This window comes from Paenibacillus sp. FSL R7-0189 (genome assembly GCF_037969925.1).
Taxonomy (GTDB): domain Bacteria; phylum Bacillota; class Bacilli; order Paenibacillales; family Paenibacillaceae; genus Paenibacillus_AQ; species Paenibacillus_AQ odorifer.
Genome location: NZ_CP150223.1, coordinates 57,672 through 115,342, shown reverse-complemented (window position 1 = coordinate 115,342; position 57,671 = coordinate 57,672). Strand labels below are relative to the sequence as shown.

Genomic DNA, 57,671 nt, shown 5'->3' with positions numbered 1-57,671 from the left:
CAATCTTTATTTTCGCAGCTTAATTCGATCTACGTGATGATTGTTGTCCTTATGCATTATAAGATCCGCACGATTTCGGGTGGGCAGAATATTTTGCTGCAAATTAACGTAGTTTATTTCTTTCCAGATCCGCTTTGAGATTTCAATAGATTCCTCTAGAGATAGCTGTGCATATTTTTTGAAATAAGATTGTTCATCTTGGAAGGCAGTATCTCTGAGCTTAATAAACCGATCAATGTACCATGTCTCGATATCGTTTACATCAGCATCCACATAAATAGAAAAATCAAAGAAATCAGATACAAAATAGTTAGGCATATTATGATTATTTGTAATCGCAGTCTGAAGAACATTTAAGCCCTCAACAATTAGAATATCCGGATTCTCAATCGTAATATATTCATCTGGCACAATATCATAAGTTAAGTGAGAGTATACAGGGCTTTGGACCCGCGGCACCCCAGACTTCACATCCGTTAAAAAAGAAATTAAACTACGCGTGTCGTAGCTTTCAGGAAAGCCCTTTTTCGTCATTATACCGCGCTTTTCCAGCTCTGCGTTGGGATGTAGAAACCCATCAGTCGTAACTAAATCCACCTTTGGATGGGAAGGTAATTGTGAGAGAAGTTTTTGTAGGAGTCTGGCCGTAGTGCTTTTGCCAACAGCGACACTTCCCGCGATGCCTATGATAAATGGACCTTTTTTTACATCATTGTTCAGAAAGTGATTTATAGATTCATTAAATTTATGAGCAGATAGAAGTTGCAGATTTAGCAGATTGGACAGAGGAAGATAGACCTCGTTAACATCCTCGCTGGAGATTTTTTCATTAATACTTTGGACTTCCATAAGTTCTTCTTCTGATAATTGGATAGCGGTGAAATCGCTTAGTTTTTTCCAATCCTCACGTAAATAAAGTGTATATGCTGAATTATTCACCATTAAATTTTCCACATCCCTGAAGTTTTTAGAGATTTCTTATGCACTTAGGTATTATAACCGTTCATACAGCTTCATTCCATTCATTGTAATCGACATTATTATGGACATTAAGGAGATTGCATTTCAGTAAATGGGAAAATCAATTAAAATATAGAATATTAGGAAGAATGGGGTGGAGCAATGGGAGTTTTTCGAAAAGTTGAATTATTGAAGGATTACACACGCACGGAAACGTTCCAAGAAGAGTCAGAGGGAAGGAAAATAGTTATAAGTATTTATTATCCGGATACAGAGGGTGTATTAAATAAAAACGCATCTGCAATGAAGTATATGGAGCTTTTCGGGCCCTGTGAACAACAGGCGAGAGAGCTTCTACAAGATATTGGCATGAATATGGAAATCATAAATACATTATCTACCTCAATCAGCGATCGAACCTTTCAAAGCAAATCCAAACGCTCCTATCCAGTCATCATCTATTCACCTGCATTAGGTTTAGATAGAGATATGTATATTTATAATATAGAAGCGTTGGCCAAGCAAGGTTTCATAGTGGTAACGGTCAGTGCTGCGTACGAAGCTATGTTTACTGTTTGCCCTAGTGGTGGATTTATTAATCAATCCGAAGCCATGAGGCAAATAAAAGCTACGGATTATACCGATTTACATAACTTAATCTCCATTCGAAAAAAAGATATTCAATACGTTCTGGATCACCTGTCCACGCTTAATTCTATGGATAAAGATGTGAAGGGCTTATTTGATATGAATAAGATTGGTATTATCGGCCATTCCATCGGTGGTGCTACTGCATTAGATTTAACTATGGAAGACGATAGAATTAAAGCTGCTATTTTATTAGATGCAAGCATGCACTTATATATTGAGAATGAAGAGAAGAACAATACTGTGCCGCTTCTTGTATTAAGGCAAAAGGCCTCGACCTTAGAATCCTTAAGTAATATATTACAGGAGAAACTGGCAAATGATTTCATCAAAGGACAAGAGGCGCTTTTTCAGAATTGGAACGGATATAAATCTTTTCTAAAAATACGAAATGCTACACATATGTCATTTAGCGATCTGCCTCTTTATGAGGAAGGAGAGACTTTAAAACAAAGAACCTGTGAAATTCATACTTGCTTAAACGAGCTTATAAGTAAGTTCCTTTTGGAACATCTTTTAGATCAGGGGCAAGGTTATTCGGCATTAATTAGTAGTGTTCATAAAGATTTTTGTGAGATCCATGGTAGTGGAGAAGAAATTCTGTAAATTAGCAATAAACTCTCCTTTGTTTATACCGATAAACATATATAAGGGAGGGAATTATGAATGCATTCTGCTCAGTCTAATGAGAAAATATGTAATCATATTGAAAAATACATAGGTGTTATTGATAATGTTTTTAAAGAAATTATTTCAGGTGTTCTGTCGATAGATATTCTAATTCTTGATCCGACGCCTGAGCGGAACTTCTATACTTTAATTACTTCTGGAATGAGCGAATTACCGATGACGGTGCCAGAAGGTGCAGAAGAATATCAATATGCTGAAATAATGATTTGTCTCCCTCCTACCTGGAAGCTGTCGGATGAGGCGTTTAAGGATGAACGGAATTATTGGCCGATTCGGGCCCTGAAAACAATGGCTAGGTTTCCGCATGAATATAATACATGGCTTTATATGGGGCATACGCTTGTGAACGGTAATCCCGCCCAGCCTTATAGTGAGGATACAGGATTTCAAGGGATGTTCGTTTGGGTTCCAGATGTAAAAGATAAAGCCGGTTTCTTTAATTTAGAAATGACCCGTGAGAAAGTGGTGCACTTTTATACGTTAATTCCGCTCTATGGGGAGGAGTTAAATTATAAAATCAAGCATAGCGAGGAAGAGTTACTACACAAGTTAAATAAGATTGGGGTTACGGATGTTTTGGATCCTTCCCGTAAAAATAGTTGTAAGAAGTTATGGGGACTCTTTTAAAGACAAGAAAAAACGGCTGAGAGCCGTTTTTTTATTTTTTGATTCCAAAAGCAATCCAGCGACCATCTACATCTTCGATCACAAATTCTTTGTTATTATAATCGGTGTTTGATAAAGAACGAACAATATGAACACCGGCGGCTTCGAACTCCTTCTCCAACTCTTCTTGCTGCTTCGTAATAAAATAGGCATCGTATCCATAACCGTACAACTCTCGATTGGGAATGACCTTTTGTCTATGGGATTGCGTAAGGATAATCTCTGTATCGTCGCGATACAAACAAAGATGTGGTTCTTGTGTATCTAAATAGGGCACAGCTTTAAAACCTAAGTACTGGCTGTAGAAGGCAGCAGTTTGCTCAATATTCAAGGTAGGGAAAATACTATGCGATTGTAAGAGCTTTTTGTCCACGAGTGAGGTCATCCTTTCAAAGAAAAATAGATATCCATATATTACCTCAAGGTAGAAGTTTCAACAATACATGGAGTTTCCATTAAGCAGAAGATTATTCACGGTTGACACCATCGCTGTTCTATAATAAAATACATGCATGAGCATGCATTTATAAAAATATATAAGATGAACTTAGAAACTCATGTTCACTGGTAGCATTGATCATACTATACTTAGTTTTTTATAAAGAGGAGAGATATCATGAAGGACTTGTTCACCCCGTATGAATTGAAGGATTTGAAGCTGAAGAACCGCGTGGTTATGCCTCCGATGTGTCAATATTCAGTGTCTAACAAAGACGGAATTGCTACGGATTGGCATTATAATCATTACGTAAGTCGCGCCGTTGGCGGAACCGGATTAATTATTATTGAAATGACGGACGTGGAGCCTGATGGACGGATTACTGATTTTGATCTTGGCATTTGGTCTGATGAGCAAATTCCTGCACTGGCCAGAATCGTTGAAGCTTGTCATTCTTATGGCGCTAAAGTAGGTATTCAAATTGCACACGCCGGACGTAAAGCAGAAGATGCAGCAGTTCCTGTATCCTCATCTAACGTTCCTTTTGACGCTGACTCCAAAACACCACGTGCATTAACAACTGAAGAAGTGAAAGCTATGGTTGAGAAATTCCGGTTGGGCGTGAAGCGGGCGATACAAGCGGGATTTGATGTTATCGAGCTTCATGGAGCGCATGGTTACCTTATTCATCAGTTCCATTCCCCTCTAACCAATCAAAGAACAGATGAATACGGCAAGGATTTAACACTATTTGGTACAGAAGTCATTCGCGCAGCAAAAAGTGAAATGCCGGAAGGAATGCCATTGATTATGCGTATCTCCGCCCAAGAATATGTTGAGGGCGGGTACGGTATCAAAGAAAGCTTGGAATTTAGTAAAGCTTACAAAGAAGCAGGCGCAGATATTTTCCATATCAGTGCAGGTGGTGAAGGTCCTATCGCAGCTGCCGGGAAACCAGGGACGCATGCAGCTTATCAGGTTCCTTTGGCCAGAGAAATCAAGTATGGCTTGAATGTTCCGGTTATTGCGGTTGGCAGATTGGATGAGCCTGTACTTGCTAATGCCGTGATTGGGAATGAGGAAGCTGATCTTGTTGCCGTGGGCCGGGGCATGCTGAGAAATCCATACTGGACGCTGGAAGCTGGGGTTGAACTTCAGAAAGATGCCGGCATTCCTAGACAGTATACTTTCGGGTTTCCAAGAATTAATGGGTAAAGACTAATATAAATGGTATGAAGTCTGAAGTCCAAACAAAATAATTGTAAAGTGTGGAGGGGCCGGCTTCTTGGAGAAACGGTCTCTCCTCTTTTTTAAAATAAAATAAAGTATAAGTATCGAACCTATACTTTATGTATGGTTGTGGATTGTAGTACTATTATATAGAAGGAAAAAATCATGAAAAGCCATACACCCGGGAGATGAATAATAAAATGGACGACATTCTTAACAATGACCTTATAACGAGTTGGTTGACGTTAACGCATATACAAATGAATGTGACGAATGAATTGGAAGCTAATCTACAAGCCAAACATGGCTTATCCTTAAAAGAATTTTATTTGCTGTTATTTTTATCGGAAGCGCCGGAGAAGAAACTGAAATTGCAGAAGCTAGAAGCTATGGTGGGTTTAAGCCAGAGTGCAGTTTCCCGACTGGTTAGTCGGTTTGAGGCCAAAGGCTGTGGCGCTTTAGAAAGAAAAGCGTGTGATGCTGATCGCAGAAGTATCTATACTGCCTTGACTGCCATTGGCGAAGACAAGCTCCTTCGTGCACAAGATACCTTTCAAGAGACCCTGCTTGCAGCTTTTCCAGAAAAAGATGTGAAAGAGCTTTTGGATCAAATGCTTCGCATGAAGCAACAGTCATGAATTCACAATAAAACCTCTGTTTTGGTAAATGGACCGAATCTCCATTTCCCATACAGAGGTTTTTTAGTGTAAGGCGCTATTTACATCATACCTGTTCATCCCACTGTTGCTGGGAAAGCCGGTAATAATTATAGTCTTCATGTTCAATTGTAATCTCGTCAAGAAGCTCGAAACCACATTTTTGAATGACTCTATTAGACGGGATATTGTGTTTCAGAGCAATGGCGTTTAATACATCGGTAGAGCTATTATCAAACAAATACTTAATTAATCCCTTGGCAGCTTGAGTAGTGTAGCCTTTACCGCGATGATCCTTGGATATGGCATACATAATCTCTCTGTTAGGAACGGGCAATTCCTCCTTAATTCCTGTACAACACCAACCAATAAACTCACCGGACACTTTTAAAATAATGCCTAAACGAAGACGAAGCTCTCCGATATCTCCGCCCACTGAGATCACTTGAAGAAATTGCTGGTTCTCTTTTATTTCATAGTTTATTAACCAGTCCAACCGTTGTTCTTTAGGAACATTCCACTCTGGCAAGAATTCAATAATTTCAGGCTGTAGAGTAAGCGCATGAAACTCCTCTAAATCCTCCACACTATATTCCCGCAGAAAAATATCTTTACAATCAATCGTAAATAAATCACTAGAATTGGCCTTTTCATTCACAGCTTCGCTCAACTTTCACCACTCCTTTATTAACTAACAGATATTTTACCATGGAATAAATGATTGATTTGGTAATATTTGATTATAAAATTTGTTTTCTTTTATTTCACATAAATATTAATTGGTTAATATATTAATTGACTATAAAATATGTTATTATGTTTCGTATAAACGGCAATGAACTAGTATTGTTTGGTTTTTAAGATTTCTACTATAAAGATAACAGGTGATATTTTATGAAAAATGACAACGGTAACAAATTTATTAATGGTAGTCTAATTGCGCATTATAAGTTTGATAATCCAGAGGATGTAGGTCAAGATTTCTCGGGGAACGGCAATGATGGAACCGCTTCAGGTACTACGCTGCCGGCTATTAAATCCGTAGCAGGTAGACAAGCTGTTTCGCTTGCTGGGGGAGAACATGGCACATCCTATATTTCATTACCTAACGATCTGCTTAAAGAGGTCAGTGACCATACAGGAATTACAATTTCGACATGGATGTATGTAAGCAAAGCTTCAAGCTTATGGGAAAGAATCTTTGATTTTGGTAAAGGTGAAACAGGACCTTATATTTTCGTAACTCGCAATTTGCGGGGGACTTGTTTTGCAGGGGAAGACTTAATCGCAGATCCAGGGAAATCCTTTGCGACTGATGAATGGGTACATGTTTCCTTTGCAGTTACAGGTACAGAAGGTGGAACACTAAGCAGTGCAGGTCCTGTGATGTATGTAAATGGTGAAGTAGTTGCGGATGGAATGATCAGCCAAACCTCGAGTGGCACATATGCTAAGCTGCGTACATGGTTTGCTACTTTTGAAGATCAACAGAATTATAGCAATAATACAATCGGGAAATCCCAATACGCGGCAGATGTTGATTTTAGCGGCTATATTTCGGACTTCCGTGTATATAAAGCAGGTTTAACTCAAGATGAAGTGATTGAAATCATGTGCGAATCTTTGACGGATGAAGATATCGTAAAGCTTGCAAAAGATAAATACTTAACCTTCCCAAGCTCGATCATTACCAAAGATATTGAGTTGCCAGTTTCGCTGATGGGCGGAAAAGTTGACGTATCTTGGGTATCCAGCGATTCCAAAGTCATTTCTAATGAAGGTGTTGTGAATAAAGGAGTTCAATCTGCTCAAGGCGTAACGCTTACAGCACATTTGAAAAAGGGAGCTAGTACAGTAGAAAAGAGCTTCACGGTGTCTGTGCTTCCGGAAGATTTGCCACCATACACCTTAACTATTGATGGTAATCAGGAGATTTTGGATGTTAGCCAAATTCTATATGGTTTATTCTATGAGGACATTAACAACGCAGCAGACGGTGGGATCTATGCAGAGCTAGTGCAGAATCGCTCCTTCGAATCTTTTGCTTTTGACAGCTATTCGCATGTATGTGGTGTACATGGTGCTTCCACCGGAAGAAATTATACACCTCTTCACGCATGGTCTGGGGATACAGAGAAAATGACTGTCCATAATACAGGCGGATTAAACGATTTCTTCGGCATCGAAGATAAAGATATGAATGCTCATTATGTGACGGTAGCGGATGGCGCGACTATTAATAATAGAGGTTTTGCGGATTCCAATCAGCACTGCTCGATGTTTATTAAGGAAGATGCCAAGTACAACTTCACAATCTGGGCGAAGGCTGAAGCAGCAGGCACAATTACCTTGCAATTGCTCGACAAAGACGGTAAAGCCATCAGCGATACTGCAGTTGTTGAAGTAAACGGTGACGGCAACTGGAAGAAGTATGGTGTCGATTCTAAGCTTGTATTAACAGGGTCTGAAACTGTGCTTGGTCAGCTGGCGTTAACCTTTAACGGTGAGATCTCCATTGATATGGTATCCTTAATTCCTGATGACGTTTGGGGCGCTGGTGAAGAGGAACGTTCTGCTACAGCTCATGCTAACTATAAAGGAAATCCAAACTATAGATTAAGAAAAGACTTAGTGAATGCACTCGTTGATCTTCATCCTACATTCCTGCGTTTCCCTGGGGGTTGTATTTCTGAAGGTTCTCACATTTGGGAGAACGTGTACGATTGGAAAGAGTCCGTCAACGATATCGAATTGCGCAAAGAGAACTATAACGTATGGGGCTACATGATGACCATGGGTCTTGGATATATGGAGTATTTCCAATTAGCCGAGGATTTGAACGCAACACCACTTCCGGTTATGGCCTGCGGCGTACTCTGTCAAGCTCGTTCGGATTATGCGAATCCAGCTGGCGGTGCGTTAAGAGATTATTATGTGAAGAACTTTACGGATCTGATTGATTTTGCGATTAGCATGGATTTTGACAATAATGAGTGGGCTGCATTGCGTAAAAAGATGGGCCATGAAGCAGCGTTTGACCTGCGTTATTTGGGTGTGGGGAATGAAAACTGGGGTACAGAGTTTTTTGCCAACTTCGAATATTTTAAAACAGTGATTGATGAGTATATGGTGAAGAACTATCCTGATCATGAATTGACTATTCTCTCTACCGTGGGTGCACAGGCAGATGATGATGCTTACCAGCAAGGTTGGAAATTCCTAAGCGGAAATTTACAGGGCTCGGAAAAAATCAGCTTTACGGATGGTACATCGAGCATCGAAGAGACTGTTACCTGGTACGAAAAACAAAAGAACTACATGGATACCATTGCGGATGAGCATTACTACCGTTCCAATGAGTATTTGTTAGAGAATGCTGATCGTTACAACTACTATTACAGAGCCTATAAGGAAGACGGCAGCTTGGATGAGGCTGAAACTTCAAAGGTTTTTGTGGGTGAATATGCTTCCACAGATAAAAACACATTGGCAGGAGCTGTTGCTGAGGCAGCGATTATGTCCAGCTTCGAGAATAACTCTGATGTGATTAGATTGGCGGCAACGGCACCATTGTTCAACAAGGTTCTGACAGATGGCACCTATAGATGGACACCGGATTGCATCTGGTTCGATGATGAGACCGTATGGTACACACCGAACTATTATGTTCAGCAGCTGTATGCTAAATACCTGGGAACCAAAGTGGTTGGCACCTCATTTTCGACTTATCGCAACGGGGAGAAGGTAGACCTCATTCCTCATGGAGGAATTGAAGTGGCTGCCGGGAAATCAGCTGTGATCGTGAAACGGGTGAAAGTGACCTCGAATGTAGATGGCAGTGTTTGGTTGGATCAAGATTTCACGCAGCCGCTGAATGAAGCTTGGAAAGTGATTCCTGGCTCTGCCGGATATACGATTGATCCTTCCAAAGGTCTGGTATTGAAAGCGCAGAATGGCGGACTGAATGGATTGTATATCCTTAATGACGCGTGGACTAATTATAAAGTAGAGGTTGTAGCTGAAAAAGCTTCTGGCGAAGATGGCTTCTATGTAGGCGCAGGTCTGACAGAAATCTCACCGGAAAATAAAGATGTCATCGAATATGCGATTGGCTATAATGGTGATGCCACAGGAGTCAAGGTGTACAAGCAAGGGATTGAGGCTTATACTCTGGGCGATTATTCCTCTAGTACCGCTGCTGGTAACCTGAGAGCCAGTTGCTATGAAGAGCTTGCGGATCATACGGAATATACTATCACCGTTAATTATGGCGGAGCAGATGGCAAACATTTGATTTGCTCTTATACAGATGGCAAGGTAACAAGCAAAGTACTGGATTATAAGCTTGAGGCTTATAACAGAGAGGTATATAATTCCGTAACTAAAGATGATAAGCATCTTTATGTGAAGCTTGTAAATGCGGATGGTGTAGAAAAAGCAACGAAGCTTGATCTAAAAGGTTTAAAAGTAGCTGCTACTGGTAAACGGATTACCTTAACTGGAGACGCCTCACTGGTTCATACACCTAATGTGAACAGAAAAAATGATGAGAAGGTTACACCAGTCGAAACAGAAATCGTAATTGATAAAGACACGGCAGTTGTGAAGCTAGCTGCCAATTCCGTAAATGTGATTGTTCTGGATCTGATTTAATAGAAAATATGCTTTCCAACACGCGCCGATCTTTTTGTTCGGCGCGTGTTGTTGTTTAACAAGCCTCTAAATCGGTTGATGATTATATAGAGAGAACTGTCCACTTGCTTGATGAATCTCAAAATCTATCTTACACTGGTGAAAGTACAATCACCGACTGACCCTCCAGCCCGCGATCCTCCCAGATGTTTTATCCACAGCTGCCCTTCATTACTCCAGAATACAGTGCATACCCTAGCCCCTAAAAAGGAGAACGATAAAATGATGAAATCATTCAAAACGGACTGGAAAGCAAATCTGAAAAATCCTCAAACGATTATGGCCTTGTTTACTTATCGTTATGGAAATTGGGTGTATTATCGAGTGAAGAATGGCATCGTGCGAAAACCTTTGTGGCTTTTATATCGAATAATGGATGTGCTTTTTGTCCGTATTCTTGCAAATGGAGAGCTTCACGCTCAAGCTCAAATTGGTGATGCGCTTCATTTACCGCATGGTTTAAATGGGATTATCATTAGTCCTAAAGCGGTGCTTGGAAGCCATGCTACTATTTTTCATCAAGTGACGATTGGCGGGAGAAATAACTTAGGAGAGCCTGTGATTGGAGACAGAGCTTTTATTGGAGTAGGCTCCAAGATTCTTGGACCGGTTGTCATTGGTAACGATGTTAATATCGGGGCCATGTCTGTAGTGGTAAAGGATGTGCCGGATAATGCTTCGGCAGTAGGTATTCCTGCTAAAAATATATTGCGGAGTGAACCGAAACCAGAGAATACAAGATAAAGACGTTAGGTTCTAGTACATAGGGTACGCGTGCGCTTTATTTTAATATCTTACAGGGTATAATTAAAGCATCCAAGTAATCTTGTAATAACCTTCTAGAGATCGGAGTAATGAAATGAAATATAGCAATTTAGAAGAGTGTGTTAATGATTTAGAGAAACACGGACATTTAGTTCGGATTCGTGAAGAGGTGGACCCTTATCTAGAGATGGCGGCGATTCACCTAAAGGTTTATGAGGCTGGTGGACCCGCATTATTATTTGAGAATGTAAAAGGCTCGAAGTTTCGGGCCGTATCTAACCTTTTTGGAACGCTAGAGCGCAGTAAGTTTATCTTTCGGCGGACTTGGGACTCCACACATAACGTAATTGCCCTTCGCAACGATCCCGTAAAAGCACTCAAAAATCCATTTAAATATGTTGGAACCGGATTATCCGCGAGAAAAGCATTGCCTATTAAAAAGCCAGGAGGTCTGCCAAGCGGTTTCCAGGAAATTAGTATCTCTGATCTTCCGCTAATCACACATTGGCCGGGAGATGGTGGTGCTTTTGTAACCTTGCCGCAGGTGTATTCAGAAGATCCGGACAAGCCGGGCATTATGAATTCCAATCTGGGAATGTACCGTGTGCAACTGACTGGAAATGAGTATGAATTAAATAAAGAAGTGGGCATTCATTATCAAATTCATCGCGGCATTGGCGTACATCAGGAAAAAGCGAACCGCCAAGGACAACCGCTTAAAGTGAGTTGTTTTATCGGTGGGCCACCCGCTCACTCCTTATCGGCGGTTATGCCTTTGCCTGAGGGAATGAGTGAGATGATCGTTGCAGGTTTATTATCAGGACGCCATTTCAGCTATAGCTATGTGGATGGTTACTGTATCAGCAATGATGCGGACTTTGTGATAACAGGTGAAATTCACCCTGGTGAGACGAAGCCGGAGGGGCCATTTGGCGACCATTTAGGCTATTATAGCTTGGTTCACCCTTTCCCAGTAATGAGAGTACATAAAGTGTACGCCAGAAAAAATGCAATCTTTCCATTTACGGTTGTCGGTCGGCCGCCACAGGAAGATACCGCGTTTGGTGAGTTAATTCACGAGCTGACAGGTGGGGCTATCCGCCAAGAAATTCCGGGCGTCAAAGAAGTTCATGCAGTCGATGCTGCGGGTGTTCATCCCCTGCTGTTCGCCATTGGCAGTGAACGTTATACGCCTTATCAGCAAGTAAAGCAGCCAGCGGAAATTCTGACCATTGCTAACCGGATTTTAGGTACGGGTCAGCTTAGTTTAGCTAAGTTTTTGTTTATTACTGCAGAAGAGAATCAGCCTATCAGTACACATAATATCGAGGATTTCTTGACGTATATCTTGGAGCGGATTAATCTTCGTAGAGATATTCATTTCTATACCAACACCACGATTGATACGCTTGATTATTCCGGCACAGGATTAAACAGCGGAAGTAAAGTGATCTTCGCAGCAGTAGGGGATAAGAAAAGAGAGCTATGTACAGAGGTACCGGGCATGCTTAAAGAATTACAGGGATTTGGACATGCACGAATGGTGATGCCTGGTCTTGTTGCCCTTCAAGGTGCTAAATTCACAAGCTACGCTGAAGCAGCATTGGAAATGAACAAGCTTAGTGAAGCTATTCAGGAGCAAGGGGCACTTCCTTCTTGTCCAATGATTATTTTGTGTGATGATAGCGAGTTTTTGAGTGAAAAGATCGACAATTTCCTATGGGCGACGTTTACCCGCAGTAATCCATCTCATGATATCTATGGAGTGAACAGTTCTACTGAGTATAAACATTGGTCCTGTGATAACGTGATTATTGATGCTCGGGTAAAACCCCATCAAGCCCCACCACTGATTCCCGACCCAACCGTTCAGAAGCATATCGAACGATTATTTGCGTCAGGTGGCAGTTTAAGCGGAGTTAAGATATAGAGAAACATTCATCAGCCTTCTTGGGAATCCAAGGAGGCCTATTTGCTGTTTGTGAAATGATTTTGCTCATATGAAATAAAAAAGGCATAGGGGTATTATGGGGTGTATGGTATATATTTACTATTAATATTGGGGAAGTGATGTTCTGATGGAAATTATGGAAACCGAACGTTTATGGATTAGAAGGTTCTCAGCAGAGGATTGGAAAGACCTTCATGAATATTTGTCGCAAGAAAGTGTTGTGAAATATGAGCCCTATTCCTTGTTTAGTGCAGATGAATCTCGCACTGAGGCGCTCAGACGGTCATCGGACCGTGCTTTTTGGGCAGTCTGTCTTAAATCTACGACAAAAATGATCGGCAACTTATATTTTCAAGAGAGCCAACCAGAGGCTTTTGGCGTTTGGGAATTTGGATATGTTTTTAACCCTGATTTTCAGGGAAGCGGGTATGCTACAGAGGCTTGTAATCAATTGTTAAACTATGGCTTTGATAATCTGAAAATGAGACGTGTGATTGCGAACTGTGATCCCGAAAATACACGCTCATGGAAACTGCTTGAACGATTGAAGCTTCGTCGAGAAGGACATTTTTTGCAGACGGGTTATTTTAAATACGATAGTAATGGAGAGCCAATCTGGCATGATACTTATTCCTATGGATTGCTCAGAAGTGAATGGTTAAGGATGAAGGAATAGCAAAACTGTTGTCGTGATCTCAAAAGGCGGGTGTCCCCTCACTGATTCTTCTGTCCTAACTGCTTACCAAATCGTAGGTTTTTATAACTATAGGCGAAGAAATTGAACGGTTTAGTGTATGATAAAATCTGTTTTTTAAATGTTCAGAGTGACACTTAGGTGGTAGTATCGTGTTGGATATGAGTAAAACTGGAATTATCAACCATCCAGCTGCCTGAGCAAAGAGGAGGGGATACGCGCACGAAGTGAACTTATATTTGAAGAACGAATGACAACGAAGCTTATTGTAAGCGTTTACTACAACAGGGCTAGATGCGTACTAAGTTCTTTCAATCATAAGAAAGCGGGTGAAGCACGGAAGATGAAGAGGAATAAACTTGGAAATAAAATATTTATGGTGTTATTGTCGTGGATCTTCATTTGTTCATCAATACTTCCATCTACAACATTTGGGGGGCAACAGGCCAGTGCAGCTTCAGGCCCAATAACCTTGCAATATGATTTTGGAACAGCAACAAGTCCTGTTATGAGTGGTTATACAGGCGTGCATGAATCTAAGTTATATACGAATGAGCTAGGGTATGGTTTAGATCAGGCGGTTGCTTCGAGGAATCGTTCGGGTGGAGACGGTATGACCAACGATTTTGTATTGGGACTGTCCTATTCTTTTTTGGTGGATCTTCCTAATGGGGATTACGATGTGACTGTATACTCAGGAGATTTACTAGCGGGTACAAGTACAACCAAAACTACGATTACTTTGGAAGGTAGCACGGCTGGGTCGATAAGCAGCAAGCAAGCTGTAAATCAAGCTACCTATCGGACGACTGTTCAAGATGGTCAACTGACCGTCGGCATTACGGGTACAGGGGTTGGCGGATATTTAAATGGACTAATTATTCAGCAGATTGTACCAGGTCCATTGAAAGCCCCTGAGGGATTAGTGGTTCATAATATCACTCCCACTGAGGTATCTCTGGGGTGGAGCAGCGTGACAGAAGCAGTCTATTACAATATTTATCGAACGGTTCTTCCTAGTGGAACTCTTCAAGCCATAGGTCAAGTTGCAGCTAACAGCTACGTGGATTCAGACGTAAATGAAGGCAGTGGCTACATTTATAATGTGTCAGCTGTAAATAGAAAGGGTGAGGAGTCTGCTTTGAGCGCATCTGTGACAGTAGACAAAATTCCGGGGGTAGAGGTTCCCGCAGCACCAATCGGTCTTTCAATTGTCAGTGTAGGTGTAAGTTCTGTTCAACTGAGTTGGAACAGTGTGGCTGGAGCAAACCGCTATACGATCTTAAGGTCTGATTCAGCAGATGGAACATTCCATGAGATTGGTCAGTCAGAGAAGACGACATTTACGGATGCCTCAGCGGATACCTCAAAACGGCAATATTATGGGGTGAAGGCAGCCAATGACCAAGGAGAATCAGAGCTATCTGATAAGGTGGAAAGCGCTGTGTATACGCCTCCTGGAACTTTGCCAGAAGGGGATGTTTATTCCTTTGATTTTGGCCCGGGTGCTGTGGCTGAAGGTTATCTTAAGGTAGATGCAGGGGTATCTTATTCCTCTGAGGTTAAATATGGATTTACAGATATATCGAAAGTAACTGGGGTAGACCGAGGAACCTCAGATCCTTTGCGATCAGATTTTGTGGTCCCTAAGGATGCTACCTTTAATGTAGATTTACCGAATGGCGACTATACTGTGTCACTTATCGCTGGTGACAGCGCCGGAGATACAGAGATTGGCATCAAAGTCGAATCCATTCAAAAAGTTCAACAGACGAGCAAAACAGCAGGCCAGTACTTGGAAATGAGCTTTGACATCGCTTTGGTGGATGGACAAATGAACTTGGTGTTCTCTGGCACTAAGCCTAATATCAATGCACTGGTGATTACTAAGCAGCCAGACCGTCCTGCTAATGAATTGCCTACGGTTTATATTGCGGGTGATTCAACTGTGCAGACTTATGATCCTTATTGGATACCACAGGCAGGCTGGGGACAAATGATTCCTGATTTCTTTAGCGAGGAAGTAACGTTTAAGAATCACGCTATCGGAGGCCGCAGCTCTAAGTCATTTATTGTCGAGGGAAGGCTGGATGAAGTCCTGCGTAAGATCCAACCGGGTGACTATTTCCTTATCCAGTTTGGTCATAATGACGCAACGATTAGCGTTCCAGACCGATATGCTTCTCCAGCCGATTACAAAGTTTATTTAAAAACTTATGTCAATGGAGCTAGGCAAAGAGGAGCAACTCCGATTCTGGTGACTCCCATGGGCCGCAGAGATTATAATGCCGCGAGTGAAAAATTTAATGTGAGCTTTCCAGAATATGTGCAGGCTATGAAAGAAGTAGCAAGTGAGTTGGATGTTGACTTGGTCGATCTTAGCGCACTCAGTGTAGCTTATTACAATTCTATCGGTTTTGCAGCTACACGCTCTGTATTCCTTCACCTCGATGCAGGGATATATGGTGCTTTCCCAAATGGCTCGACAGACGATACTCACTTTCAAGAGTACGGAGCCATTCAAATGGCCCGTCTGCTGGCCAAAGGAATAGGGGAATTAAATATTCCACTCTCCAGCTTTGTGCAGGACATCAAACAGCCGGAAACGGTGCCAGCGAAGCCTGAAGGACTTGTAGCTGGGAGTATCAGTAATGCAGGTGCAGTACTGAAATGGAATAAAGTAGAAGGTACAGATATCTATAAAATCTATCGTAAGCTAGCGGCAGAAGCCGAATCTGCTTATACATTAGCGGGAACTTCAACTGTCCCTTCATTGACATTAAGCGGGTTGGTTGAAGGTCAAAGCTACTCGGTAAGAGTGACTGCAGTGAATGGGCTAGGAGAGTCTGAGCCTTCAGATGAAGTGAAGCTGACTACGAAATCCGCTCAGTATCGTTATGATTTCGGACCTGTTGGTTCACCCGTTGCTGCGGGTTATACGGAAGTGAATGTGAATGTCCTATATACCCCAGAACGAGGATATGGTTTGACCTCGAGTGCAGGGATGATTGATCGGGATCGGGGAAATGCGACGGACGATCTGCGCAGAGATTTTGTGATTTATTTTGGAGGATCGTATGAATTCAAAGTTGATTTACCCAATGGTTATTATTCTGTTAAGACTTATACAGGAGATTGGATTGGATCTGCCAAGACGAATGTAGCCATTGAAGGCAAAGATTACGGAACAGTCTCCTCAGGTAAGGAAAATATTGCTGAGAAGCTGTATAACCAGATTACTGTCAAAGACGGGCAGATGAATCTTGTCTTTAGTGGCACAACCGCTCATCTCAATGGGCTGGAGATCACACCGTTATTATTAGCCCCAACGAATCTGAAACTGGGTAGCCTGGATTTAAACAGTGAGCCTATTACAGCTAATCTTTCTTGGGACAGTATGGAGGGGGCGCTGAAATACCGTATATATCGTCAGGCTACGGTTGCGAATAGTGCAGAGCTGCTGGACGAGACAATAGAGCCGTTCTACACAGATACCACTGCGGATATTGGTATGGAATATATCTATACGGTAACTTCGGTCGACAGCACGGGACTGGAATCCGTAGGCTCTAATGCGCTAAAAGTGTCTATGATTGATCCCTCCGTAGCAAAAGCACCCGTACCTAGTGGTCTAGCTGTACAATCTACGAACAAAAATGATGTGACCTTTACTTGGAATGAGGTAGCGGATGCACGGATGTTCAACATTTATCGTGCGAAATCCGCAGACGGTGAGTTCATCCTGATCGGCAAATCATTCGAAGCTTCGTACACAGACATGACCGTTCTGACTACCATTCCTTACTATTACAAAGTAGCCTCGGTAAATGCAGGCGGCATCTCTGATCTATCCGCTACGTTGGAAACCTCAGCGGTGACAACTTTATACCGGAAGATGGAGGCGCTGGATCGTGCGCCTGTAGCGGTTAAGACAGATGAAGGTGTGTATATCAGCTGGCGGATGTTAGGTCTGGATCCGGAAACGATAGGATTCAATCTGTATCGTGGCGATAAGAAACTAAATGATTCGTTGATTACTCAAAACACGAACTATCTCGATATTACAGGCAGGGAGGATGCCAAATATAGAATCACATCAGTAATCAATGGAGTCGAGAAATCTGCTTCGGAACCATTCAGCGTATGGCAGAAGCAATATCTATCGATCCCTTTGCAAAAGCCAACAGATGATTACACCAAGGATGGTCAACCGTATACGTATAGTGCGGGAGATGCAAGTGTAGGTGATTTGGACGGTGATGGTGTATATGAAATCATCATGTTGTGGTCACCTTCGAACAGCAAGGATAACTCTCAAGCTGGGTATACTGGACTTGTCTATATGGACGCTTATAAATTAGATGGAACTCGCTTATGGCGGATTAATTTAGGGCCTAATATTCGTGCCGGTGCACACTATTCTCCATTCCTGGTATATGATCTGGATAGTGATGGACGTGCCGAAATTATGATCAAGACGGCAGATGGCACAGTGGACGGTCAAGGAAAAGTCATTGGCAATGCCAGTGCAGACTATCGTAACAGTTCGGGTTATGTGCTGCTGGGCAATGAATATTTAACGGTGTTCGAAGGGGCAACAGGCCGGGCCTTGGATACCGTGGATTATGATCCGCCACGTGGAGATGTTGGCGCTTGGGGGGATACCTATGGTAACCGTGTAGACCGCTTTTTGGCAGCTGTAGCTTATTTAGACGGCGAGCAGCCAAGCGTGATTTTTAGCCGCGGTTATTATACTAGAACTGTACTTGCAGCTTACAATTATCGCGAGGGCAAGCTCGAGAAAGTATGGCGTTTCGATTCTAATGATGAAGGATATGGAGACTTCGTAGGTCAAGGAAACCACAATCTTTCTGTAGGAGATGTGGACGGCGACGGTAAGGACGAAATAACCTTCGGTGCGATGGCAATCGACGATGATGGGTTGCCGCTGTATAATACAAAGCTTGGCCATGGTGATGCAATTCATTTCGGGGACCTTGATCCTACCAGACCCGGGCTGGAAGTCTTTGATGTTCATGAGCATACCGATTCGAAGTATGGGATTGAAATGCGTGATGCAGCTACAGGAGATATATTATGGGGTGTGTTCACGGGGATTGATACTGGACGGGGGATGTCAGCGGATATTGATCCGCGATATGCTGGCGAAGAGGTATGGGCTGCAACGATCACCAATGAGGAGCATATACCTGTTACGGGCCTATACAGTGCGCAAGGTGAACTAATTACTAAAAAACTGCCTTCCTCCACGAATTTTGGTATTTGGTGGGATGGTGATCTTTTACGTGAATTACTGGATGCTAATCGAGTGGATAAGTGGGACTATAGCAATCAGACAACGGTTAACTTATTGACGGCTGTAGGTGCTTCTTCAAATAATGGCACCAAGGCGAATCCAAGCTTGCAGGCAGATCTGTTCGGGGATTGGCGTGAAGAAGTGATCTGGCGGGCAACGGACAGTTCTGAACTACGGATCTACACAACAACGGATATGACAGATTATCGTATTCGCACATTGATGCATGATCCGATCTACCGCCTGGCAGTAGCTTGGCAAAATGTAGGCTATAATCAACCTCCGCACCCTGGATTCTTTCTTGGTGAAGGGATGGAACAACCAGCGGCTCCAAAAATTCAATATGTAGGCTCACCGGGAGAAACTGAAGATACTACACCACCTACGATTTCTGGTTTACCTTCTGCTCAAATGAGTGAAACGGATGTATTGAAGGTGCAGGTCGTAGCGGAAGATCCAGAGTCTGGTATTCGCAGTCTGGATATTACTTTTGATGGTAAACCTGTCGTTTATGGAGATGAGATTCCACTCACAGAACTTGCGGGAGCGCATACGTTCATCGCAACAGCCATTAATAACGCTGGACTCTCAACGACAGAACAAGTGATTGTGGTCGTAAGTGGACCTCAGAAGGCTACAGGTGTTCCGGGGCAATGGGTTCTATCCAATAATAATGGGCAGGATACAGGACTTTTGGACGGGGATTACCAAATCACAATGAATATGTGGTGGGGCAATAATGGTACGGTCTACAAGCTATATGAGAATGGTGCCTTAATCGACACGCAAACCTTACGTGATGATTCCCCAGCTGCACAGACTGCAGTGACTAATATTACCGGAAAAGAAAACGGAACCTACACCTATACGGCTGAGCTGACCAATTCTTTTGGCACAACGGTGTCTGCTGCTCATGTGGTTATCGTGAAGGATGCTGCACCAGCTAAGCCGGTGTTGTCCAATGACAACTGGGATGGCGATGAAGAGTATAAAGTGACTATGAATTTATGGTGGGGGATGAACGGCAAAGAGTATCGCTTGTATGAGAACGGAATACTGATCGATACTAAGACTTTAACAGCAGGCACCCCAAACGCACAAACGGCATCTACTTCTATTACTAACCGTTCTCCAGGCGTCTATGAATACCGGGCTGAGCTGTTGAATGATCAAGGGGTAAATGAGAGTGCTATCATGAAAGTTACGGTAAAATAACTGAATATTTGTTAAAAAAACGCCTAAGTCGGTAATATCCGGCTAGGCGCTTTTTTTAGATTATCTAAGATTTAAAAGATTCTGCAAGACTAATTCTCCTATCTGCCTCATATGAATCTAAACAACGAATGATAGGGGGATTGTAAATATGGATTTGACGCATATGATCTCAAAGCTTGTGGTAGTTATACATGTTATAGCATCCATAGTGGGAATTGGGCCAGCTTTTGTGCTGCCAATACTGACAAGCTCAGCCAAGACAGGCAGTCAGCTTCGTTTTGTATTTGGTCTTATGAAGAAAATAAACAGATTCCCTAAGACAGGTGGGGTCACCCTGATCGTTACAGGTATTTTGTTAATGATCATAGATAAAATGGGCTTGTCGGTGTTGTGGTTAAATCTGTCGTTATTATTTTTTATCGTGATCGAAGTGATTATTATTGGAATGGTTGAGCCCCGATTGAAAAAGCTAACCCAGCTCGTAATGACCAGCGAAGGGGAGGAAATCCCTGAGGGTTACACTACCGCTATGAACAAGATCGCTCCCCTAGAAGCGGCGGTTCATGTGCTTACTATCGTCATTATTATATTAATGGTAGTAAAGCCGGTATAAGATCATAACGTCTATTCTCAATGATCTCTTCATAATCGCGGATGAGTCCATCAAAAATATTCTCCCAAGAGCGGCCGAGTGCCAGCTGTCGACCTTCATGTCCCATAGCAGCTAGCTTTTGAGGGTGCTCTATACATGCACAAATCTCACGAATAAAAGCATCCGGGCAGCGGGACTCGACAATCATTCCTGTGCGGCCGGGTGTGACCAGATCCTTCACTCCACCTTCATTTACTGCGAGGACAGGCAGTCCTGAGGCCATAGCCTCAAGGACAACATTACCGAAGGTTTCCGTACTGGAAGGGAAGACGAACAGATCTGCTGAGGCATATAATTGGGCAAGCTCATCACCATGTTTATAGCCTGTAAACGTGACATTATGGGGCGCCTGTGCCCGCATTTCCGGCAGAAGGGGGCCGTCTCCTACGACCAGCCAATGAACCTGAGATTGCATAGATTCGGGTAATTGCTGCATGGCGAGAGCAAGGGTGTTTATATCTTTTTCAGGGGCGATCCTTCCCACATATAGAAGCAGTAACGGTGCGGTAATTCCGTAGCGCTCACGGACCTCATGGCTGCGTTTTTTGGGGGTGTACTGCTGGCAGTCGATGCCTCTGGACCACAGCTTCAGGCGATGAAAGCCTTGAGCTTGGAGGGAATCGAGGGTTTCGTAGGATGGTGCAAAGGTGGCATCGCAGGAGCGGTGGAACCACTTCATGTATTTCCAATAGAGCGGAGCAATTTTTTTCATCCGGTAATATTCAAGATAGCGGTCAAAATGGGTATGGTATGAGGCGACATGGGGCAAGTCATGTTTTCGCGCATAACGAAGGCCGCAGAGATCGATATTGAACGGAGTTGCCATATGAAGCAGATCGGGACGAAAAGCTTTCAGCTCTGATTGGATAGAGGACATATTGGGCAGTGCGAGTCTACATTCGGGGTATAAGAAAAAGGGGATGCTGGTAATGGGACGTATGGGATCGGCATAACTGTCTTCAGGAGCAGATTTCGGTGAGAAAAGCAGATGTTCAATACCACGCCCTTTCAAATGAGTGGTTAATCGTTGAAGCGTACGTGAAACTCCGTTGGTTTGCGGAAGAAATGTGTCCGTGAATAAAGCAAGACGCATGGAACCCCTCCCAGATACTCTTGATGCCCTGATCATAACAGGCGATTATTTGATGGAGGTCAAACGGATGTTAAACAGAATATAAAAATCCACTGCACCAAGTAAGGTAAAGAGGTGTGCAGTGGATTTATTAGTTTTAATGGGATGAAGCCCTACAGGGATTCGTATAACTGTTGCAAAAAGGTAATGCTTTCTCCTAAATGTGACTCAGGAGTGCTTTCCAGGATTCCTTGAATATGAGGACGTTCATATTTCATATAACGAAGAATCGGCTCAAACTCTAGCCACCCTTGACCTACAGGGACAATTTTTATAGCTCCATCTTGGACGATAAAGTCTTTTAAATGAATGATAGCAATTCGATTTCCTAAAAGCTTCAAAGCCTCCATAATAATAGCTTCTTGATGCAAGTAATTTGTAGGTGACATTAGATTTGCGCAATCCAATATGACCTGAAGATTGTTAGAAGGGACTTCATCCAGAAGTCGGCGGGTTAAGGGCGCGGTGTACAGCGGATGATGAAGTCCTGCTTCGATTCCTACCGTCACACCAAAACGTTCGGCCTCCGCCACCATGGCCTTAACTGATGTCACCACCTCTTGGAAGGCTTCTTCTGTAAAATTATCTGTGGTATACCCAAGTCCCACACTTCCGGTTTCCGTACCTACCAGACTAGCGCCAAAATCTCTGGCCAAGCGCAGGTGGGTATTAAACGCGGCTAATGCTTGTGCCCGTTTGTAAGGATCGGTATCTACAATGTTTACATAGCAGCCCAGAACCGCAATCTGAATACCTGCCTGCCTAAAGGCATTGCCATAATAGCTGGCTGTTCCAGGGCTTATAGCCGTCAGACTAGGGGCACTATCAGGAAAAGATTTCTTAAGTGCAAACTGGATATGAGTGAAATGATAGGACTTAATCTTCTCAATTAACTCTTGCAATGGAACTTGTGTGAAATCATGTGCTCGAACACCTAGATGAAGGGGAATGCTCATATGATCGATCGCTCCTATTAGTATTGTTGTTTGTGAGGTGCTAATTTGTCCCAGTCAAAGGTAACGCCAGTGCCCGTTACTTCAGGCGCTACTGCCATCCCATTGTCTTTGTTAATCACTAGCGGACGTGTAGTGTATTGATCGATAGGGAAGCTATGCATTTCGAGATAACCTGCATTTGGCATAGCTGCTAACAAACTAACGTGTAATTCCTGCATCCCATGTGTGGAAACGGAAAGGTTATAGGCTTGTGTTAAGTGAGCTACCTTTAACCAGCCCGTAATTCCGCCTATATTGGAAGCATCAGGTTGAGGGAAATCAACATGACCATATTGCAGCATGTGATGGAATTCGGTTAATGTGCGCAAGTTCTCTCCGCCTGCAACGGCCATTCCTGTTTCTTCAGCAATCCGTGCATAGCCGGCATAATCCTCCGGAATCGTTGGTTCTTCTAAGAAAAGAATGTCATATTTCAAAAATTCACGTGCGGCTTTTATCGCTTTTTCCACACTCCAGCTCATATTGGCATCGACCATAAAGGCTACATCCGGGCCGACCAATTGGCGTACCGCAGCCACTCGTTCCACATCTTCAGCTAATGTTTTTTGGCCTAGTTTAATTTTGACAGCCTGGAGGCCCATATCTAAGTATTTTTGATTGTTGCGCAGGAGCTTTTCTAATGGGAAATTCAAATCAATCGCTCCACCATAACATTTGACCTCATTGCTTGCGCCACCCAGAAGTTTGTAGAGAGGTTCATCTGCTTTCTTCGCACGTAAATCCCATAACGCAATGTCACATGCCGCAATGGCGAAGCTCGCCAGACCCCCGCGAGCAACATAATGTATTCCCCAGTTCATCTGCTCCCAGATACTTTCCACACAGCTGGCGTCTTTGCCAACTAAAATATGTGTTAATTCATTAGCAATTAGTGAGCAGATCGCTTTGCCGCCAAATCCGCCAGTATAGGTATAACCTACACCTTCACGACCTTCATCCGTTCTAATTTTGACAATGGGTACTTCAAAATGAGTATGCAAGCCGTGTTTAGCATCCTCCATGATTTCTGGCAAAGGGATACGATAGTACTCTGTAATAACTTCTTTAATTATAGACATCTGTGATCACTCCTTATAAAAGTTGTTGTAAGTTTGATATAGGGGAGGCTGTATTTTGTTTAAGTGCTTGAACCACAAGTTTAGCAATTTGCTGGGCACCTTCATCCGAGAAATGAGTATCATCCGTAACTCCATTGGGGTAATTGGGATGTGTTTTCTCTGGTAAGTGCATGAATAACTTCTTGGATTCTTCTTCGCCTAATGAACGATAGAGCGCTTGCGAGGCTGTGAAAATATCAAGTAGCGGAGTGTGCGTTTCTTCAGCCACTTGTCTCATTACCTCGGGATAAGCGCCTACAGCCAACGGGTCAAGCTCTCCATCGGCGTTAAAGCGGCGGCGACTTACAGAGGTTAACAGAATCGGAGTCCCCCCTAGCTGCCGAGCTGCATCTATATATTGAATTAGATTGTGGCGATATTCAGTTTCAGGATCGGTGTAACGTAATGGATCATCTTTTTTCTCATCGTTATGTCCAAATTGAATAAACAGGTAGTCGCCGGGTTGAAAGTCTTTTTTGATGGCATCCAGGCGGCCGTCTGTTATGAACGATTTGGTGCTTCGACCATTAATTGCACGATTCTGGATTTGAATAGAAGTCCCAAAATAACTTTGCAGGTATTCTCCCCAGCCAGTCATAGGTTTTTCTCCAGCGCCTTTAATAGCCGCAGTGGAATCGCCTGCAATAAATAGTTGTTGTCTCATAAGGCCTTCTGCTCCTTTAACGTATTGATGTTCCCTTAGCCAGTTCTCAGCAAGGGAAAGCCATTGCTGGCAATGAGGGTGTTCTTTAGCAAGCCCTAAACCATGCCGCCCTTCTTCAAAGATATGTAATTCAAAAGGAATTCCCTGATTAGACAGGGCAGAGGCGAACAACAGACTATTCTCCACGGGAACGCTGGCATCGTTTGCTGTTGTCCAGATAAAGGTTGGAGGTGTGAGTGAATCCACCTGGGCTTCTGAGGAAAAGGAGTCAAGCTCCGCTTGTGATGGGTCGTCTCCAAGAAAATGTAGCCGGCTTCCCTTATGCGAATGGGACTCTTGGAAAGTGATTACAGGATAACCTAACAGAAGAAGATTTGGTTTCTCTGCTCTAGTGGTAGAAAAGATGGAAGCTAAGTGTCCTCCAGCCGAGAATCCAATCATCCCTACTTTGTCTGAGATCACATTCCAAGCTTTGGGTGCTTCCCTAATCCATTTGAGAGCTTCCTCAACATCATTTAACAAAGAAGAGACGTTGAAGTCTCCGACCTGATAATCTAGTACACCTGCATGAATACCTAGACTGTTTAGCCATTGAGCCACAGGTTCTCCTTCATGTTTGGCTAAGTGCTGATAACCTCCACCAGGCAATACCAATATAAAAGGACGGGGTTGATCCGTCTCGAGCGGATAGAGGGTGAGTAGTGAGGTTTCCTGAGAAATCTCATCTTGTTCTACACGGTTAGTATTTAGTCGAAAGTTCAACATTGCGTTCAAATTCCTCCCTAAATGGTTATATGCACACGTTAACATATTTTCCGAAAAAAAGAGAGACTCTTTTTTTTTAGATTCGACCTTGAACGATTATTTTGTGATTTTTACATAGATTCGTCAAATGTTGGTTTGGATTTAGTGCCTGTATTGTTATCCCGGTACTGTCCAGGGGTCATCCCTTCCTGTTTACGGAAAGATCGAATGAAATTCTGAGAATTGTTGTATCTTAATTTGGCTGCAATATCTTTGATCGGCATATCGGTTTCCTGCAGCCATTTTTTCGCCATTTTAAATCGGTACATCGTTAAATATTCGCTGAAATAGTATTGGGTCTCCTTACGGAAGACACTGCTGATATAGTTGGCGTTGTAATGCAGCCGAGAAGCGCATTCTTCCAAGGTTAGATCTGTATCATATTCATGTTGGATCAGATCAATGATTTTCTCAGAGATGTTTTGGTATTGGGCATTTTGCCTGCTGATAAAAATTTTGATCATCGGGTAAATGACCATGCTCCAGAACCAATCCTCAATCTCAGCCACGGTATGAAGGTCATGCAATTCCTCAAAAATAGAGCCATTAGCATGATAGATCTGATTTAAGCTAATGCCCGATTCCTGCATCATAATGAGCAAGTTATTGAGTAAGCGGGTCAACGGGATTTGATATTCCTGTGGTGAAAGCTCAAGGGCAAAAATAGATTTAAAAAGCAAATGAATCAGTTCCTTGGCTTTATCCGTTTCAGCCAGCTTGATAGCATCCATTAGATCGTTTTCTTTATGCGTAGGGTAGTTCAAGTTCAGATAATGTTTGCCGGAGTTAATGTTCTCATATTGAATAATAACGCCTTTGCCAAGCTTAATGCGATGTTTCAGTGCTTCTAGACCTTCTCTGTAGGCGATGGCTAGTTTATCGAAGGCGTTGAAGGGAAGGCTCAGCCCAATACTCACCTGCACCTTTAGATAATTATTTATTTCTTGCTGCAGCTTCTCCGTTAACGAATACAGTGTCTTATGAAAAGACTGGGTATCGCAGTCTGAACTGCCCAATAATACGACTACCGCATGGTCCATGATTACAGGAGCCAGCCGTTGTTCAGGACAGATTAACTCTTCGATCATATTGTGGGCAGCGAACAATAAGAGGCTGAGATCTTTTTTCTCATAGCTGGAATCCTCGGCATAATCAATAGACAACGTAATTACTGCCATGGTTTTCCATTCTTTAAGCTGTGTTTGGTAGCCGAATTGCCCTAATTCTTCGAGCAAATCACGTTTCTTAACATTTCCGTGGAAGGCATTGATCAGAAAAAACGTTCGCACCTGCTGAAAGTGTTGCCGGACTTCTTTTTCCAGCTGTGATTTGGATTGGAACAAAGAATGAACTTGTTCTCCTATAATCTGAAATTCATTGCGATGTCTCGATTTAATATCCGGTTTGCGTTGGCCCATCTGATTAAGCAGTCTTTCGATAGGGGTGTACATACGTCTGGAACCGATCCATGCCAGAAGAATGGAGAACAAGAGCATAATGGTGCACACGATTATCGTAAACATCCCGATTTTATTGGACTCCTTCGTCAAGCTTTCCATAGAAGTAACCGATAGATAAACCCAGCCATTTAACTGAGAACGCATGAAAGTGACGGAGTAATTCTTTTTATTGATCACAGTCTTGAACTGTCCGGATTGTTTAGAAGGATCAGAGATTAAAGGGACTTCTTTAAATCCGCCTTGCTCTTTAGGTTTTCCGATTAAGCTGGTATCCGGATGGAGCAGGAAGCGGCCAGCTTGATCCAGAACGATAATGTCATCGAGTGGCTGCACATCTGAATTAATGAAATCCTGAAGACTGCAGACCGGAATATTAGCTAGGGCAAGCCCATATTTTTGCAGCTTATTGGTGGGAAGCTTTTTGATAAGACTAATGCTGTAATTGCAGCCAGTGACGTTAATGCTCTCCTCGCTATAAAATAAGGACGACGGATTCAAAATCCATGAAGTATCGTCAGCTATATTCATTAGATTAGAGAGTTGCGCGTGGTTTTTGTATTCATTCAGACGGTAGACGCCCGAATTTTTGATCATCCAGTTCTGCTGCTGATTGAGCAGGATGACATCCTCCAGTTTCGTATCGAAGGATTGCATATTGCGGATTTCGTTTCTTAAATCATTATATAAAATGAAATCGGTTTCATTTAAAGGGTTATTTAGTGCTTTTTTTAATACACTAGAGTTGATCACTTGGTTTAATGTTTGATTGACAGTTGTTAACTTATGTTCTACATTTGAGGTGATTTGTAATATAAGTTCCATTTTACTGTTGTTTACGTTCTTTTGGATCTCATTAGATGATGTGAAATAGGAAAAAGAACCGATGAATATCACCGGCAACGTGCTAATTACAAAGGCAAAAATCGTTAATTTACTTAAAAAGCTTAATGGTCTCACGGGGCTCAGCACCTTTACTTATGTAGAAGTAGACACTTGTTCTTAGTGTATGAAACCTGGTGGAAAATAACAATAATCATCTCGTTCTGCAATAATCATTAACCCTAATTATGACTACAAAATGGAAAATCTTCAAGCTGTAGGGTGAAAATCCTTACAATACCTTAGGAGGCTGTAGAAATGTTTAGACAATTTTTGTGTAGAAGGGCAACGTTTTGTTTCTGCTTATTTTTCATGCTTGTTTTCCCTATGTTAAGCGCTTGCAGTGATGGAAAGTCAGCTGGTTCTGTACTGCAAGAAGCTCGCCCGAACATCTCGATCTTGGCACCCCTTCATTTTCCACAGCAGCCTTCAAAAAAGATTATAGCTGAGATTGAAAGATTAACAGGGGTGGAGCTTGATATCACGTGGGTGCCTGAGGGTGTTTATACCGATAAAATGAACACGGCGTTGACCACTAATTCCTTGGGAAAAGTCACCTTTGTGAAGTTCTCAGATTATAATCTGGTGAAAAACGCCATCCGTTCTGAAGCATTTTGGGAGATCGGCCCATATCTTCAGGAGTTCCCCAATCTTAAAGCACTGGACCCCGCTATTCTTAAACAGACCGCTGTAGATGGAAAGATCTACGGCCTATATACAGAACGCCCTTCCTCCAGACAGGGTGTCATTATACGTAAGGATTGGCTGGACAATCTTCATTTAAGCAATCCACAGACCTTAGATGATCTATATGAAGTAATGAGGCAATTTACATATAACGATCCGGATCAGAATGGCAAACAAGATACCCTTGGATTAGTCGATCGTAATGATCTTGTTTATGGTGTATTTAAGACACTAAGCTCTTATTTTGGCACACCAAATAATTGGAAGCTAGAGAATCATCAATTTGTTCCGGAATTCGTAACAGCGGAGTATATGAACACAATGAATTTTATGAAGAAATTATATGATGAAAAAATCATAAATCAGGACTTTGCTCTTACCAGTAAAGAGGTTCAACGCGATAAATTCATTAACGGAATCGCTGGTGTGTTTATTGGCAGCATGACTGATGTGCAGCGGTTGTCAATTGAAGCTCAAGCATACAATCCAAAGGCTGAACTTACCCTGATCAATCGTATCGGGGGGCCTGATGGATATAAAGTGTGGTCTATCCCCAATTACAACGGACTGTATCTCTTTTCCAAAAAGTCCATTGCCACAGAGGAGGAGCTTCGGCAGGTGCTTGGATTTTTTGATCGGACCATGGATAAAGATGTAGCCAATATAATGATGTATGGCTTTGAGGGGCGGCATTATAAGCTTGAAGGCGGCAAGATTATCCTTCCCGAGGAAACCTCACAACTGCGGGTACAGGAAGTGAATCCGCTATATGCTTTAATGATCGCGGACATTAGTAATAAAAACATTATGGAAGTGGCTCAGAAGGAGCAATTAACCTCTCTAGCAGATCAGCTGAGTAAAGATAATGAATCTTTTCTGGTCGATGACCCGACAGTTTCTCTGAGCTCATCTACTTTTGATGAGAAGAATATGGAGTTATCTACAATCATTGTGGATGCTACATATAACTATATATTAGGTAATATTACCGTCGAGGGATTCCAGCAAGAGGTTGAGAAATGGAGAGCTCGTGGAGGCAATCTTATTATTAAGGAATATGCTGAGGCTGAGTTTGGGACAGAAAAGTAAATAGGTTAAAAAGGTTTTGATCCACTGCGGATAATGCGGTGGATTTTTTTGTGCTGCGATATCACGATAATCATTTGCTCAGATCCCTTTCAGAACGCGCCGTTATGGGGAAATGATTGTTTTCGTAACCTTGCCGACGATGTAACGTGGAACTCGTAACCAATACAAATTATGGAGGTCAAAATGGTATGAAGAAGAAATCCTTCACCATGTTGTTAACAGCACTGTTAACATTCAGCACATTGTTAGCTGGATGCGGTGGTAACAACAATAACAAAGAAGAAGCAGCAGCCCCAACTACAAGTGCAGAGAACACTACGAAGGTGGAAGAGACTGAAGCACCTAAAGAGGAACCTACAGAAATCAAAATCATGCTTCCATTGAATACATCAGAGACTCCGCCTGATACGATTAAGAATGAACTAGAGAAATTGACCAACACGAAGCTGACTTATCAATTTTTTCCGGCTGATACTTATGAAGAAAAACTGAATTCATCTTTTGCAACGGGTTCATTGCCGCAAGTAACATATTTGAAGAATCAGACAACCTTCATTCAGATGAAAGAAGCGATAAAAGACGGACAATTCTGGGAAATCGGTCCACTATTAAGCGAATTTCCGAATTTGAGCAAACTGAAACCAGAAATTCTTAATAACACGAAAGTAGATGACAAGCTTTATACCCTATATATCGGGCGTCCACTTGCACGCCAAGGGATCATTTACCGCAAAGACTGGGCAGATAAATTAGGACTTGCTGCACCAGCTAATGTAGATGAATTATTTGAAATGGCTAAAGCCTTCACAGAACAAGATCCAGACGGTAATGGAAAGAAAGATACTACCGGTATTATTGACCGTAATGAGTTGACCTATGGAGCTTTCAAAACTGTTTCGTCTTGGTTCGGAACACCGAATACCTGGGGTGAGAAGGATGGCAAATTAGCGCCTGAATTTACCTTCGATGAATATTTCGACACAATGGATTTTTTCAAAAAAGCTCGTGATGGCGGATACATTAATCAAGATTTCGCTGCCACCAGTAAAACGGATGCAGTAAATATGTTTAAGGCTGGAAAGGGTGGACTCTATATTGGGGGCTCCATGCAAGATATTGATTCCCTCAATAAAGATACTATTAAGAATAACCCTGACGCTGTTTTGGATGCGCATAGTATGGTTGCAAGTCCAGATGGAAAATATGCTCAATGGATGATTCCAGGCTATAACAATGTTGTCTTGTTCCCGAAATCTGCTGTCAAGGATGAGGCAGAGCTGAAGAAGATTCTTGCTTTCTTTGATCAAATGATGACCCCAGAAGTAGCTAATTTGATGTATTGGGGAATTGAAGGTACTCACTATACCGTTGAAGACGGTAAAGCGAAAGCTGCAGACGACAAAGAATTGATTGAACGTGAAGTAAAGGGATATAAGGACAGCGTTATCGGCGAAGCTGAAACCAATGGAATGTACGAGAACTATAACACGCTGCCAGGAAGAATTCATGCAGATCAATTGGTTCTTGAGAATGTCAAAGTTGGTGTAGCGGATCCAACAGCTGCTATGGATTCGGCTACCTATACAGAAAAAGGCGTAGAGCTTCAACAGATTATTACAGATGCAACCTATAAATATATTTATGGTCAGATTGACAAGGCTGGATTTGAGAAGGAAGTAGAGAACTGGAAGAGCCGTGGTGGAGATAAGATTATTGAAGAATACAACGCGTTATACAAAAAATAGTAACCCGTACTGGAATAGTTAAGCGACAAATTGTAGCTGAAAAGGTTGTTGATCTTGTTTCAACAACCTTTTCTATTCCTCACTGGGTTCAGAAATATCGTGTTTGAATAAAGAAGGAGAAAGGAAGAATATCATGCAGGAAGTCACCGCACAGCCCAGCTCAGCTCCTCAAATGAATCCTAAGCCTGAAATTTATAAAAGCAGCAGCGAACTGAAAAAGCGGCTGTGGAGAAATAAATGGCTCTACGTCATGCTAACTCCGGGAGTACTGTATTTTCTGATTTTTAAATATCTTCCAATGTACGGATTAATTATCTCATTTCAGGATTACAAACCCTATCAAGGGATCAACGGTAGTGATTGGGTAGGGATGAAGCATTTCAGCAGGTTGTTCACAGAGCCGGATTTCTTAAATATATTAGTGAACACACTTATTCTTTTCGGATTAAATATTCTTATCTATTTCCCGATGCCGATTATTCTTGCCCTGATGTTAAATGAACTTCAAGGCAGCTTTTTCAAAAGAACCTTTCAGACGATCTTCTATTTGCCCCATTTTCTGTCATTGGTTATCATCGTCTCCATTTCTTATGTAATGGTCACGATGGATGGAGGGATTATCAACGAGCTGCTTGTCTATTTTGGCTTTGAACCAATCAATTTCCTGCTTAATCCAGGGTGGTTCAGGCCCATGTATATTATTCAGGTGATTTGGAGAGAAGCAGGTTGGGGAACGATTATTTATCTAGCTTCCATAGCTGCGATTGACCCAGGGCTTTATGAAGCATCGCGTATGGACGGAGCTGGAAGACTTAGACAAGTCTGGCATATCACTCTTCCAGCGATTAGAGGCGTAATTATTACATTATTTATTCTGAAAATTGGTTCCGTTCTTGATCTTGGATTTGAACATGTATATCTGCTACTTAACTCCATGAATCGAGAAGTTGCGGAAATTATCGATACGTATGTATATACTGCTGGTTTGAGACAAGGGCAGTTTAGTTACAGTACAGCTATTGGATTCTTTAAATCGATTGTAGGCTTTGTAATGGTGATGATGGTGAATAAATTATCCAAGAAAATGGGAGAAGAAGGCGTTTATTGATATTTTGTGGGAGGAATCGAAATGGTAGAAGATAAAACAATCAGTGGTAGAATCTTTTCTGCTATAAACTTTACGCTGCTTGCGATCATTGCTTTAATTACTGTGCTTCCCCTTGTTCACGTTGTAGCAGGCTCTTTCACAACGAGTGCAGAACTAGCTTCTAGCAAATTTGTACTGATTCCAAAGGTATGGAGTCTAGAAGCGTACAAGTTCATCTTTTCGACGAATACAATATTTAAAGCCATGGGTGTTTCCATTGGTGTCACGGCAATTGGTTCTATTTTTAGTTTGTTTATAACTTCTTTGATGGCCTACGCTCTTACCAGAAAAGATCTAGATGGTCGTAAAGTGGTTAACTTCATGGTTGTGTTCACCATGCTTTTTCATGGTGGGATGATTCCAACGTTCCTCGTGGTGAAGGAATTAGGACTAATTGACACGTACGCATCACTGATCCTACCGTCAGCGATTAGTGCCTTTAATATGATCATTTTGAGAAACTTTTTCCAAAATATACCTGAAGGTTTGGAGGAATCGGCCAAAATTGATGGTTGTAACGATTTTGGAATATTATTTCGGATTGTATTGCCACTATCCTTACCTGCGTTAGCGACTATCGGATTGTTCTATGCGGTAACGTATTGGAATACCTACATGAATGCGATTCTGTATTTGAATGATAGTGCGAAATGGCCAATACAGGTTCTGCTCAGACAAATTGTCGTCCTTGCCAGCGGTATGGATCACAGCGCTACACTGGATGCTGCTGTTCCGCCGCCAGATCAATCAATTAAAATGGCTGTTATCGTTGTAGCTACCTTACCAATAGTTTGTGTGTATCCGTTCCTGCAAAAGCATTTTGCCAAAGGTGCCATGTTGGGTTCTATGAAGGGCTAGCAAGAAAGAGAGAGACTATACTTAGGGGAGGAGCTTCGAGATGACTGTACAGATACCTACAACGCCGATAGAGTGGGCAAAAAAAGCTTGCGATTCACTAATGGATACTTACAGGGCGGGAGAGCTTCCCCCCGCGCATCGATGGCACTATCATCAGGGTGTATTTCTGTGTGGCATGGAGCTTTTGTGGAATGCTTATCAAGAAGACCGTTATATCAACTATATTCAGGAATATGTAGATGATTTGGTGGATGAATACGGGAACTTTTATTTTGCACGTGATGAGCTGGATGCGGTTCAAGCAGGACAGTTACTATTCACTCTTTATGAACGGACAGGCAAACTTAAGTATCGTATTGCAGCAGAGAAGCTAAGAAATTTACTGCTCACACTAAATAAAACCTCTGAGGGCGGGTATTGGCACAAGGATAAGTACGCCAACCAAATGTGGTTGGATGGACTTTATATGGCTGGCGTATTCTCCTTGAAATATGCTAATGTCTACGATGAACCAAGCTTGCGTGAAACGGTCCTTCATCAGGAAATGTTAATGCGCAAGCATATGAAGGATGAGACAACGGGTTTGTTATACCATGCCTGGGATGAGAGCCGGCGGATGCCTTGGTCGAATCCGGAGACGGGTTGTTCACCGGAGTTCTGGAGCCGATCATTAGGATGGTATGGTCTCGCCTTATCGCAATTTCTGGATCTGTTACCTTCCCATGATTCAGCCCGGACAGAGCTGTCTACTACGCTGAGAGATTTTGTGGATGCACTTATTCGTTACCAAGATCAAAAAAGTGGACTTTGGTATCAAGTCGTAGATAAGGGACATGAGCCAGATAATTGGCTGGAGACTTCAGGGTCATGTTTGTTCGTCTATACGATTGCCAAAGCCGTGAAGCATGGCGTTGTAAGTGATGTGACTATCGCTACAGCTGCCGCTAAAAAAGGATATGAAGGGTTAACCAAAGTAATCCAGTGGGATGAGCATAACCGATTAGTTCTGCCGGACATTTGTATCGGTACCTCAGCTGGAGATTACGAGAGTTACGTGACTCGGCCTAAGGTTAAAAATGATCTGCATGGTGTGGGCGCATTGGTGATGGCTTGTGTTGAAATACAGTCAATGCTCCAAGACTGAATCGCTCCGTATCCTTACTAAACAATGACTTGATTCTCTGAGATTGCAGAGAATCAAGTCGTATTATTTTATGTACAAAGTAATCCTTAAATCGGGTGAACCTATTTCTAGTTTTTGAGCTCTTAAATTTATAAATATTTTGGGGGTTGGGATGAAGAAATCACAGTGGGCAATTCAAACGGCAGACTCTATTATGGCGCGGACACCGAAGCTTTATGAAGATAAAGGCTACAAAGGAAGCTGGACCTACGATTATGGCGTGGTATTGAACGGTTTTGAATGGCTTTGGAAGCAGACCGGTGATTCGAAGTATCTGCAGTTCATTCAAGATAATATGGACTACTTTATTCAGGAAGATGGCAGTGTCAAGGGCTACCACCTAGAGGAGTATAACATCGATCATATTAACAACGGAAAATTATTATTGACTCTATATAAAGAAACGAAGCAGGAAAAATACAAAAAAGCGGCTGCTCTACTTAGAAAGCAACTTGAGACCCATCCGCGAACCTCGGAAGGTGCTTTTTGGCATAAAAATATATATCCCTATCAGATTTGGTTAGATGGACTTTATATGGGCGCTCCTTTTTATTTAGCCTACTTGCTAGCTTTTGAAGAAGGAAAGGGACTTGGGGATGTAACTAAACAATTTATCTTGTGTGAGAAGCATACGAAAGATCCGGTAACAGGTCTGCTATATCATGCATGGGATGAACAGCGTATTCAACCTTGGTGCGACCCTGAAACAGGACTTTCGCCTAACTTTTGGGCCCGTTCACTTGGCTGGTATCTCATGGCATTGGTTGATGTTCTGGAATTGCTGCCTAGTGAGCACTCAGATTATCCAGAGCTGGTACGAATACTAAATGATACCTTAACTGCGGTGAAGAAATATCAGGATAAGGAATCCGGGGTCTGGTATCAAGTGATTAATCTAGGGGAACGCAAAGGAAATTATCTTGAGGCCTCTGCTTCAAGTATGATCGTGTATGCCATGGCTAAAGGTATCCGATTAGGCGTGTTAAACGCTGGATGGTACGAAACATTAGATCTGGCTCAACAAGGACTTATCTCGGAGTTTGTACTAGAAACCAAAGAAGAATGGGTCAATTTAAATAAGAATTGCCAAGTAGCAGGATTAGGTGGAGTGGACCAACGTGACGGTACTTTCGCTTATTACATTAGCGAGCCTATTGTCACTAACGACCAAAAAGGTGTGGGTGCTTTCCTTCAGGCCTGTGTGGAATACGAACAATTAAGAGGCTGGATCTGATATAGAACAGGGAGGCTTATGAATGTTGATCTACAATATTGAGGATTTTGGAGCGCTTAAGAATAGTAAAAAGTTAGCGACAGAAGCGATAACGCGTGCAATTGAAGCGGCAAATAAAGCCGGTGGAGGAACCGTTTATGTGCCGGCTGGTACGTTCTTAACCGGTGCAATTCATATGAAAAGCAATATCGAATTGAATTTAAATCCTGGTGCCATTCTTTCATTCAGTACGAACCCGGAGGATTACCCTGCAGTGGAATGCAGATGGGAAGGAGTGAAGCAGCAGGTTCATTCACCTTGTATTTATGGAAGAGAGTTAGTTAATGTATCGATCACTGGCAGCGGAATGATTAACGGAAATGGTGAACTCTGGTGGGATAAGTTTCGGAACCGCCGGGAAGAGCTGCAGTATCCCCGGCCGACTCTAATCGGCTTGGACAGCTGTCAGCGGGTAACCCTTAAAGATATCGCGCTGGTCAATTCTCCAAGCTGGACCGTTAATCCGATAGGCTGTTACAATGTGACTATTGATAATATTTCCATTCTGAACCCGGCGGACTCTCCAAATACAGATGGTATTAATCCAGAGTCTTGCACCAATGTGCGAATTAGCAATTGCAATATTGATGTCGGTGATGACTGCATAGCGATCAAGGCAGGAACTGAGGATACCAAAGAACGAGTTCCTTGTGAGAATATTACGATCACCAACTGCACTATGGTACATGGACACGGGGGTGTCGTACTCGGTAGTGAAATGAGTGGAGATATTCGTAATGTCACGATTAGTAATTGTGTGTTTAAACAAACCGATCGTGGAATCCGGATGAAATCAAGACGGGGACGCGGGGGAACGATTGAAGATATTCGGATCAGCAATATTGTAATGGAGGACGTTATTTGTCCGTTTACTCTAAATCTATATTATTTCTGTGGACCACGCGGAAAAGAAAAATATGTGTGGGATAAAAATCCTTATCCGGTTACAGAGGAAACGCCGTGTTTTAGACGCATTCATTTTGCCAATATTACCGCACGTAATGTTCATGCCGCAGCGGGTTTCTTATACGGGCTTGCGGAGCAGTATGTATCCGAGATTACGTTTACCAATGTGGACATCTCCATGGCGACGAATGCAATTCCCGGCCATCCAGACATGATGACAGGGATCGAAAACATGAATAATCGCGGGTTTTTCCTCGGGAATGCAAGAGATGTTCAATTTCATCAGGTGACGATTGAGAACCATGAAGGGCCTGCTTTTTACATTGAAAATGGAGAAGCTGTAGAGATCATAAATTGTCGATCAAAAAACACGAAGAAGCCGGAAAAATTAGTAGAACAAGCTACAGTGTCACCTGAAGAACAGAATGTCTGTCCATAAGAGAGAGTCATCAATTTATTGAAAGGAAAAGAATCCACTATGCTTGTTGTAGGAAAAGAATCCTTTTGCGCTTATCACACGATTCAAGAGGCGATAGATTCACTAGAGCAGGGGCCATCCGGTCAAGCGGATACGCTTTATATTTTGTCAGGGGTCTATAAAGAGGCAGTGCGGATTTATCGTTCTAATCTTACGATCATAGGGATTGGCTACGTGGAGATTGTTATGAATCGTTACGCGAAAGAGCGTGATGAAGCGGGCGAAGAAATCAATACATTCTCTACACCAACGTTATTTCTGGGCGGCAGCCATCTGATCTTGGAGAATCTGGTGATTACCAATAATGCAGGGCAGGGTGAAAATATCGGGCAGGCGGTAGCCGTGTATGCTAATTGTGATCAAACCGTATTCAGAAATTGTACTTTAAAAGGGTATCAGGACACGTTGTTCACGGGACCTTTGCCACCTGCACCCAAAGAGCGATCTACGTTTGGAGGTATACCACTGAGAAAGCACCATGCCCAATATCGGCAGTTGTATCAGCATTGCTATATAGAGGGAACAGTGGACTTTATATTTGGTGGGGCTACGGCTTATTTTGACAGATGTGAAATTCGCAGCTTGCGTCATAGTGAGAATCAAGCAGGTTATATTACGGCAGCCTCCACACCCGTGGGACAATCGTATGGTTATATTTTTAAAAATTGCTTTTTAACAGCGGCTCCTGATATTGCTCCGGTGTTTCTGGGCCGTCCATGGCGTGAGTATGCTAAAACCGTATTTGTAGATTGTCAGCTGGGTGCACATATTCATCCACTTGGCTGGGATAACTGGAACAACACCGCTAATGAACAAACCGTTTGTTATCAGGAATATGGCGTGAAGGATGCAATTCTCCTGAGTAAGCAACGTGTTTCTTGGGCAGATTGCTTTGAAGATGGGGACGAGACGTTGGATAAAGAGTTTGTTTTTGCTGGCACGGATTTTTGGAAATAGATAATTTAATTAACGAGTACACAAATAAAAAACGGTAGTCTAGACGAGAAGCATAAAGTCTTAGACTGCCGTTTTATTTATGTGTTGTATCACTTTATTTTTAATATGATCTTTCCTTTAGCTCTGCCCGATTCGGAATACTCCATCGCTTTCTGCGCCTCTACAGAAGGAAACACTTGATCAATAACAGGTTTTATTTGTCCGGACCTTATCAAATGCTTCGGTTTTATAATTGATAATTTGATCGGCTCCAAGTGACTTGACCAATTCTGCTCCAGCATCGCTTGTAGTAGTAGCCACGTATATCCCCATCGCTTAGGCAAGTTGGATAGCAAAAGTGCCAACACCGCCCGCTCCCGCTTGAATCAATACCTTTTGCCATCACCTATCTTGAATTTTTTAACATTCTTTCCTACTTGGATGACAATCCCTGAAAAATCATTTCCTAAAACTAGGGGCATATCGTATTTCAACAGCGTACGAACTTTGCCATCCCGCACTTTGAAATCGATAGGATTAATACTTGCTGCATGGATCTCTGCCAATACATCATAATCACCCACTGCGGGTGTAGGGACGTCGGCTAGTTGAAGAGGATATTTTCCGTATTTTTTAATTATCATTGCTTTCATCCTAAAAACTCCAACTCATTAATTATTCATTTTTGCTGTTCCAGAAAAATAACTCATCTCAACGGGGGAGATGTTTTTTGGTTCCGATCGGTCTTCGCTTTTATCTGAGCAGTCTCGGCGATATTTCCCTTGTTCCAGCTTGATATCAATAAAATCGACAACCTGCTGCAGCGACGAGATTTGGCTGACGATGTTTTCTCGATGGTTCCTTAAATGCTCCACCAGTTCAGGATAATCCGCGGGATCAGCGTCGGCGGAGACCGCCAAAAATGGCTGCATATCCTGCAAGGGCATACCTGTTTTTTTGAGGCAGGATAGCAGCCGGATTGTATCTATGTCTTCTTGCCGGTAAACGCGATGCCCGTTGTCCTTCCGGTCCGCCCGGGGAAGCAGCGCGATCTTTTCGTAATAGCGGATCGTATCCTCGGATATTCCGGTTTGCACGGCGGTTTCTTTTATCGTAAACGTTTGCTCTGCCTTCATACTGTACCTCCTGGAGATTGCTTTGTGTGTGCATTATACAACTTGGAGCTGACTCCAAGTCAAGACCTTATCTCTGGGACAAAATCTTTTTATTACGCCTTGACTTGGAGTCGACTCCAATTAATAAAATGTGCGTTAGAAGAGGAAGATATCCCGAATTCAGGAGGAGATTTACAATGAGCACTCAGCAACGTGAAAATATCGCATTGATTACAGGCGCTAACGCCGGGATTGGATTGGAATTAACTCGAAAACTGCTAGCGGAGGATTGGCAGGTGATTGCTTTGAACCGTTCCGATTTTCCGGCCGACGATGTGAACATCCAAAAAGCCATCAAAAACGGCTGGCTTCGTATTTATAAAACAACCGATCTCGCGGATTTTGCCAGCTTGAGAGGGACGCTGGAAGAGATCAAAGGCAAGGAGCAGCGAATCGATATTTTGTTCAACAATGCCGGCGGGAGCTTCCCCGAACTAAGCTATTCGAAACAGGGGCGCGAAAAGCACTATGAATTGATGACCGTTGTTCCGTATATTATTTTAATGGAATTGAAGGATATCCTACAAAAAGGACGCTTAAAAACGGTGATCAACACCTCATCCTCAGCGCTTAATTATACGAAAGAGTTTACGATAGAAATCTTGGAGCATCCCATAACCTTCCGCAAGCTGCTTGGTCCTTACGCCACCTCAAAGCTGGCATTATCGTTATGGACACAGGCCGCCGCGCCGCAACTTGCTAACGAGGGCATCATGATTCGCAGTGTTGATCCGGGTAGCAATAACACATTGCGAAAAGGGAAAAATTCTGGACTGCCTCTTATAGTTAAACCGTTGATGAAGCTGTTTTTCTCTCCGCCAACCCACGGCGCCGGCCAATTGTATGAGGGTGTTCTGGGAGAACACCGTGAAGAGACAGGTATATTTCTTCGGAAAGGCCAGGTTGCGGATTTGAAATTTAAGGATCAAGCCCGGAATGTTTTGGAAAGGATTAATAATATCTACGAAAATGAGTATCTTCGTTGTTAATCTGATCTTTAGATCTCTAATTTTTTTTTGTAATTCCTCCAAACGTATGAGATAATAGAGTTTTTCCGTTGATTCTATTTTTCATGGCATGGTAGAGATGCCTGATCAAATATTGGAGGTAGGCTTGTTGGCGAAACAGTATCCTTTTGAATATGATCGGACCAAACCTTTTATGGAGCAAGTAGGGGAATGGGTCGGAGATGTATTCTATGAAATTCTTCCTGAGGCTGGATTTGAAGTACGTGATGAACAGATATACATGGCCTTTCAGGTAGAGCGAGCTTTTGCCGAGAAAAAGACGATTTTTTCTGAGGCAGGGGTCGGAACAGGCAAGACATTAGTGTATTTGTTGTATAGCATTTGTTACGCGCGTTATATGGGCAAACCTGCGATTATTGCATGTGCGGACGAGTCCTTGATTGAGCAGCTTGTGAAACCGGAAGGCGATATCGCCAAGCTTGCGAAGCATCTGAACATGAATATTGATGCCAGACTAGCGAAATCTCCGGATAAATATATGTGTCTGAAAAAGCTGGATCAGGCTCGGAACCATGATGATGAAAGCTTACCACTGGAGAGCTTGTACAGTACATTACCTGATTTTGTACATTCACATGCACCGATGCAGCAATTCCATGCTTATGGAGACCGCAGAGATTATCCTGATCTGAATGACGAACAATGGAACAAGATTAACTGGGATACGTTTCAGGACTGCTTTACTTGCGATATGCGTCACCGCTGCGGGCAGACCTTGTCCCGTGATCATTACCGGAAATCAAGCGATCTGATCATTTGTTCCCACGATTATTACATGGAGCATATTTGGACCTATGAAGCGCGTAAGCGGGAAGGGCAAATCCCTTTGCTTCCGGATCACTGTGCGGTTGTATTCGATGAAGGACATTTATTAGAATCAGCGGCCATGAAGGCGCTTGGCTATAAGATGAAGCATGTCGTCTTTGAAGAATTGATTTCCCGCCTGCTACAGAATGAAATCCGTGAAACGCTGGCCGTTCTGATTGATGAAGCGATCATGCAAAGTGAGCAAATGTTCAAAGCGATTCGCCGTCAATGCCGAAACATACCTGGATCAGATCGGAAAAGCATTGAGCTGAATGCTTCATTGATTCGTGAGGTACACCGGATGCGGAGTGTAATTGCTGCTATCGAAGAAGAATTAGTATTCGAAAGCGGACTCTACACGATTGATGAATACCAACTGCGAATTGTGGAGGAACGTTTGGAGACCATAGAGATCGCTTTGCGATTGTTTGAGGATTCGGGAGCTCTAATCTGCTGGGCGACAGAAGAAAGCGATGGTCTAACGCTGTCGGTCATGCCACGAAATGTCAAAGAGGTACTTCAAGACAGCCTGTTCACGCAAAAAATGCCAATCGTATTCTCATCGGCTACATTGTCTGTGGATAAATCATTCCAATACTTGAAGGACAGTCTTGGGATACAAGATTTTTTATTCTTCTCTGTAGACTCACCTTATGACTATGAGCACCAGATGAATGTCTATGTGCCAGAGCTTCAGAGTGGGGATTTTGCTGAGAAAATGGAAATTTCCCTGAAGCTTATTCAGCGGACTGAAGGTAGAGCACTGCTACTGTTCCGTACTCGTGAAGAGCTTCTGCAGTTCAAGCAGCTTAACTCATTACGACCGGAAAGCAGTTCATATTCATTTTTATATGAAGGGGATCAAGAAATCAGCTATTTGATTTCGGCATTCCAACGGGATGAGCATAGCGTGTTATGTGCGGTCACCTTATGGGAAGGGCTGGACATCCCTGGACCTTCATTATCCAATGTGATCATATGGTCGTTGCCGTATCCTCCGCTTGATCCAGTGTTTATGGCAAAACGGGCGGAAACCTCCACTCCTTTTGAAGATGTGGATTTGCCTTACATGCTGTTAAGACTCAAACAAGGGATGGGGCGGCTGATTCGAACCGGTACAGATCAAGGAATTGTAACTGTACTTGCGGAAGAGGAAGGGCAACATCCGGTACACGAATATATAACTTCTGTACTTCCAAAAGGGACTCGACTACAGAAGCTGGAAGCCTAAATATCACTAACGATTATAATTGCTCCTTTCGTGAGGCAGATGCTACGGCATTTATGTTTCACTCGAAGGAGCTTTTTTTGTCTAAAATTAAGCATAAGTATTCCTAATCTTACGGATAGGATATTGGTATTTAACTTCCGAGCGATGTCGTATTATTGTTGAGTCATGGGATGTATTTATACAGCATCATCTAGAGATTCATCAAGGAGTGTATACGACATGGGTCAATCAGAAGGTTTGTATCAACCGGATCACAACAAAAAGGTTGGGTTTGCATTAGGGATAGGGCTAACCTTAGTTATCGCATTATTGGCGAAATTTTTAGCGGGTTTTCCATTCCTATCTATTATGGGGCAATTGGTCATTGCCATCTTAATCGGGATTATTTGGCGAGCTACGATAGGAGTGCCAGATAGCATCACACATGGCACCGATTTTTCCAGTAAAAAACTGCTTCGTCTAGGGATTATCCTGCTCGGTATGCGGCTTAATCTAATGGATATCGTTGCTGCAGGACCTCGGGTATTTCTTTTGGCAGTCATCGTCATTATATTTGCGATCTCCGTTGTATACGGACTGGCTCGACTGTTCAAAGTAGATAAGCGCCTCAGTATCTTAACTGCCTGCGGAACTGCGATTTGCGGTGCGGCAGCGGTGGTTGCCATCGCTCCACAGATAAAAGCTAAAGATGACGAAACGGCCATTGGTGCAGCTATAGTAGCTATATTAGGCACAATATTTACACTGCTGTACACATTTTTGTATCCTTTCCTCGGCTTATCAGATTTAGGTTATGGGGTATTCTCAGGAGCGACTTTACATGAGATTGCTCACGTTATCGCGGCTGCGGATGCTGGTGGAAATGCTGCCGTTGATATGGCGGTCATCGTTAAATTGACCCGGGTGGCTTTACTTGTGCCAGTGGCTATTTTAATTGGGATTTGGTCCAATCGTGAAGAAAGAAAAGTGCAAGGTGGAGCGGCTAAAGCTTCGTGGAAAAGCATTCCAATCCCCTGGTTTATTCTAGGATTTCTAGTTGTCAGTGGTGTGAATTCGTTAGGGATCGTCTCCGCATCAGTAGCCAATGGGATCGTTACGATTGCTTATATGTTAATCGCTATGGCGATGGCAGGGCTTGGGTTAAACGTTGATTTGGCGGCATTTAGACGGCTTGGAATGAAGTCTTTTGCAGCGGGACTTATAGGCTCGGTCATGTTATCTCTAGTTGGATTTATGTTAGTTCACTTACTTGCACTAGCGTAGTTAGCATGTACACCCTGAGTATGAAATGAGTTACTTCATATCCCAACAGCGTCTTTCTCTTTATCATTTAGTGTGGTAGGGTATGCATGAAATGAATGGAGGGACTTCAGGTGAAGTATTGCATAGGTGAATTTGCTTCCATTCTCGGGGTAACTGCGGATACGCTGAGATTATACGAGAAACATGATATTGTTAGGCCTACAAAAGATAACAGCAATAATTATAGATATTTTAATGATTTAGATGCAAGGGATCTGTTAATGAGCAGATGGTATCGCAGTATGGAAATTCCATTGCCCGAAGTGGCACTTTTGATGAAGGAGTCCTCTATTGAGCAAGTTATGGGAATGATGCAGCAGTCTCGGCAGAGTTTAGAAGAAGAGATTAAGCAAAAGACGATGCTGCTAAACAAGATGAATGAAATTCATAAAGAGCTTAAGGAAATAGAGTCCTCATTATATATATGTAAACTTAAACAGCTGCCAGGCATGTACAGGCTTAAGCAAACGGATAAAAATGCATTATTAAAAAATGATATCGTAAAAAGCCTCGTCAACACTTGGATGGATAGGCTTCCTTATGCGTTTTATTCTTTTAAGATTGAGGACGCGGGGGTGTTATCCGGTGATAATAACTTTGACTATAGCTGGGGGCTTACCTTACCAGAGGAGGAAGTGCAGAAATTTGCGATGGATATCGATGAATATGTAGAGTACATTAGCCCGAGTACCTGTATCTCGGCTATCATGTTATCTACGGATGGACATTATATCACGAAGAAATCCTTGCAGTTTATGATAGATTACATCGAAGCAAATGGATATACTATAGCGGGTGATGTGGTGGGTAAATTAATGCTCACTGAAAAAATAGAAGGCAATAACTGTTCGTATTTGGAAGTGAATATTCCAATTGTATAAGTGTATTTCTATAAACACCTGCTCTGAGAGCGGGTGTTTTTCTTTTTGGACAAGAATTGGACATTGACCTTGGTGCTGCACCAATGTTTATACTTCGGTATATAGCTTGGCAACGTTCGGTAGATATGTATAGATATGAATGTGAAAAATATCACGTTCTTGGCGAGCTATAAGATATTAGATACTGGGGGAGAAGAGAATGCGCAACAGAAATTTCACCAAGAAAATGCTCATGTTAACTTTTTGTATGGTGCTGATCGTTTCCATGCTGAGCGGATGCAAAGGAAATGGGGAGTCGGCAAATTCGTCATCATCATCTTTTAAAGCCGGTACATTCGCTGGGGAAGCGGAAGGCAAAGAAGGCGTGATTAAAGTAGAAGTCACTATGGATGAGCCAGATAAAATTAAAGATATCAAGATCGTAAGCCAGTCAGAAACGGGTGGTCTAGGCGATAGTGCACTTGAAAAAATAAAAGATCAAATTCTGGAGGGACAAACCTTGGCAGTAGATGCTGTTAGTGGTGCGAGTCTTTCCAGTGAAGCAATGCTCGCGGCCGTTGAAGATGCCGTAACCAAAGGTGGAGGAAATCTGGAAGTCCTCAAAGCCGGTGGCGTGCAAAAAGCGGGTGAAGGTAAAACGGAAAAGCTTGAATCAGACGTAGTGGTAGTAGGCGCCGGTGCTTCTGGTGTGTCCGCAGCGGTAACCGCTGCTGATAAAGGTGCCAAGGTTATTATTATCGAAAAAACAGGAGTTATCGGGGGAGCAAGTAATCTATCCTGGGCTGGTAAGTTCTATAATTCTTCCGCAGCTACTGACAATAATCTTAAAGTAAATGTGGAAAAAGAAATTGCCGATTGGATTGTCAACAATCACTGGAGAGTTGACGCTGCAGCGATTAGACAATACGTAACGAAATCCGGTGAAACTTATGATTGGTTAGCAGAAAAAGGGTATAAAACCAGCTTCCTAAACTTTTTCGGAGAGCAGCTGCATGTACTGCCAGCTTATGAAACCCGTGAAGAGACCCTTCGGAAAATGTTGGCTGAATCGGTTGAACAAAAGGGTGGACAAGTGATCACTGAAACCACTGCCAAAAAGCTGATTACCAATGAAGCAGGAGAAGTTACAGGTATTGTGGCTGAGAAATCAGACGGGACTACTCTTGAAATCACAGCAAAAAGTGTCGTAATGGCAACAGGCGGTTATGCCGCAAATTCGGAAATGGTTAAAGAAGCTTTTGGCTTTGAAGGGGTTAACGGAGGACTAGGTCAGAACGTTGGGGAAGGTCTGAAGATGGCTTGGGAAGCAGGAGCCAAGGTTCCTGATAACTTCGGTGGACAGATGCTGCACCAAACATTAGCCAGAGCAACACAAGGACTAAAAGCACAATATGAGCCTTTTGAAGCAAGTTATCCGCTCATGTTGACATATCTGCCTAACTTCATGAATGTCAGTTCTTCCGGAGCACGTTTCAGAGATGAAGCAGCTACATTAACATCGGTCGCAGCAGCTAATACGAGTGCATTTAATGGTGCTTATCATATGGTTATCGTATCAAAATCACAATTGGCTGCTCTTCAGTCCAAGGGGATGAAAGGTGTTAACGCACCAAGCCTGCCAGGAATGCCACCAGAATTTTATGCCGAATTTGCAGATCATTTCACGTTAGAGAATCCATGGGTAAATGCAGAAAAGGTCTTTGATTCTATGGTAGAAAACGGAGATGGCTTCAAAGGAAATACAATCGAAGAATTAGCAACAAATGCAGGTATGGATGTTGATGTGTTTGTAGAAAATTACAATAGTTATAAAGAAGCTACAAAAACTGGTGTGGATACTGAATTTGGTAAAGCTGCTGATTATTTAGAGCCAATGGGCGAAGAAGGACCATATTATGCCATCGTCGCTGAAATCAACAACTTGGGTTCTGTAGGTGGCTTGCTGGTAAACACTAAGTTCCAAGTGCTAAATGATAAACGTACACCAGTAAAAGGATTGTTTGCTGTAGGGCTTGAATCGGAAGGCGTATTATTCAACGATACCTATGTTGGCAATGGGGTTGGAATTGGTTATTCCTTTACCTCAGGTCGTCTAGGTGGAGAGAGCGCGGCAAACAGTGCTTTGAAAGCTAATTAACGACAATTTCCCGGAAAATAATTCAATCTTTTTAAAGACGCAGAGTAGACAACTCTGCGTCTTTTTTTGCTGGAGATTAGAGCCAATCTTCTTTTAGCAAAGATTTAAGAAGCTCTACATTTGTTACTCCTAGCTTGGCAGCGATCTGCTGCTCTAATTCAATTTTGGTGATCATCATTCTGTTATTGCATTCTATTCCCTTTGGAGTGAGGACAATATTTTTGTCACGCTGATTTCCTTCGACTTCAACGGCTTCGACATAACCACGGGATAACATGCCTTGAATGCTTTTATGCGTGCCCTGTCTTGAAATATGAATTATTCTACTGATTTCTGAGATCGATAACATTTCTCGGGCCTCAAGAACTGCAAGAATGTGGGATTCGGTCTTATTAATTTGATCCGGGTCTTTGTCTGTCACTATTTTACGTAAAGCTAGATGCTTCTCACTGAGTAAATCGATCAGGTTCATTTTTTGCAGCTGCTTATTCATTAGAACACTCCTAAATCATGGCTCGTTTACCCCAGTATAAGACATTTGCGAATATTGTCAACTTGGTTGACTTGATTTGAGAATTTGTGTTATTGTAATCCAAGTTGACAATATAGAGATAAAAGGAGCTTGAAGATGGGAAGAAACAAAAAAGAAGCATTTTTATTTACGTTCATCATGTGTTTTTTGATGGTGCTGGGTATGAGTATTTACAATGTAGCACTAATGGAGGGTTGGTCAGGCACGTTAGTTAAGGATGTGATTGTCGGCTACTTGCCTGCATTTATAGTTGCACTCATTCTAGATGTATTTGTTGTAGGCAAGGTTGCGAAGGGGATCGCGCATAAGCTGGTTAAAGAAAATGATCCGATGATCAAAAAAATCATGTTCATATCCTTTTTTATGGTGACCGGAATGGTATTGTTCATGTCCTTCTATGGCACAGTTCTCCATGTTGGATTTTCTGCTGAACTACCAAGAGCTTATCTGTCTGCCATAGGTAAAAATTTTATTTTTGCACTTCCACTGCAAATCATTTTAGTTGGGCCGCTTACACGATTTATTTTTGTGAAAATTACTCCAGCAGTGTCTGCGTAGGGAATAAATCAATAGAAGCAATGTACAACAAAACGCTCTCCGTCTGCCTGAATAAGCAGAAGAGAGCGTTTTGTTTTTTAAAAGATTAGAAACGTTTATCTATGGCTCGCTCGTTTACGTAAGCGCGTGAACTCTCTTTTTTACAGGTTCGAGTAGATTTAGGGCATACTCATTTCCGCTACCTTTGGGACTATCGTTGCGGATATGCTCCTCCAGACATAATCTGGAGTCGTGATCCGCTTGATAATCAGGATGATTATCCAGATACCCCATTAGGGCTTGCCATGAACCATAGATATCATCAGTGCTTTCTGTCAGAGCATAGAGGCCGCCGTCGAGCCGCATTTCCTTTAGATGAGCTGGTATCTTCACATTTTCCGGTATTGAGGCACAGAATCCATATCCGTAAGGTTTATTCTCACCACTTGGATGCGGGTTCGTATTGCCGCCAAACAGCCGTGCTGTGCCTAATAGTTGACTAGCTTCCAGCCATTCATTAACTGGGATCATAGCTTCATCTTCTGGAGAGGTACTAACCGCAACATTGTAGGCAAATCTCATAGCTGGGAGAGTAATGAATCTTACATGAATAGGGGTAGAGTGATTAATAGTTGGCATAGATATAACCTCCTCAGTTTTAGTCATACCATCCGATGGACTGCATGACTTTTCGTTTAGTTCAGATAATAATTGATTTGTAATGGGTTCCTCGAGATGGGCGGATATCCACTGTAAAAAGAGATGGATTTCACCTTCTCTATTTGTTAGTTCTGTTTTTTGATTGTGAATAGAAGCCGCTTGCTGGCTGAGCGCTTCGTACATGGACTGAACGGACATATTTTTAAGCACGGTTCCAATATCCTTGATGCTAATATCCAGCTTTCTTAATAATGAGGTAACCCGAATGGCGAGTATTGCTTTCTCATCATAAATCCGCCAGCCAGAGCTGCTGTCCCGCTTACTTTCAAACAATCCTTGTGCTTCCCAGTGACGCAGAGTCCGACTCGTCAGTCCGAATTGCGCAGAAAGCTTATCAATGGTAACAAATCCGCTCATAGACAACTCCCATTTCATAGTTTGATAAGGCGCCTTATGTGGATTATTTTAGCATTTAACGTTACGTCAATTGCAAGGAGAATTAATGATTGGGTATTCGAGATAATTTACATTTCTCATACAAAACATTGTCCAGTATTTAACGTCCAGCTTCTACAATCAAGATATTGGTAGAATGTACCTATTGCAATATGAGGCTTTATACGGAGGATGATATTGTTGAAAGCTAGGTCTATGCATCTAACTATGAAATGGAAGTTGATTTTGAGTTTTTCCGCCGTTGTTCTTTTCTTTTTGGGAGTAGCGTTTTATCAAAACCATAAAATCAGCCAAGTGGAGATTTCTATGGAAACGCAAAAAGCTGAGATGGAAAAACGAATTACCGTGTCATTAATTACGCAGCTGCTGCAGGAAATGAATGCGGTAGAATCTTCGTTAGCGGGTTCGAGTGATTTGGAGTTCGTCCAACCCTTTAAGGACAAGCAAACAAAACTGACTAAAGAGTTGGCGACGGTGGATTTTGCGGCAGATTCGCCGGCATTTAAAGAGTTAGAACAATTACATAGTCAGATTGGGGAATATACGGGATATTTTGACGAATTGGTAAAGACCATAGAAGACGAGCAGCTTGATCCCATGAGTGTGCTGGAACAAATCGATGAATTACATACGAAGGCTACAGCGTTGAGTGAAGTCATGCTAGTGACTAATGAACATTTGTATACGGCAGCAGCAGAGAATGCAGAAAAAGCACAGGATTATTCTTTTGATCTGCTTAATCTAACCACCTCTATAGTTGCTTACGCAGCTGTGCTAGTGTTTATTTTCACATTAGTGATTGCGGTTATGCTCATACGTTCCTTCCTGAATCCTATCCATAAACTGCAAGTGGCTCTGCGAAAAATTGCAGAAGGAGATTTGCGTCAGCAGATTAACTCACCTTACAACGATGAGTTGGGCAGTTTGAGTCATCATTTTGATCATATGGTGGAGCGGGTCCGGGAAATGCTTCAGCATACCCAGTCAGTAGCCTCTTCGCTGGCAACTTATTCGCATTCTTTTCAAGAATCTTCATCTATAACGGCGCATACGAATCAAGATATCGTAAGCACTATACAGGAAATTTCGGTAGGCGCAGAACAGCAGGCAGGACAATCCGAGCAGAGCGCTGGCCTGATTCAGGAGCTGGAACGTGAAGTGAATGAGATCACGGAGTATACCGAGGTTATGCTGGCTACCAGTCAAACGGCTAATCACAATACTCGTAAAGGATCTGAATCCGTCATCGCCCTCCGGGAGGTGTCTGAGCATTCGCGAGAATCTGTTAATAAAGTATATCTGGCTTTAACCAAACTGAGTGATCAATCAAAGGACATCTCGCGCATCACTAAATCCATAACAGATATTTCTAATCAGACCAATATCCTCTCACTTAACGCAGCAATTGAAGCAGCCCGCGCGGGTGCCTACGGAAAAGGGTTCGCTGTCATCGCTGATGAAGTAAGACAATTATCTGTGCAGACCAAAGAGTCCTCCGTACATATCAGTCAGATTATTAGCGAGCTGCAATCCGGGATGGATGAATTCCAGCAATATATGCTGGTGACCAAAGGAAATCTTGAGGAACAGGATCATAAAGTGGCCGAAACGTTGTCCTCTTTCGAAGCGATTGATCAATCTATTGTGGAGATTAGTAAACAGATTGGGCAAATTCACGACAAAGTGGATATGACTCAGACTATGAACCGTAGACTCGCAGAGTCTGTGCATGCCGTCGCGGCCATCGCCGAGGAAACTGCAGCAGGGGTGCAAGAGGTGAACGCCTCCAGCGTACAGCAGGATCATGCTATCCGTGATATAGCCCGTCAAGCCATTGAGATTAATGAAATTTCGCAGAATTTATTTAAAGAAATCAACATTTTTAAGATTGATTCGGATGGGGACGATGGGGTCAGATATGAAGGGGACAGGGATACAAAGCATGCTGGCACTCCAGAAGCTGGGGACACATTAGGAGACGCATTAGGAGATGATACATTAGGTGCTGGCGATCCTCCAGATGATAGCGGTACTCCAAATGATGGTGGTACACCAAATGATGGTGGTACACCAAATGCAGACGCTTCTAAAGAGGGGTCTTATCTGACAATCTCTGCGTAGCTCAGCGGGAATTGGCATTCGTAGCGTAAGGTGGAATAGAGAATAGAAAATAGAGAATAGAGTAGGGAGTAGGGAGTAGGGAGTAGGGAGTAGGGAGTAGGGAGTAGGGAGTAGAGTAGGGAGTAGGGAGTAGGGAGTAGGGAGTAGGGAGTAGGGAGTAGAGTCCAGAGATTAGAGTTTATAGAATAGAGTTTAGAGATGAGAGGCTAAAGTTTAGCGCTTAGTGAGGTTCTATCTGCCGTTTTGTTTTTAAGTGTATTTTATACAACTAAAAAGGTTTGTATTTAGCTTGATTAGGGTTTAGTTGTATTTAGTGCAGTTATTTCGAGGCGAAATGACGATAACGGTGGTTTGGTGGGGATATAATTGCATGAAATACAACTAAAACCAGGTGGGAGTGCACATACCTGAAAATAGTTGTATAGAGTGCAATTAACTCAACGCATAATTGTGTTTTGTTGCATAAAGAAGCTGGCTCCTTCGTGGGAGTATCCACGAAGGAGCCAGCTTTTTTATGTAGAAATATAATTAGTCCTCGTAAGTTTGATTTAGGGTGCTAACTAACTCTGGGAGCCAGTCGCTTAGAGTGAGAAACTTGTATCCCTCCGATTGAGCTTTAGCTGTATCCATAAACCAGGATTGTGTGATCCCGAATGGAGAATTATGCGCATCCGCTGTTTCGCTTTGAATGACGGCTTGTTTTCTGGTCTCTTTTTCAATCAGCGAGATAAGCTCCTTAATACTAACCGTACCGTCTGAGCAAGCGTTGAGAGGACCCGTCACCGTCGAGTTGCCGAGCCAATACAGAAAATTAGCGGCTTCGTCCGAACGGATAAAACAAATATTTGCATCTGGATTCGGAATCCCGATGGGCAGTTTATTACGTACATGTTCAATATGAAAATGGAGTCTTCGTGTATAATCGTCAGTTCCCAGAACAATCGGAAAGCGGACAGCGGCTACAGGGAAGTTAGCTTGTTGGATAAGGACGGCTTCCGCCAGTCTTTTCCCCTCCTGATAGGTGAAGTCATTTCGTCCTCCATAACGAATAGGGTGCGTTTCAGGATCGAACACCTCTTCCGTCAGCGCTTGCTCACTGAAATCATAAACAGATAAACTTGAAGTCAGTATGTAACGTGTGGTTTTGCCGTCAAAAATACGGCGCGCCTGATCCGCTTCATCAGGTGAAAAACAAATATTATCGTAGACTACATCCCAACTCGTATCACCTAATGCTTGAGCGAAGGCCTCCGGTTGAGACCGATCCACCTGTATCCGGTGAACGAGATCGCCAAAAGGGTCGCTTGTTTCCCCGCGCGTTAATATGGTTACTTCGTTCTTAGAATCCTCAAGCAGACGCTCGACCAAACGTTTCCCAAAAAAGCGTGTGCCGCCTAAAATAAGAATCCTCCTCATCAACCTCACTCCTTGATTGCTATTAATGGTTATTAAAATGACTGTTTATTGGTTTATGTGAAGCTTCTGATTCATTGTAGAGAAGCGGCGGGATCAGCCAGATCAGCAGCAATATATTGAGTTTTGAGTGATACAAATTGGACTAACGGGAAAGAGTTAGTTTGATTGTACTTCGTGCAATAGAATTCGTATTAGAGTGGAGAAAATTTGATCCTATTGCACTCTATACAATCAATGGATGATCAAGTGGCATTAAACTAGCTTTTCACCAGAATCTATTGCAGAGATTGCAGCAGATTCAATTTTTGCGGCTAGGACGGCGGATTCTGTTGTACAATATGCAACGTTTGTAGCTAGTTACCACAAACAGCCCAAATGTTAATTACACATTAAGCACACTAATCACAATTATATCTGTTCGTTTTTAACGTAACGAGACACTTAGCTGCCCGAAATCGAGCTTAACGAAAAACTACGCCACCATACACATTCCTGGCGTGGTATAATTCCAGCTGTTTGAACTGAATCCACCAGCTTGGAAGGTCTGGAAGCCTTGCAAGCTTTGGCTCGATACCGCCATTACAGGTTCCTGACTTTCGTCCGCAAATACAAGCTCGATCAGCTCGGCAATTTCCCCATGTTCATACGCGGCTGCAAGGCGGCTCAAGACAATCTGCATGGCTGTGTCCTGTGGTAAGGAAGGACCATCGGCCTGAAGCAGCTCTTGTCTTACGAGAGGAAGGGCTTGCCGGGCTCGGTGCAGAGCGGCTTTTATTGCCCCTTCTGTGGTATCGAGAATCTCGGCAGCTTCCATTGCAGAGTGTCCCAACACATCTCGAAGCAGGAATACCGCCTGCTGCAGCGGAGATAAATGCTCCTGTAGTGCTTGAAAAGCAGCTTCAATCTCAAATGAACCATACTCCGCAGAGGCTTCAGTGGGGGACTGATCCAGCTCCAACACTCGTGACAAGGTGGCTTTTCGCCGCATGATATCAATCCATGTGTTTCGGGCAATCCGAAAAAGCAATGCCTCAGGATTTGGGTGATTTGTAGAACTTGTATGATGAGTAGAATTTGTAGGAATCGTAGAATGCATTGCAGATTTTGCAGATGGTGCAGTCTTAGATGGCGTTACAGCCTTAGCAGACGTTGCAGCCTTAGAAAACGTATAGTTCATTTGATTAGTTTGATTAGTTTCAAGTTTTTCATTAGCTCCATTTGCTCCATTAGCCTTATCATTTTCAATGGTTTCTTTATTTTGTTTAACTTCATTCATTGGACTGTTCCCATTATTTGCGCTCGTTGAGTTCGAAGTCTTCATATAACCTAGAGCCTTGACCCATGTATCCTGAGCTAAATCATCGGCATCCCACGGGGATTGTGTCAATGCAAGACAATATCGCTTCAGAGCTATCTGCAAAGACCTGCTGTTACTTTCATCCGGCTCATCTCCGGTGCTAAGCTTCTCAAGGATGATCACTCTGCATAACTCCTTTTCCAGTAAGGTGATTTCGATTACTTCTAATAATAAACGAATGAGCAGGAAATTAAGATACGCAATTTTAAAAAATAAAAATTCTCACGCCTAACGTATCCTATCCCCATATTAATCCGTTTACAGGGTAGATTTCAAAACTCTAAAACAGATGGAGGTCGAATACGGATGGCGTACGTTCCTTATGTAGTCGAACAAACGAATCAAGGTGAAAGATCTTACGATATTTATTCGCGGCTGTTGAAGGACCGGATAGTGTTCGTAGGTGCGGAAATTGAGGATCAGCTGGCTAACAGTATTGTTGCCCAGTTATTGTTTTTATCAGCAGAAGATCCGGATAAAGATATACACATGTATATCAATTGTCCAGGTGGCTCTATCACCGCAGGCTTCAGTATTTATGACACGATGCAGCTTATTAAGCCTCCGGTGAATACCATTTGTACAGGAATGGCGGCTTCTTTTGGTTCTTTGTTGTTATTGGCTGGGGCCAAAGGGAAACGTTATGCCTTGCCGAATAGCGAGATTATGATTCATCAGCCGCATGGTGGGGCGCAGGGGCAAGCTAGTGACATTGCGATCAGTGCCAAACGTATTTTGAAGGCAAGGGAAGTGCTTGTGCAAATTACAGCGGACCGAACTGGGCAGACGGTAGAGAAGGTACTGCAAGATATGGATCGAGATTATTTCATGTCAGCCGAGGAGGCGGTTGAATACGGAATTATCGATAAGGTCATCACAAATCTCTAAGACGAAGGAGTGAAGAAGGCTATGCTGGAGGTTTTGCAGGGAAAAGAGGTAACAATCTATTTTGTGGATGGCTCCAACGCTACAAAAGGAGTGCTGGAAACGGTAAGTGAAAATTTCGTCAAATATCGGACGGATTTTGAAGAGTTTTATATTCCAATCAGCTCGATCTGTTCTATCTCTCTAGATACCAAAACGCGTGAACGAGCCAAAGTAGGGTTCACACAATAACATCAACAACATCATCTGTATAAAAAAGGGTTAGGAGCTCCACAGCTCCTAACCCGTACTTTCCCGAATAGCCAAATAATGAGCCACATTTGCATGATGCGGCACAACGGTCTCCCCTTTAATCAGCTTGATTAAGGTTCGGGTGGCGGTCATCCCAATCTCCGTTCCAGAGTATTCAACCGAGGAAAGCTTAGGTCGAACGATAGAGGCAATGAAGCTGTTATCAAAACCGAACACGGCGACATCAGCTGGCACCCGTAGACCGTTATCGGTTAAATAATTCATGGCTCCAACTGCCATCCAATCTGTGGAGCAAAACACCGCAGTAGGTAACTCCCCGCTATCCATAATTCGGCGCATGGCGTCGCTCCCATCTTCGACGGCCATCGCACTTTCTACTACCCATTCTTTCCTTAAGGTTATACCTGCATCCATAAGGGCTTGTAGATAGCCTTTATACCGATCCCCACCCACCGCATTATCTCCCGAGCCGCGAATCATAGCGATTTTGCGATGACCTTTTTGAATCAGATAAGTAACAGCTTCATAGGAGGCAGTTATATTGTCCAGATGAACGGAAGGAATCATATCCACCTGCGATTGTTGCCCGACAAGCACGCAAGGTGTATTTGAGCTGCGGATGATCTCCAGATGTTCATGGTTTGGAATTGAACCCACAAATATATTTCCTTCCGTCCCAATACGCTGGAACATCTTCAAATAGTGTTGTTCACTTTCTGCACTGCCGTCCGTTAATCCGACCATAATGTCGTATCCATACAAATCCGCAAGATCGCGAATACCAACATTGAAGTCATCCAGTACAGTGTTGCTATTCTGCGGAATGATCACACCGATCAGCTGTGTATTAGCTTTGTCCGTTTCAAGGCCGATGACATTCGGACGGTAGTTGGTTTGTTTAATAGCTTCCAGTACTCGTTTACGGACATCTTCGTTTACTGGTTTGCTGTTATTGATTACCCTGGACACCGTAGAGATCGAAACGTTCGCCATTTGGGCTATATCTTTTATCTTTACCTTCAAGAAGATCACCATAACTTTCCATATGATTCACTTGGTGTTTCAACTCTCGCAAGCATATCACGGATAGCTTCAAGAATCCAAAAGATTGTTGTTGACCTAGGAAATAAAAGGTCCTATAATGATCGCTGTAGGAAAATTATTTCCTTGAAAAAAGCTTTTTTTGAACGATAAAGTTGAATTTTTGCTAAAAACAATAACTAAATTATTAATTTTAATGAATTTCGGGAAAATATTTTCCTGTGAAGGGTATATGAATACGAAGGAGCTGCATGCATTGAACAGAACATGGTGGAAAGAAGCCACGGCGTATCAAATTTACCCACGGAGCTTTATGGACAGCAATGGTGATGGTGTAGGGGATCTGCAAGGAGTCATTTCTAAACTTGATTATTTGCAGGAGCTTGGCATCAATGTCATTTGGATCTGTCCTATTTATAAATCCCCAAATGATGATAATGGTTATGATATTTCGGATTATCAGGATATTATGGCGGAGTTCGGCAGCATGGCCGACTTTGATCAGCTGCTGCACGAGGTTCATGCACGAGGCATGAAGCTGATTCTGGATCTAGTGATTAATCATACTTCGGACGAACATCCATGGTTTGTTGAAGCACGTTCAAGCAAGGATAATCCGAAGCGGGATTATTATATTTGGAGTGATCCTAAGGACGGGGAGGAGCCGAATAACTGGGAGAGTATTTTCAGCGGTTCGATTTGGGAGCTTGATCCCGCCACAGAGCAATATTTTATGCATGTATTTTCCAAAAGACAGCCAGACCTCAACTGGGAGAATCCTGAGGTGCGCCGTGAATTGTATAGCATGGTCAACTGGTGGCTGGACAAAGGAATCGACGGCTTCCGGGTGGATGCCATTTCACATATTAAAAAAATCACCGGACATCCCGATCTGCCGAATCCACAGAATCTTCCGTATGTTCCGTCTGGCGATGGTCACATGAACCGTGAAGGGATTCACGATTTCTTGCAGGAGCTCAAGCAGGAGACGTTTGACCGATATGACATCATGACGGTTGGCGAAGCGAGTGGTGTAAATGTTGATCAGGCGGAGTCGTGGGTGGGTGAAGAGCAGGGCAAATTTAATATGATTTTTCAATTCGAGCATTTAGCTCTTTGGAATAAGAGTGTGACAGGTGGATTGGATGTTCTGCAGCTAAAATCAGCTCTCTCCCGTTGGCAAAAAGGTCTTGAGGGCAGAGGCTGGAACGCATTGTTCATCGAAAATCACGACCAGCCGCGTTCAGTTTCTACTTGGGGAAATGATGGCCAGTATTGGAAAGAGTCAGCTAAATCGTTGGCTACGATGTATTTCCTGATGCAGGGAACACCATTTATTTATCAAGGTCAAGAAATTGGGATGACCAATGTAAGATTTGAATCAATGGATGATTACGATGATGTGGCGATGAAGAACTTGTATCGTTTGGAGACTGAAGCCGGTAAATCACATGAGGAAGTCATGGAGGTAATCTGGAAGAACGGTCGAGACAACTCTAGAACACCAATGCAATGGAGCGACTCTGAAAACGCTGGTTTCAGCAGCGGCAAGCCATGGATGAAGGTGAATCCGAATTATACGGAAATCAATGTGGAGCGGGCGAAGCAGGACCCTTATTCCATCTATCATCATTACAAAAAGCTTATCGCTCTTCGGGCTGCTAATCCCGTTACTGTTTACGGGACTTATGATCTCATTTTGCCTGAAGATGAACGTATTTATGCTTATACTAGGACGCTTGGAAATGAAAAACTGCTGGTCATGTCTAACCTGACAGCAGAGGAAGCGCTGTTTGACCTTCCATTTGAATTGGAGTTTGATACTAGTGAGTTGCTCTTGCATAACTATGAGGTTGATCCTGCGGAGCCGATTGAGACTGTCGCATTACGGCCTTACGAGTCCCGTGTGTATATGCTGGTTAAC

General features: G+C 42.8%; 42 protein-coding genes and 1 pseudogene (1 of these 43 only partly in view). 28 read left to right on the top strand and 15 right to left on the bottom strand.

Features of this window, described 5'->3' with window-relative positions; translation table 11 throughout:
• Positions 1–6: 6 nt before the first annotated feature.
• Entirely contained in the window at positions 7–942 is a 936-nt protein-coding gene (coaA, locus tag MKY63_RS00455; RefSeq protein ID WP_036679230.1) for a type I pantothenate kinase, read from the bottom strand.
• 180 nt (positions 943–1,122) lie between these two features.
• On the opposite strand from coaA, the gene MKY63_RS00450 reads away from it, so the two are divergent.
• A complete protein-coding gene (locus MKY63_RS00450) occupies positions 1,123–2,214 on the top strand; it encodes a dienelactone hydrolase family protein (RefSeq protein ID WP_036679232.1) in 1,092 nt (363 codons plus the stop codon).
• 60 nt (positions 2,215–2,274) lie between these two features.
• Complete coding sequence (locus MKY63_RS00445) at positions 2,275–2,925, top strand: suppressor of fused domain protein (protein ID WP_036679233.1); 651 nt, start codon at positions 2,275–2,277, stop codon at positions 2,923–2,925.
• Between the two features lie 31 nt (positions 2,926–2,956).
• On the opposite strand, the gene MKY63_RS00440 is transcribed toward MKY63_RS00445, so the two are convergent.
• Positions 2,957–3,337 carry a VOC family protein gene (locus MKY63_RS00440; protein ID WP_036679235.1) on the bottom strand — a complete coding sequence of 127 codons (381 nt, stop codon included), beginning with the start codon at positions 3,335–3,337 and terminating at the stop codon, positions 2,957–2,959.
• A 243-nt stretch (positions 3,338–3,580) separates the two neighbouring features.
• Here MKY63_RS00440 and MKY63_RS00435 point away from each other — a divergent pair, with 243 nt between their 5' ends.
• Positions 3,581–4,618, top strand: a complete 1,038-nt coding sequence (locus tag MKY63_RS00435; protein WP_036679236.1) for an NADH:flavin oxidoreductase/NADH oxidase — start codon at positions 3,581–3,583, stop codon at positions 4,616–4,618.
• 215 nt (positions 4,619–4,833) lie between these two features.
• Positions 4,834–5,271, top strand: a complete 438-nt coding sequence (locus MKY63_RS00430; RefSeq protein WP_051491059.1) for a helix-turn-helix domain-containing protein — start codon at positions 4,834–4,836, stop codon at positions 5,269–5,271.
• Positions 5,272–5,356: 85 nt separating this feature from the next.
• Here the strand turns inward: MKY63_RS00430 and MKY63_RS00425 are convergent, their stop codons facing one another.
• A complete protein-coding gene (locus tag MKY63_RS00425) occupies positions 5,357–5,959 on the bottom strand; it encodes a GNAT family N-acetyltransferase (protein ID WP_235219423.1) in 603 nt (200 codons plus the stop codon).
• Between the two features lie 224 nt (positions 5,960–6,183).
• On the opposite strand from MKY63_RS00425, the gene MKY63_RS00420 reads away from it, so the two are divergent.
• The 6 genes from MKY63_RS00420 (at position 6,184) to MKY63_RS00395 (ending at position 20,536) form a co-directional block, all read left to right on the top strand.
• The gene (locus MKY63_RS00420; RefSeq protein WP_036679238.1) at positions 6,184–9,942 is read left to right on the top strand and encodes an alpha-L-arabinofuranosidase C-terminal domain-containing protein; all 3,759 of its coding nucleotides are present in this window, start codon (positions 6,184–6,186) and stop codon (positions 9,940–9,942) included.
• Between the two features lie 261 nt (positions 9,943–10,203).
• Positions 10,204–10,725: a serine acetyltransferase gene (locus MKY63_RS00415; RefSeq protein ID WP_036679239.1), complete on the top strand. Its 522-nt coding sequence runs from the start codon at positions 10,204–10,206 to the stop codon at positions 10,723–10,725.
• Between the two features lie 115 nt (positions 10,726–10,840).
• Complete coding sequence (locus tag MKY63_RS00410; RefSeq protein WP_036679241.1) at positions 10,841–12,676, top strand: UbiD family decarboxylase; 1,836 nt, start codon at positions 10,841–10,843, stop codon at positions 12,674–12,676.
• 148 nt (positions 12,677–12,824) lie between these two features.
• Entirely contained in the window at positions 12,825–13,373 is a 549-nt protein-coding gene (locus MKY63_RS00405; RefSeq protein ID WP_179087080.1) for a GNAT family protein, read from the top strand.
• Positions 13,374–13,734: 361 nt separating this feature from the next.
• On the top strand, positions 13,735–19,923 hold the full coding sequence (locus MKY63_RS00400) for an SGNH/GDSL hydrolase family protein (RefSeq protein ID WP_306037054.1): 6,189 nt from the start codon (positions 13,735–13,737) through the stop codon (positions 19,921–19,923).
• A gap of 148 nt (positions 19,924–20,071) precedes the next feature.
• The gene (locus MKY63_RS00395; protein ID WP_235219424.1) at positions 20,072–20,536 is read left to right on the top strand and encodes a DUF2269 family protein; all 465 of its coding nucleotides are present in this window, start codon (positions 20,072–20,074) and stop codon (positions 20,534–20,536) included.
• On the opposite strand, the gene MKY63_RS00390 is transcribed toward MKY63_RS00395, so the two are convergent.
• The 5 genes from MKY63_RS00390 to MKY63_RS00370 all read right to left on the bottom strand — a co-directional run bounded on the left by MKY63_RS00390 (position 20,508) and on the right by MKY63_RS00370 (position 27,705).
• Complete coding sequence (locus MKY63_RS00390) at positions 20,508–21,668, bottom strand: glycosyltransferase family 1 protein (RefSeq protein ID WP_036679242.1); 1,161 nt, start codon at positions 21,666–21,668, stop codon at positions 20,508–20,510. The two genes, MKY63_RS00395 and MKY63_RS00390, sit on opposite strands and share 29 nt — an antisense overlap.
• Before the next feature lie 152 nt (positions 21,669–21,820).
• Positions 21,821–22,663 (bottom strand): sugar phosphate isomerase/epimerase, encoded by an 843-nt coding sequence (locus MKY63_RS00385; protein WP_036679244.1) that lies wholly within the window; start codon positions 22,661–22,663, stop codon positions 21,821–21,823.
• 17 nt (positions 22,664–22,680) lie between these two features.
• Entirely contained in the window at positions 22,681–23,781 is a 1,101-nt protein-coding gene (locus MKY63_RS00380) for a mandelate racemase/muconate lactonizing enzyme family protein (protein ID WP_036679245.1), read from the bottom strand.
• Between the two features lie 13 nt (positions 23,782–23,794).
• Positions 23,795–25,249 (bottom strand): GDSL-type esterase/lipase family protein, encoded by a 1,455-nt coding sequence (locus MKY63_RS00375; RefSeq protein ID WP_036679431.1) that lies wholly within the window; start codon positions 25,247–25,249, stop codon positions 23,795–23,797.
• A 110-nt stretch (positions 25,250–25,359) separates the two neighbouring features.
• Complete coding sequence (locus tag MKY63_RS00370; RefSeq protein WP_076098493.1) at positions 25,360–27,705, bottom strand: helix-turn-helix domain-containing protein; 2,346 nt, start codon at positions 27,703–27,705, stop codon at positions 25,360–25,362.
• Positions 27,706–27,885: 180 nt separating this feature from the next.
• On the opposite strand from MKY63_RS00370, the gene MKY63_RS00365 reads away from it, so the two are divergent.
• From MKY63_RS00365 to MKY63_RS00330, 8 genes are all read left to right on the top strand, one after another.
• Positions 27,886–29,403: an extracellular solute-binding protein gene (locus MKY63_RS00365; RefSeq protein ID WP_051491060.1), complete on the top strand. Its 1,518-nt coding sequence runs from the start codon at positions 27,886–27,888 to the stop codon at positions 29,401–29,403.
• A gap of 188 nt (positions 29,404–29,591) precedes the next feature.
• The gene (locus tag MKY63_RS00360) at positions 29,592–31,148 is read left to right on the top strand and encodes an extracellular solute-binding protein (RefSeq protein WP_036679248.1); all 1,557 of its coding nucleotides are present in this window, start codon (positions 29,592–29,594) and stop codon (positions 31,146–31,148) included.
• 133 nt (positions 31,149–31,281) lie between these two features.
• The gene (locus tag MKY63_RS00355) at positions 31,282–32,256 is read left to right on the top strand and encodes a sugar ABC transporter permease (protein ID WP_036679252.1); all 975 of its coding nucleotides are present in this window, start codon (positions 31,282–31,284) and stop codon (positions 32,254–32,256) included.
• A gap of 21 nt (positions 32,257–32,277) precedes the next feature.
• The gene (locus MKY63_RS00350) at positions 32,278–33,153 is read left to right on the top strand and encodes a carbohydrate ABC transporter permease (protein WP_036679255.1); all 876 of its coding nucleotides are present in this window, start codon (positions 32,278–32,280) and stop codon (positions 33,151–33,153) included.
• Positions 33,154–33,193: 40 nt separating this feature from the next.
• Complete coding sequence (locus MKY63_RS00345) at positions 33,194–34,297, top strand: glycoside hydrolase family 88 protein (protein WP_036679257.1); 1,104 nt, start codon at positions 33,194–33,196, stop codon at positions 34,295–34,297.
• Between the two features lie 151 nt (positions 34,298–34,448).
• Positions 34,449–35,570: a glycoside hydrolase family 88 protein gene (locus MKY63_RS00340; RefSeq protein WP_036679258.1), complete on the top strand. Its 1,122-nt coding sequence runs from the start codon at positions 34,449–34,451 to the stop codon at positions 35,568–35,570.
• 22 nt (positions 35,571–35,592) lie between these two features.
• On the top strand, positions 35,593–36,954 hold the full coding sequence (locus MKY63_RS00335; protein WP_036679261.1) for a glycoside hydrolase family 28 protein: 1,362 nt from the start codon (positions 35,593–35,595) through the stop codon (positions 36,952–36,954).
• 39 nt (positions 36,955–36,993) lie between these two features.
• Positions 36,994–37,950, top strand: a complete 957-nt coding sequence (locus MKY63_RS00330; protein ID WP_036679262.1) for a pectinesterase family protein — start codon at positions 36,994–36,996, stop codon at positions 37,948–37,950.
• An 89-nt stretch (positions 37,951–38,039) separates the two neighbouring features.
• Here the strand turns inward: MKY63_RS00330 and MKY63_RS00325 are convergent.
• Positions 38,040–38,582, bottom strand: a pseudogene (locus tag MKY63_RS00325) (NADP-dependent oxidoreductase).
• Between the two features lie 18 nt (positions 38,583–38,600).
• On the bottom strand, positions 38,601–39,065 hold the full coding sequence (locus MKY63_RS00320) for a MerR family transcriptional regulator (protein WP_036679270.1): 465 nt from the start codon (positions 39,063–39,065) through the stop codon (positions 38,601–38,603).
• Positions 39,066–39,241: 176 nt separating this feature from the next.
• Here MKY63_RS00320 and MKY63_RS00315 point away from each other — a divergent pair, with 176 nt between their 5' ends.
• The 5 genes from MKY63_RS00315 to MKY63_RS00295 all read left to right on the top strand — a co-directional run bounded on the left by MKY63_RS00315 (position 39,242) and on the right by MKY63_RS00295 (position 46,490).
• Positions 39,242–40,093 carry an SDR family NAD(P)-dependent oxidoreductase gene (locus tag MKY63_RS00315; RefSeq protein WP_036679275.1) on the top strand — a complete coding sequence of 284 codons (852 nt, stop codon included), beginning with the start codon at positions 39,242–39,244 and terminating at the stop codon, positions 40,091–40,093.
• Between the two features lie 97 nt (positions 40,094–40,190).
• Positions 40,191–42,170, top strand: a complete 1,980-nt coding sequence (locus MKY63_RS00310; RefSeq protein ID WP_051491071.1) for an ATP-dependent DNA helicase — start codon at positions 40,191–40,193, stop codon at positions 42,168–42,170.
• A 219-nt stretch (positions 42,171–42,389) separates the two neighbouring features.
• The gene (locus MKY63_RS00305) at positions 42,390–43,433 is read left to right on the top strand and encodes a YeiH family protein (RefSeq protein WP_076107508.1); all 1,044 of its coding nucleotides are present in this window, start codon (positions 42,390–42,392) and stop codon (positions 43,431–43,433) included.
• A 110-nt stretch (positions 43,434–43,543) separates the two neighbouring features.
• On the top strand, positions 43,544–44,353 hold the full coding sequence (locus tag MKY63_RS00300) for a MerR family transcriptional regulator (protein WP_339811056.1): 810 nt from the start codon (positions 43,544–43,546) through the stop codon (positions 44,351–44,353).
• Between the two features lie 199 nt (positions 44,354–44,552).
• Entirely contained in the window at positions 44,553–46,490 is a 1,938-nt protein-coding gene (locus tag MKY63_RS00295) for an FAD-dependent oxidoreductase (protein WP_076317055.1), read from the top strand.
• Positions 46,491–46,566: 76 nt separating this feature from the next.
• On the opposite strand, the gene MKY63_RS00290 is transcribed toward MKY63_RS00295, so the two are convergent.
• Positions 46,567–46,983 carry a helix-turn-helix domain-containing protein gene (locus tag MKY63_RS00290; protein WP_038569750.1) on the bottom strand — a complete coding sequence of 139 codons (417 nt, stop codon included), beginning with the start codon at positions 46,981–46,983 and terminating at the stop codon, positions 46,567–46,569.
• A gap of 135 nt (positions 46,984–47,118) precedes the next feature.
• Between MKY63_RS00290 and MKY63_RS00285 the strand changes: the two genes are divergently transcribed.
• Positions 47,119–47,580: a DUF2798 domain-containing protein gene (locus MKY63_RS00285; RefSeq protein ID WP_076273137.1), complete on the top strand. Its 462-nt coding sequence runs from the start codon at positions 47,119–47,121 to the stop codon at positions 47,578–47,580.
• 114 nt (positions 47,581–47,694) lie between these two features.
• Here the strand turns inward: MKY63_RS00285 and MKY63_RS00280 are convergent, their stop codons facing one another.
• Positions 47,695–48,636: a MerR family transcriptional regulator gene (locus MKY63_RS00280; RefSeq protein ID WP_076107504.1), complete on the bottom strand. Its 942-nt coding sequence runs from the start codon at positions 48,634–48,636 to the stop codon at positions 47,695–47,697.
• Positions 48,637–48,981: 345 nt separating this feature from the next.
• Between MKY63_RS00280 and MKY63_RS00275 the strand changes: the two genes are divergently transcribed.
• Positions 48,982–50,796, top strand: a complete 1,815-nt coding sequence (locus MKY63_RS00275; RefSeq protein ID WP_339811050.1) for a methyl-accepting chemotaxis protein — start codon at positions 48,982–48,984, stop codon at positions 50,794–50,796.
• 528 nt (positions 50,797–51,324) lie between these two features.
• On the opposite strand, the gene MKY63_RS00270 is transcribed toward MKY63_RS00275, so the two are convergent.
• Both MKY63_RS00270 and MKY63_RS00265 read right to left on the bottom strand, forming a co-directional pair.
• Positions 51,325–52,212, bottom strand: coding sequence for an NAD-dependent epimerase/dehydratase family protein (locus tag MKY63_RS00270; RefSeq protein WP_339811047.1), 888 nt, complete (start codon positions 52,210–52,212; stop codon positions 51,325–51,327).
• A 472-nt stretch (positions 52,213–52,684) separates the two neighbouring features.
• Positions 52,685–53,692 carry an RNA polymerase sigma factor gene (locus MKY63_RS00265; RefSeq protein WP_076098480.1) on the bottom strand — a complete coding sequence of 336 codons (1,008 nt, stop codon included), beginning with the start codon at positions 53,690–53,692 and terminating at the stop codon, positions 52,685–52,687.
• Positions 53,693–53,875: 183 nt separating this feature from the next.
• Between MKY63_RS00265 and clpP the strand changes: the two genes are divergently transcribed.
• Both clpP and MKY63_RS00255 read left to right on the top strand, forming a co-directional pair.
• Positions 53,876–54,457, top strand: coding sequence for an ATP-dependent Clp endopeptidase proteolytic subunit ClpP (clpP, locus tag MKY63_RS00260; protein WP_076098479.1), 582 nt, complete (start codon positions 53,876–53,878; stop codon positions 54,455–54,457).
• 21 nt (positions 54,458–54,478) lie between these two features.
• Complete coding sequence (locus MKY63_RS00255; protein WP_036679303.1) at positions 54,479–54,685, top strand: hypothetical protein; 207 nt, start codon at positions 54,479–54,481, stop codon at positions 54,683–54,685.
• Positions 54,686–54,733: 48 nt separating this feature from the next.
• Here MKY63_RS00255 and MKY63_RS00250 read toward each other — a convergent pair whose 3' ends face one another.
• Positions 54,734–55,729, bottom strand: a complete 996-nt coding sequence (locus MKY63_RS00250) for a LacI family DNA-binding transcriptional regulator (protein WP_256717790.1) — start codon at positions 55,727–55,729, stop codon at positions 54,734–54,736.
• A 274-nt stretch (positions 55,730–56,003) separates the two neighbouring features.
• Here MKY63_RS00250 and MKY63_RS00245 point away from each other — a divergent pair, with 274 nt between their 5' ends.
• Positions 56,004–57,671, top strand: partial view of an alpha-glucosidase gene (locus MKY63_RS00245; RefSeq protein WP_081382356.1) — the 5' portion only. It continues 81 nt past the right edge of the window; the window shows 1,668 of its 1,749 coding nt (coding positions 1–1,668); it begins with the start codon at positions 56,004–56,006; its stop codon lies off the right edge, out of view.

What these genes read in the sequence shown, in the direction of transcription:
- coaA (WP_036679230.1), bottom strand. Translation starts at nt 942, where the DNA reads ATGGTGAATAATTCAGCATATACACTTTATTTACGTGAGGATTGGAAA.
- MKY63_RS00450 (WP_036679232.1), top strand. Translation starts at nt 1,123, where the DNA reads ATGGGAGTTTTTCGAAAAGTTGAATTATTGAAGGATTACACACGCACG.
- MKY63_RS00445 (WP_036679233.1), top strand. Translation starts at nt 2,275, where the DNA reads ATGCATTCTGCTCAGTCTAATGAGAAAATATGTAATCATATTGAAAAA.
- MKY63_RS00435 (WP_036679236.1), top strand. Translation starts at nt 3,581, where the DNA reads ATGAAGGACTTGTTCACCCCGTATGAATTGAAGGATTTGAAGCTGAAG.
- MKY63_RS00430 (WP_051491059.1), top strand. Translation starts at nt 4,834, where the DNA reads ATGGACGACATTCTTAACAATGACCTTATAACGAGTTGGTTGACGTTA.
- MKY63_RS00420 (WP_036679238.1), top strand. Translation starts at nt 6,184, where the DNA reads ATGAAAAATGACAACGGTAACAAATTTATTAATGGTAGTCTAATTGCG.
- MKY63_RS00415 (WP_036679239.1), top strand. Translation starts at nt 10,204, where the DNA reads ATGATGAAATCATTCAAAACGGACTGGAAAGCAAATCTGAAAAATCCT.
- MKY63_RS00410 (WP_036679241.1), top strand. Translation starts at nt 10,841, where the DNA reads ATGAAATATAGCAATTTAGAAGAGTGTGTTAATGATTTAGAGAAACAC.
- MKY63_RS00405 (WP_179087080.1), top strand. Translation starts at nt 12,825, where the DNA reads ATGGAAATTATGGAAACCGAACGTTTATGGATTAGAAGGTTCTCAGCA.
- MKY63_RS00400 (WP_306037054.1), top strand. Translation starts at nt 13,735, where the DNA reads ATGAAGAGGAATAAACTTGGAAATAAAATATTTATGGTGTTATTGTCG.
- MKY63_RS00395 (WP_235219424.1), top strand. Translation starts at nt 20,072, where the DNA reads ATGGATTTGACGCATATGATCTCAAAGCTTGTGGTAGTTATACATGTT.
- MKY63_RS00390 (WP_036679242.1), bottom strand. Translation starts at nt 21,668, where the DNA reads ATGCGTCTTGCTTTATTCACGGACACATTTCTTCCGCAAACCAACGGA.
- MKY63_RS00385 (WP_036679244.1), bottom strand. Translation starts at nt 22,663, where the DNA reads ATGAGCATTCCCCTTCATCTAGGTGTTCGAGCACATGATTTCACACAA.
- MKY63_RS00380 (WP_036679245.1), bottom strand. Translation starts at nt 23,781, where the DNA reads ATGTCTATAATTAAAGAAGTTATTACAGAGTACTATCGTATCCCTTTG.
- MKY63_RS00375 (WP_036679431.1), bottom strand. Translation starts at nt 25,249, where the DNA reads ATGTTGAACTTTCGACTAAATACTAACCGTGTAGAACAAGATGAGATT.
- MKY63_RS00365 (WP_051491060.1), top strand. Translation starts at nt 27,886, where the DNA reads ATGTTTAGACAATTTTTGTGTAGAAGGGCAACGTTTTGTTTCTGCTTA.
- MKY63_RS00360 (WP_036679248.1), top strand. Translation starts at nt 29,592, where the DNA reads ATGAAGAAGAAATCCTTCACCATGTTGTTAACAGCACTGTTAACATTC.
- MKY63_RS00355 (WP_036679252.1), top strand. Translation starts at nt 31,282, where the DNA reads ATGCAGGAAGTCACCGCACAGCCCAGCTCAGCTCCTCAAATGAATCCT.
- MKY63_RS00350 (WP_036679255.1), top strand. Translation starts at nt 32,278, where the DNA reads ATGGTAGAAGATAAAACAATCAGTGGTAGAATCTTTTCTGCTATAAAC.
- MKY63_RS00345 (WP_036679257.1), top strand. Translation starts at nt 33,194, where the DNA reads ATGACTGTACAGATACCTACAACGCCGATAGAGTGGGCAAAAAAAGCT.
- MKY63_RS00340 (WP_036679258.1), top strand. Translation starts at nt 34,449, where the DNA reads ATGAAGAAATCACAGTGGGCAATTCAAACGGCAGACTCTATTATGGCG.
- MKY63_RS00335 (WP_036679261.1), top strand. Translation starts at nt 35,593, where the DNA reads ATGTTGATCTACAATATTGAGGATTTTGGAGCGCTTAAGAATAGTAAA.
- MKY63_RS00330 (WP_036679262.1), top strand. Translation starts at nt 36,994, where the DNA reads ATGCTTGTTGTAGGAAAAGAATCCTTTTGCGCTTATCACACGATTCAA.
- MKY63_RS00320 (WP_036679270.1), bottom strand. Translation starts at nt 39,065, where the DNA reads ATGAAGGCAGAGCAAACGTTTACGATAAAAGAAACCGCCGTGCAAACC.
- MKY63_RS00315 (WP_036679275.1), top strand. Translation starts at nt 39,242, where the DNA reads ATGAGCACTCAGCAACGTGAAAATATCGCATTGATTACAGGCGCTAAC.
- MKY63_RS00310 (WP_051491071.1), top strand. Translation starts at nt 40,191, where the DNA reads ATGCCTGATCAAATATTGGAGGTAGGCTTGTTGGCGAAACAGTATCCT.
- MKY63_RS00305 (WP_076107508.1), top strand. Translation starts at nt 42,390, where the DNA reads ATGGGTCAATCAGAAGGTTTGTATCAACCGGATCACAACAAAAAGGTT.
- MKY63_RS00295 (WP_076317055.1), top strand. Translation starts at nt 44,553, where the DNA reads ATGCGCAACAGAAATTTCACCAAGAAAATGCTCATGTTAACTTTTTGT.
- MKY63_RS00290 (WP_038569750.1), bottom strand. Translation starts at nt 46,983, where the DNA reads ATGAATAAGCAGCTGCAAAAAATGAACCTGATCGATTTACTCAGTGAG.
- MKY63_RS00285 (WP_076273137.1), top strand. Translation starts at nt 47,119, where the DNA reads ATGGGAAGAAACAAAAAAGAAGCATTTTTATTTACGTTCATCATGTGT.
- MKY63_RS00280 (WP_076107504.1), bottom strand. Translation starts at nt 48,636, where the DNA reads ATGAGCGGATTTGTTACCATTGATAAGCTTTCTGCGCAATTCGGACTG.
- MKY63_RS00275 (WP_339811050.1), top strand. Translation starts at nt 48,982, where the DNA reads ATGGAAACGCAAAAAGCTGAGATGGAAAAACGAATTACCGTGTCATTA.
- MKY63_RS00270 (WP_339811047.1), bottom strand. Translation starts at nt 52,212, where the DNA reads ATGAGGAGGATTCTTATTTTAGGCGGCACACGCTTTTTTGGGAAACGT.
- clpP (WP_076098479.1), top strand. Translation starts at nt 53,876, where the DNA reads ATGGCGTACGTTCCTTATGTAGTCGAACAAACGAATCAAGGTGAAAGA.
- MKY63_RS00255 (WP_036679303.1), top strand. Translation starts at nt 54,479, where the DNA reads ATGCTGGAGGTTTTGCAGGGAAAAGAGGTAACAATCTATTTTGTGGAT.